50 protein-coding genes and 1 pseudogene (2 of these 51 only partly in view) are annotated in these 57,671 nt (G+C 41.2%); 42 read left to right on the top strand and 9 right to left on the bottom strand.

The features are described 5' to 3' along the window. Window positions 1–746, bottom strand: the 5' portion of a protein-coding gene (locus ACZ5B7_RS14285; protein WP_464494264.1) for a helix-turn-helix domain-containing protein. 1,213 nt of this gene lie to the left of the window's left edge; 746 of the gene's 1,959 nt are visible here — the first part of the coding sequence; its start codon is at window positions 744–746; its stop codon lies off the left edge, out of view. 259 nt (window positions 747–1,005) lie between these two features. On the opposite strand from ACZ5B7_RS14285, the gene ACZ5B7_RS14280 reads away from it, so the two are divergent. The 9 genes from ACZ5B7_RS14280 (at window position 1,006) to ACZ5B7_RS14240 (ending at window position 11,788) form a co-directional block, all read left to right on the top strand. Further along, entirely contained in the window at window positions 1,006–1,218 is a 213-nt protein-coding gene (locus ACZ5B7_RS14280; RefSeq protein WP_213140006.1) for an acetyl-CoA carboxylase biotin carboxyl carrier protein subunit, read from the top strand. A 70-nt stretch (window positions 1,219–1,288) separates the two neighbouring features. Then, window positions 1,289–2,851 (top strand): ABC transporter substrate-binding protein, encoded by a 1,563-nt coding sequence (locus tag ACZ5B7_RS14275; RefSeq protein ID WP_464494263.1) that lies wholly within the window; start codon window positions 1,289–1,291, stop codon window positions 2,849–2,851. A 24-nt stretch (window positions 2,852–2,875) separates the two neighbouring features. Beyond that, window positions 2,876–3,823: an ABC transporter permease gene (locus ACZ5B7_RS14270; protein ID WP_464494262.1), complete on the top strand. Its 948-nt coding sequence runs from the start codon at window positions 2,876–2,878 to the stop codon at window positions 3,821–3,823. A gap of 15 nt (window positions 3,824–3,838) precedes the next feature. Continuing rightward, entirely contained in the window at window positions 3,839–4,678 is an 840-nt protein-coding gene (locus ACZ5B7_RS14265; RefSeq protein ID WP_464494261.1) for an ABC transporter permease, read from the top strand. Between the two features lie 11 nt (window positions 4,679–4,689). Then, a complete protein-coding gene (locus ACZ5B7_RS14260) occupies window positions 4,690–5,703 on the top strand; it encodes an ABC transporter ATP-binding protein (RefSeq protein ID WP_464494260.1) in 1,014 nt (337 codons plus the stop codon). Then, window positions 5,696–6,664, top strand: coding sequence for an ABC transporter ATP-binding protein (locus ACZ5B7_RS14255; protein ID WP_464494259.1), 969 nt, complete (start codon window positions 5,696–5,698; stop codon window positions 6,662–6,664). Before ACZ5B7_RS14260 ends, ACZ5B7_RS14255 begins: the two co-directional genes overlap by 8 nt. 60 nt (window positions 6,665–6,724) lie before the next feature. Beyond that, window positions 6,725–8,338 (top strand): AMP-binding protein, encoded by a 1,614-nt coding sequence (locus tag ACZ5B7_RS14250; RefSeq protein ID WP_464494258.1) that lies wholly within the window; start codon window positions 6,725–6,727, stop codon window positions 8,336–8,338. Window positions 8,339–8,405: 67 nt separating this feature from the next. Further along, a complete protein-coding gene (locus ACZ5B7_RS14245; RefSeq protein ID WP_464494257.1) occupies window positions 8,406–10,010 on the top strand; it encodes an acyl-CoA carboxylase subunit beta in 1,605 nt (534 codons plus the stop codon). A 41-nt stretch (window positions 10,011–10,051) separates the two neighbouring features. After that, entirely contained in the window at window positions 10,052–11,788 is a 1,737-nt protein-coding gene (locus tag ACZ5B7_RS14240; RefSeq protein WP_464494256.1) for an AMP-binding protein, read from the top strand. An 803-nt stretch (window positions 11,789–12,591) separates the two neighbouring features. Here ACZ5B7_RS14240 and ACZ5B7_RS14235 read toward each other — a convergent pair. After that, entirely contained in the window at window positions 12,592–13,830 is a 1,239-nt protein-coding gene (locus tag ACZ5B7_RS14235) for an MFS transporter (protein WP_464494255.1), read from the bottom strand. A 448-nt stretch (window positions 13,831–14,278) separates the two neighbouring features. On the opposite strand from ACZ5B7_RS14235, the gene proB reads away from it, so the two are divergent. The 10 genes from proB to ACZ5B7_RS14185 all read left to right on the top strand — a co-directional run bounded on the left by proB (window position 14,279) and on the right by ACZ5B7_RS14185 (window position 24,286). Further along, entirely contained in the window at window positions 14,279–15,391 is a 1,113-nt protein-coding gene (gene proB / locus ACZ5B7_RS14230) for a glutamate 5-kinase (RefSeq protein ID WP_464494254.1), read from the top strand. Between the two features lie 5 nt (window positions 15,392–15,396). Then, window positions 15,397–16,638 carry a glutamate-5-semialdehyde dehydrogenase gene (locus tag ACZ5B7_RS14225; RefSeq protein ID WP_464494253.1) on the top strand — a complete coding sequence of 414 codons (1,242 nt, stop codon included), beginning with the start codon at window positions 15,397–15,399 and terminating at the stop codon, window positions 16,636–16,638. A gap of 77 nt (window positions 16,639–16,715) precedes the next feature. After that, window positions 16,716–18,983 carry an ATP-dependent DNA helicase gene (locus tag ACZ5B7_RS14220; protein ID WP_464494252.1) on the top strand — a complete coding sequence of 756 codons (2,268 nt, stop codon included), beginning with the start codon at window positions 16,716–16,718 and terminating at the stop codon, window positions 18,981–18,983. Between the two features lie 138 nt (window positions 18,984–19,121). Beyond that, the gene (locus tag ACZ5B7_RS14215) at window positions 19,122–19,376 is read left to right on the top strand and encodes a FeoA family protein (protein WP_464494251.1); all 255 of its coding nucleotides are present in this window, start codon (window positions 19,122–19,124) and stop codon (window positions 19,374–19,376) included. Continuing rightward, a complete protein-coding gene (locus ACZ5B7_RS14210) occupies window positions 19,366–20,058 on the top strand; it encodes a FeoB small GTPase domain-containing protein (protein WP_464494250.1) in 693 nt (230 codons plus the stop codon). Before ACZ5B7_RS14215 ends, ACZ5B7_RS14210 begins: the two co-directional genes overlap by 11 nt. After that, window positions 20,059–21,432, top strand: coding sequence for a nucleoside recognition domain-containing protein (locus tag ACZ5B7_RS14205; RefSeq protein WP_464494249.1), 1,374 nt, complete (start codon window positions 20,059–20,061; stop codon window positions 21,430–21,432). It begins immediately after the preceding gene. A 69-nt stretch (window positions 21,433–21,501) separates the two neighbouring features. Beyond that, the gene (locus ACZ5B7_RS14200) at window positions 21,502–21,783 is read left to right on the top strand and encodes a DUF1292 domain-containing protein (RefSeq protein ID WP_464494248.1); all 282 of its coding nucleotides are present in this window, start codon (window positions 21,502–21,504) and stop codon (window positions 21,781–21,783) included. Window positions 21,784–22,229: 446 nt separating this feature from the next. Then, the gene (locus tag ACZ5B7_RS14195; protein WP_464494247.1) at window positions 22,230–22,481 is read left to right on the top strand and encodes a hypothetical protein; all 252 of its coding nucleotides are present in this window, start codon (window positions 22,230–22,232) and stop codon (window positions 22,479–22,481) included. Window positions 22,482–22,593: 112 nt separating this feature from the next. After that, on the top strand, window positions 22,594–23,370 hold the full coding sequence (locus ACZ5B7_RS14190) for an alpha/beta fold hydrolase (protein WP_464494246.1): 777 nt from the start codon (window positions 22,594–22,596) through the stop codon (window positions 23,368–23,370). Window positions 23,371–23,434: 64 nt separating this feature from the next. Further along, complete coding sequence (locus ACZ5B7_RS14185) at window positions 23,435–24,286, top strand: fumarylacetoacetate hydrolase family protein (protein WP_464494245.1); 852 nt, start codon at window positions 23,435–23,437, stop codon at window positions 24,284–24,286. Window positions 24,287–24,344: 58 nt separating this feature from the next. Here the strand turns inward: ACZ5B7_RS14185 and ACZ5B7_RS14180 are convergent, their stop codons facing one another. Beyond that, window positions 24,345–24,884: a helix-turn-helix domain-containing protein gene (locus ACZ5B7_RS14180; RefSeq protein ID WP_464494244.1), complete on the bottom strand. Its 540-nt coding sequence runs from the start codon at window positions 24,882–24,884 to the stop codon at window positions 24,345–24,347. Window positions 24,885–25,141: 257 nt separating this feature from the next. Here ACZ5B7_RS14180 and ACZ5B7_RS14175 point away from each other — a divergent pair, with 257 nt between their 5' ends. The 4 genes from ACZ5B7_RS14175 to ACZ5B7_RS14160 all read left to right on the top strand — a co-directional run bounded on the left by ACZ5B7_RS14175 (window position 25,142) and on the right by ACZ5B7_RS14160 (window position 28,760). After that, a complete protein-coding gene (locus ACZ5B7_RS14175) occupies window positions 25,142–25,795 on the top strand; it encodes an alpha/beta hydrolase (RefSeq protein WP_464494243.1) in 654 nt (217 codons plus the stop codon). A 22-nt stretch (window positions 25,796–25,817) separates the two neighbouring features. Continuing rightward, entirely contained in the window at window positions 25,818–26,249 is a 432-nt protein-coding gene (locus ACZ5B7_RS14170) for a DoxX family protein (protein ID WP_423802401.1), read from the top strand. Between the two features lie 17 nt (window positions 26,250–26,266). Next, window positions 26,267–27,043 carry a DODA-type extradiol aromatic ring-opening family dioxygenase gene (locus ACZ5B7_RS14165; RefSeq protein ID WP_464494242.1) on the top strand — a complete coding sequence of 259 codons (777 nt, stop codon included), beginning with the start codon at window positions 26,267–26,269 and terminating at the stop codon, window positions 27,041–27,043. 127 nt (window positions 27,044–27,170) lie between these two features. Further along, window positions 27,171–28,760 (top strand): amidohydrolase, encoded by a 1,590-nt coding sequence (locus tag ACZ5B7_RS14160; protein ID WP_464494241.1) that lies wholly within the window; start codon window positions 27,171–27,173, stop codon window positions 28,758–28,760. A gap of 51 nt (window positions 28,761–28,811) precedes the next feature. On the opposite strand, the gene ACZ5B7_RS14155 is transcribed toward ACZ5B7_RS14160, so the two are convergent. Beyond that, window positions 28,812–29,180: a hypothetical protein gene (locus ACZ5B7_RS14155; protein ID WP_464494240.1), complete on the bottom strand. Its 369-nt coding sequence runs from the start codon at window positions 29,178–29,180 to the stop codon at window positions 28,812–28,814. Between the two features lie 195 nt (window positions 29,181–29,375). Between ACZ5B7_RS14155 and ACZ5B7_RS14150 the strand changes: the two genes are divergently transcribed. The 10 genes from ACZ5B7_RS14150 to ACZ5B7_RS14105 all read left to right on the top strand — a co-directional run bounded on the left by ACZ5B7_RS14150 (window position 29,376) and on the right by ACZ5B7_RS14105 (window position 39,707). Next, window positions 29,376–30,476: a metallophosphoesterase gene (locus ACZ5B7_RS14150; protein WP_464494239.1), complete on the top strand. Its 1,101-nt coding sequence runs from the start codon at window positions 29,376–29,378 to the stop codon at window positions 30,474–30,476. Between the two features lie 140 nt (window positions 30,477–30,616). Beyond that, window positions 30,617–31,099, top strand: a complete 483-nt coding sequence (locus ACZ5B7_RS14145) for a hypothetical protein (RefSeq protein ID WP_464494238.1) — start codon at window positions 30,617–30,619, stop codon at window positions 31,097–31,099. Further along, window positions 31,089–32,249 carry a LuxR C-terminal-related transcriptional regulator gene (locus ACZ5B7_RS14140; RefSeq protein ID WP_464494237.1) on the top strand — a complete coding sequence of 387 codons (1,161 nt, stop codon included), beginning with the start codon at window positions 31,089–31,091 and terminating at the stop codon, window positions 32,247–32,249. The genes ACZ5B7_RS14145 and ACZ5B7_RS14140 overlap by 11 nt, the downstream gene beginning before the upstream one ends. Window positions 32,250–32,330: 81 nt before the next feature. Beyond that, complete coding sequence (locus ACZ5B7_RS14135; protein WP_464494236.1) at window positions 32,331–32,786, top strand: DUF2269 family protein; 456 nt, start codon at window positions 32,331–32,333, stop codon at window positions 32,784–32,786. Window positions 32,787–32,799: 13 nt separating this feature from the next. Beyond that, window positions 32,800–33,606 (top strand): arylamine N-acetyltransferase, encoded by an 807-nt coding sequence (locus tag ACZ5B7_RS14130; protein WP_464494235.1) that lies wholly within the window; start codon window positions 32,800–32,802, stop codon window positions 33,604–33,606. Window positions 33,607–33,749: 143 nt separating this feature from the next. After that, entirely contained in the window at window positions 33,750–35,240 is a 1,491-nt protein-coding gene (locus ACZ5B7_RS14125) for a long-chain-fatty-acid--CoA ligase (protein ID WP_464494234.1), read from the top strand. A 97-nt stretch (window positions 35,241–35,337) separates the two neighbouring features. Next, window positions 35,338–36,390 (top strand): zinc-dependent alcohol dehydrogenase family protein, encoded by a 1,053-nt coding sequence (locus ACZ5B7_RS14120; RefSeq protein ID WP_423802390.1) that lies wholly within the window; start codon window positions 35,338–35,340, stop codon window positions 36,388–36,390. 129 nt (window positions 36,391–36,519) lie between these two features. Then, window positions 36,520–37,671 (top strand): iron-containing alcohol dehydrogenase, encoded by a 1,152-nt coding sequence (locus ACZ5B7_RS14115; RefSeq protein ID WP_464494233.1) that lies wholly within the window; start codon window positions 36,520–36,522, stop codon window positions 37,669–37,671. Between the two features lie 14 nt (window positions 37,672–37,685). After that, window positions 37,686–38,087, top strand: a complete 402-nt coding sequence (locus ACZ5B7_RS14110) for an acyl-CoA thioesterase (protein ID WP_464494232.1) — start codon at window positions 37,686–37,688, stop codon at window positions 38,085–38,087. A 15-nt stretch (window positions 38,088–38,102) separates the two neighbouring features. Next, complete coding sequence (locus ACZ5B7_RS14105; RefSeq protein WP_464494231.1) at window positions 38,103–39,707, top strand: FAD-binding oxidoreductase; 1,605 nt, start codon at window positions 38,103–38,105, stop codon at window positions 39,705–39,707. A 174-nt stretch (window positions 39,708–39,881) separates the two neighbouring features. Here ACZ5B7_RS14105 and ACZ5B7_RS14100 read toward each other — a convergent pair whose 3' ends face one another. Continuing rightward, a complete protein-coding gene (locus tag ACZ5B7_RS14100; RefSeq protein ID WP_464494230.1) occupies window positions 39,882–41,045 on the bottom strand; it encodes a glycosyl hydrolase family 18 protein in 1,164 nt (387 codons plus the stop codon). Between the two features lie 182 nt (window positions 41,046–41,227). Between ACZ5B7_RS14100 and ACZ5B7_RS14095 the strand changes: the two genes are divergently transcribed. Beyond that, on the top strand, window positions 41,228–42,436 hold the full coding sequence (locus tag ACZ5B7_RS14095; protein ID WP_464494229.1) for a CapA family protein: 1,209 nt from the start codon (window positions 41,228–41,230) through the stop codon (window positions 42,434–42,436). A gap of 58 nt (window positions 42,437–42,494) precedes the next feature. Here ACZ5B7_RS14095 and ACZ5B7_RS14090 read toward each other — a convergent pair whose 3' ends face one another. Further along, window positions 42,495–43,919 carry an alpha/beta fold hydrolase gene (locus tag ACZ5B7_RS14090; RefSeq protein WP_464494228.1) on the bottom strand — a complete coding sequence of 475 codons (1,425 nt, stop codon included), beginning with the start codon at window positions 43,917–43,919 and terminating at the stop codon, window positions 42,495–42,497. A 313-nt stretch (window positions 43,920–44,232) separates the two neighbouring features. On the opposite strand from ACZ5B7_RS14090, the gene ACZ5B7_RS14085 reads away from it, so the two are divergent. Then, complete coding sequence (locus ACZ5B7_RS14085; RefSeq protein WP_464494227.1) at window positions 44,233–44,805, top strand: TetR/AcrR family transcriptional regulator; 573 nt, start codon at window positions 44,233–44,235, stop codon at window positions 44,803–44,805. Window positions 44,806–44,829: 24 nt separating this feature from the next. Next, window positions 44,830–47,403, top strand: a pseudogene (locus ACZ5B7_RS14080) (cytochrome P450); the annotation flags it as partial. A gap of 169 nt (window positions 47,404–47,572) precedes the next feature. Here ACZ5B7_RS14080 and ACZ5B7_RS14075 read toward each other — a convergent pair. The 3 genes from ACZ5B7_RS14075 to ACZ5B7_RS14065 all read right to left on the bottom strand — a co-directional run bounded on the left by ACZ5B7_RS14075 (window position 47,573) and on the right by ACZ5B7_RS14065 (window position 51,076). Then, window positions 47,573–48,982, bottom strand: a complete 1,410-nt coding sequence (locus ACZ5B7_RS14075) for an aldehyde dehydrogenase (protein ID WP_464494497.1) — start codon at window positions 48,980–48,982, stop codon at window positions 47,573–47,575. Window positions 48,983–48,990: 8 nt separating this feature from the next. Continuing rightward, a complete protein-coding gene (locus ACZ5B7_RS14070; protein ID WP_464494226.1) occupies window positions 48,991–50,190 on the bottom strand; it encodes an iron-containing alcohol dehydrogenase in 1,200 nt (399 codons plus the stop codon). A 214-nt stretch (window positions 50,191–50,404) separates the two neighbouring features. Next, window positions 50,405–51,076 (bottom strand): helix-turn-helix domain-containing protein, encoded by a 672-nt coding sequence (locus ACZ5B7_RS14065; protein ID WP_464494225.1) that lies wholly within the window; start codon window positions 51,074–51,076, stop codon window positions 50,405–50,407. Window positions 51,077–51,379: 303 nt separating this feature from the next. Here ACZ5B7_RS14065 and ltaS point away from each other — a divergent pair, with 303 nt between their 5' ends. From ltaS to ACZ5B7_RS14035, 6 genes are all read left to right on the top strand, one after another. Continuing rightward, window positions 51,380–53,320: a lipoteichoic acid synthase gene (gene ltaS, locus ACZ5B7_RS14060; RefSeq protein ID WP_464494224.1), complete on the top strand. Its 1,941-nt coding sequence runs from the start codon at window positions 51,380–51,382 to the stop codon at window positions 53,318–53,320. A gap of 134 nt (window positions 53,321–53,454) precedes the next feature. Then, window positions 53,455–54,378: a DUF7847 domain-containing protein gene (locus tag ACZ5B7_RS14055; protein WP_464494223.1), complete on the top strand. Its 924-nt coding sequence runs from the start codon at window positions 53,455–53,457 to the stop codon at window positions 54,376–54,378. A 9-nt stretch (window positions 54,379–54,387) separates the two neighbouring features. Continuing rightward, window positions 54,388–55,044: a DUF4129 domain-containing protein gene (locus ACZ5B7_RS14050; protein ID WP_464494222.1), complete on the top strand. Its 657-nt coding sequence runs from the start codon at window positions 54,388–54,390 to the stop codon at window positions 55,042–55,044. Next, window positions 55,031–56,164, top strand: a complete 1,134-nt coding sequence (locus tag ACZ5B7_RS14045) for a DUF4350 domain-containing protein (RefSeq protein ID WP_464494221.1) — start codon at window positions 55,031–55,033, stop codon at window positions 56,162–56,164. Before ACZ5B7_RS14050 ends, ACZ5B7_RS14045 begins: the two co-directional genes overlap by 14 nt. Continuing rightward, window positions 56,161–57,090, top strand: coding sequence for an AAA family ATPase (locus tag ACZ5B7_RS14040; protein WP_464494220.1), 930 nt, complete (start codon window positions 56,161–56,163; stop codon window positions 57,088–57,090). Before ACZ5B7_RS14045 ends, ACZ5B7_RS14040 begins: the two co-directional genes overlap by 4 nt. Further along, on the top strand, window positions 57,041–57,671 hold the beginning of the coding sequence (locus ACZ5B7_RS14035) for a DUF58 domain-containing protein (RefSeq protein ID WP_464494219.1). It continues 728 nt past the right edge of the window; only the first 631 of its 1,359 coding nucleotides appear in the window; the start codon lies at window positions 57,041–57,043; its stop codon lies off the right edge, out of view. Before ACZ5B7_RS14040 ends, ACZ5B7_RS14035 begins: the two co-directional genes overlap by 50 nt.

Raw genomic sequence — 57,671 nt, 5'->3', positions numbered from 1 at the left:
TCAATGGCAATGGCAATTTGAGCGGTCAGCCCTTTTAAAAGTTTAAGATCCCAGTCAGTAATTTCATGTTCAAGGTTAACTCGGTGTATTCCTAAAACGCCAATAATTTCATTGTGAAAACGAACGGGAACCGATATGGTTGCGTTCACTTTCCCTCCGTGAAAAGCTTTTTTCAAGAGCTTATCATTTTCCTTGGATGTCCCTTTCATGGCCTCATTTGCCTCGCGAAAGGAGTTATAGATGCGCGGTTTGCCATCTAAAAATGTTTTCCCTGTCACTGATTCCCCGACTCTGTATTTTACTTGTTCAATTTCCTTTTTCCAGCCCCTATAAGCCCTGCATACCAGCCGGTCAATGACCGGATTATAAAGCCAAAAGGCCGCTGTGTCAGCTCCTGGGATAATGCTGGCTACATTATCAAGGATTTTTGTCAGAAGCACATCTAAGTCGAGGGAGGAGGTGATGTTTTGAACCCCTTCAATCAATTTTTCCATTTCTATATTTTTCGATTTCAATGCGTACTGTGTATATATGGGGTATAAAAGATGATAAAAAATATCAATATTTTCTTTTTCTTTGGAGATATTTTCTTCGGAGGATAAAAGATATACCTTGTAGCTCTGTGGGTAATCTAGCGTGATGATGGTTTGATGAACCAGTTTTAAGGGCGATAATTCCTGTACAGAGGAATCAATGTTTTCAATATCAGAATCACAGCTGTCGATCAGCTCCCATTTATGTTCCACGGGAGAATAAATCCAAATTTGATAGGAAGATATAGATAATTTTCTTTTAAGAAATGACCTTAGAAGAGAATGGTTAACCACTTTACAACACCTCAATGTAAAAAACTCTATTTAAATTACCCAAAATGTAAATGGACCTACATTGTGTCAATTCTACCAATTATATATACTTTAAGTAAATACTGAATATTCAGACATAAATCGACAATTTTTGAAATCGCTTTCTTTAAGCGGTTATTTAAAAGGAGGTGGCAAAAAGATGAGTTCTATCACTTCGTATATGGCAGGCAACATTTTTAAAGTCCTAGTAAAAGAAGGGGATACGATTTCACCTGGTGAAGATGTTGTCATATTGGAATCAATGAAAATGGAAATACCGATTACAGCTGAAGCACAGGGGACAGTTATTGAAGTTACGGTGAATGAAGGCGATTTTGTAAACGAAGGGGATGTCCTAATTAAGTTCGAATAGCACCATTCATACCTTATGCGAATATTTGCGCTTACTTGGAGTCAAACCCCACTTATTAAGGAGGTTTCATATGAAGAAATCTAGTAAACTTTTTGGTGCTATATTTTTAGCAATTATTCTCCTTGTCTCTGGCTGCTCACAAAAGAATTCAACGACGAAACAAACTTCGGGAACTACCTCGGAGGGAGCAACAAAAGGCGAACCGAAAAAGGGCGGAAGCATTGTTGTCGCTTATGACTCCGATGTTAGCAACTATGACCCGATTCTCGGGAATTCAGGTAATGACCACGCACTTCTTTATCCTGTATATGACACACTGGTTAACTATAACGCAAATTTAGAGCCGAAGCCAGGACTTGCAAAATCCTGGGATACACCGGACGATAAAACGATCATTCTTCACCTCCAAGAAAATGTCTTATTCCACGACGGCACCAAATTTAATGCAGAAGCAGTGAAATTTAACATAGAACGTGTCAAGTCTACAGATTCAAAGGTTTCCGATCTTTCCAATGTTGAATCCGTAGAGGCTGTAGACGAGAATACGGTTAAATTACATCTTAAGCAGCCAGATTCTTCTATCATTCTTGCCTTATCAGATCGTTCGGGGATGATGGTTTCACCTGCCGCAGTTCAGAAATTCGGTGCGGACTATGGCCAAAATCCGGTTGGTACAGGACCATATAAAATGGTCAAATGGGTTCGCAATGGGGAAATTGACTTTGAAGCAAATAAAGATTATTGGCAAAAAGGGCTTCCATACTTGGATAAAATTACAGCCAAAATCATGCCAGATGAAAATACGCGTTTGAATGCTCTTAAATCAGGCCAGATTCAGTTTTATTGGAATGTTTCGCCTGATAACAGCCAGGTATTAAAGAATGACAAGAATATCGTCCTAGATACGAAAATGAAGGTTGCTTTCTATAATATGTACCTCAATACGAAAATGGCCCCATTTGACAAAAAGGAAGTCAGACAAGCATTGGAATATGCCATTGACCGAGAATCGTTGGTTAAAGCGTTATTATTTGGTGAGGGTGAGGCAGCTTATCAAACTTTTCCAAAAGACTATTGGGCAGCATCTCCTGATATGAAAATTGCATATGACCCGAAAAAAGCAAAGGAACTATTAAAACAAGCCGGTCTTGACAGCGTCACCTTTGACATGTTTGTCCCTACATCCACCTTCTATACAAGGTTGGGCGAAGCGATTAAAGGTCAGGTAAAGGAAGCGGGATTTAATATTAATATCCAGCCAATGGAATTAACAAAAGGTGTAGCACTTTATTTTAATGAAAAGCAAATCGCTGCCAATCTAACTGCCTGGACCGGAAGGCCAGACCCGCAGCAAACCGTCAATTTATTCCTAGGCCAAAAAGGTTTTTATAATGTCGGCGGTGAATCATCTCCGGAAAAGGAAGAATTAATTCAAAAAGCCGCTGCTTCTTATGATCAAAAGGAACGGGCTAAATTATATGCAGAAATTAACAAGATCTCTATTTTAGACGAAGCTATGCAAGTACCAATTTTGTTCCAGCCTTCAACAGCCGCCATGTCAACGAAACTGAAAGGGTTTGAAGGGACATTACTTGGGAAACCAAAATTCTCATCATTATGGTTAGATCAATAGAATTGTAGAGAGGGGAAGAGATCCATGTTTTTTAAGTTCTTACTGCGGCGTTTGATGTATGTAATCCCGATGCTAATTGTAACGACACTGATCGTCTTTTCCCTCATCTTGATCATTCCGGGAGATCCCGCTCTGGCGCTTCTTGGAGACAATGCCACTGAAGAGAAATTGGCATTGTTAAGAAGTCAGCTGGGGCTGGATCAGCCCGTAATGATTCAGTATTGGAATTGGCTTACCAATGCGGTTCAAGGTGATTTGGGACGTTCTCTCTTTACTGGAGAGATTGTGAGTGATGCAGTCTTTTCAAGACTTGGTGTTACCTTCCAGCTTGTCATCGCGTCCATCGTCTTTTCATTTATTTTTGGGATGATTTTTGCGATTGGCTCGGTCATTAAACCAAATAGCTGGATGGATTATATTTCAAGATTTATGGGAACAATCGGCACTGCCATCCCTAACTTTTGGCTGGCTATGCTGCTAATCGTTGTATTTAGTGTAAACCTTGGCTGGCTGCCGGCGACAGGATTTACAAGTATTTCTGATAGTCCAGTTGGTTTTTTCCAGAGCATCATCCTTCCGGCGATTTGTTTAGGGGCTTTTGGTGCCGCCCAAATCACAAGGCAATTAAGATCGTCCCTGCTTGAAGTGCTGGAATCGGACTATATTCGTACAGCATATTCAAAGGGCTTATTGCTTTGGCCGGTTATTTGGAAGCATGCCCTCCGGAATTCCCTGCTTCCAGTTATCACAACAACAGGACTGTTGTTTGGAAACATGTTAGGAGCAACCGTCGTCATCGAAACGGTATTCGCCATCCCAGGAATGGGACAGCTTGCTGTGAATTCCATTTTACAAAGGGACTTTCCGATGCTGCAAGGCGTTGTGTTAGTCATGGTTATCTTGGTTTTGATTATCAATTTTGTTACCGATGTCTTATATAGTGTCTTGGATCCAAGGATTGAATTTAAATAAGAAGGAGGCGGCTTGATGCAATTCCGGTTAATGTTTCAACGATTATTTCACGAAAAGCTGGCATTCGTAAGTATGATTTTTTTGCTGCTTTTAGTATTCTTATCACTATTTGCATCTTGGATTGTCCCTTTTGATCCAAATAAGCAGGATTTGACCAAAGTCATGCTGCCACCTGACGGAACGTATTGGTTTGGAACAGATGAGTTGGGTCGTGATGTTTTTTCTCGTGTACTGATGGGAGCGCAAGCAGCGATTCAAGCGGGTATTGTGGCAATTTTAATTCCACTTGTTGTTGGAGTTCCACTAGGCATTATCTCCGGATATCTAGGCGGAATTGTCGATGATATTTTCATGAGAATCGTAGATGCTATTTTATCATTTCCCGCCATTCTTCTCGCCTTGGGAATTACCGGTGCATTAGGGGTTAGTCTATGGAACGCGATGATTGCCATCGGAATTATCTTTACGCCGCAATTTGCCCGCCTTGCAAGAGGGCAGACCCTTCAAGTCAGGAGAGAGCCTTATGTGGAAGCGGCCAAAATATCAGGAGCAGGTGCGATATGGATTATGATGAAGCATATCCTTCCCAATATATTATCTCCCATCATTGTTCAGGCCTCATTTAGCTTCAGTCTTGCCATTTTAGTGGAGGCCTCCTTAAGCTTTCTCGGCATGGGAGCGCAGTCACCTCAAGTCAGCTGGGGCGGGATGCTGCATCAGGCCTACAGCATGATTTTTGTGAATCCATACATGATGCTTTTCCCAGGCCTAGCCATTCTGATTTCTGTGTTGGCAGGTAACTTTTTTGGCGACGGATTACGAGTGGCGATTGATCCAAAAATGAAGAGAACTTAGGGGGGATTGAATTGAGAGGACCGAATGAACCTGTTTTAGAGGTAAAAAATCTTTGTTCTTATATTCCCACATCCAGGGGAGTCATCAAACCAGTAAATAATATCTCATTTTCAATCGGATCGGGCGAAATTGTTGCTTTGGTTGGAGAATCAGGAAGCGGCAAAAGTGTGACGGCATTGTCCATTATGGGTCTGAATTCCCCAGCAATAAAGTACGAGAAGGATAGTGTCATTTCCTTTAAGGGTGATAATTTGCTGAAAATGAAAAAAAGGCAAATGAAAAAGATAAGAGGAAATGAGATTTCGATGATTTTTCAGGATCCGATGTCATCGTTAAATCCATTGCATCCGATTGGAAAACAAATTGCCGAGCCAATTCAGCTTCATCAGGGTGTCAGCTATCAGAAGGCCAAGGAAATAGTTATCAATTTACTGGCAAAGGTCGGTATTCCGGATCCAGAAAATCGGCTGAATGATTACCCCCATCAATTGTCCGGGGGAATGCGGCAGCGGATTATGATTGCGATGGCATTAGCCTGTAATCCATCACTGCTGATTGCCGATGAACCAACAACAGCTCTTGATGTAACGATCCAGGCGCAGATCCTAAATGTGATGAGAGATTTGCAAAAAGATACGGACATATCCATCCTGATTATTACCCATGATTTGGGCGTTGTGGCTGAAATGGCAGATCGCGTTCTTGTCATGTACTGCGGGGAAATTGTGGAAGAGGGAGATGTCTATTCACTATTCAAAAATCCGCAGCATCCGTATACAAAGGGGCTGCTGGCAAGCGTCCCTAAACTTAAGGGGGCATCGGAAAAGCTACTTCACACGATTCCAGGCACTGTGCCGAATCCGCTTGAGCTTCCGAAGGGCTGTAATTTTTCTGGACGGTGTAGTTATGCCACGGAAAAATGTCTCAATGAGGCCCCAAACCTAGTAGATACAGGGAAGGACCGAAAAGCAGCATGCTGGCATATTGTAGATTTGCAAACGGAAGAGGTGACAGTACATGCCTGAACCATTGATATCGATTAAAGACGTCAAAAAACACTATCCAATTGGAAGCGGTTTATTTAGCAAAAAAGGAAAATGGTTAAAGGCCGTGGATGGAATAAGTCTTGATGTCCACCGTGGTGAGACAGTTGGTCTGGTTGGAGAATCAGGCTGCGGAAAATCGACACTTGGCAGAATGGTTGTCGGCCTCTTGGAGCCGACTTCAGGTGAAGTCGTATTTGAAGGAAATTCGCTTTTATCCAAAGGACGAAATAAGCGTGATTTGGGGCAAAAAATTCAAATGGTCTTTCAAGACCCATATTCTTCGCTGAACCCGAGAATGAATGTGGCCAACATTATTGCCGAACCATTAGTGCTTCATAAAATTGGTACCAGCAGTGAGAGGAAGAAACGTGTGGATGAGCTGCTTGAAAAGGTAGGGCTGACAGCGGCTCATGGAAGCCGCTATCCGGAAGAGTTCTCTGGCGGTCAGCGGCAGCGAATCGGCATTGCTCGAGCGTTGGCCCTTAATCCAAGTTTGATCGTTTGCGATGAACCAGTTTCAGCATTAGATGTGTCGATTCAAGCTCAAATCTTAAATCTATTAAAAGAAATCCAGGAAGATATGGGCCTCTCCTATATATTTATTGCCCACGGACTGCAGGCAGTCAAGCATATTAGTGATCGGATTGTGGTGATGTATTTAGGAAAGATTATGGAAATCTCAGAAACAGATCAGCTCTTTGAGCAGCCGCTCCATCCTTATACAGAAGCATTGATTTCTGCGGTGCCTGAGCCTGATCCAACTGTTCGGAACCGTGAACGCATTTTATTAAGCGGAGATCTTCCAAATCCGGCGAATCCCCCGGTAGGCTGCAGATTTTCTACTCGGTGCCCGCTTGCGGATGAGCGCTGCAGGCGTGAAGAGCCGCCGCTTGAACAGGTCTCCGAGGGTAGATGGGTTGCTTGTTTTTATCATGGATGATTCATAGTTTTAGATATAAAAAGATTGAAAGTAATTATGTTTACGAAAGGGATGTGTTCCTTGAATAGTGGAAAGCCATTACACGAGTACCTGAGAAACCATGCAAAAGTAAACCCAAATAAACCTGCCGTCATCTTTTATGGAAGAACCCTGACATACGAGGAACTTGATGACTTATCGGATCGTTTTGCCACTTATTTGCATTCCCAAGGGATTCGCAAGGGTGATAAAGTAGCTCTATTTTTGCCAAACTGTCCACAATATATCATTTGCCATTTTGGAATCCAAAAGATTGGTGCGATTGTAGGGCCATGTAACCCGATGTTCAAGGAATGGGAGCTGGAATATGAAGTCAATGACCTTGGGGCAAAAGCCATTGTGACTCTGGACCAATTGTATCCAATCGTCGAAAAGGCAAAGCCAAATACCATGCTCCAATTAGTGATTTCTACTAGCTACATAGACTTCCTCCCGGAGAAACCGATTCCTGAATTCCCTGAGGAACTGCAGGATAAGAAATATTATCCAGATGTAACTGATTTAAACAGCATCCTTCATACAGGCATCGCAGATTGTCCGAATGTTGATTTAGATATTGATGAAGATGTATGCCTTATCGTCTACACATCCGGTTCGACTGGACTGCCTAAAGGTGCGATGCTCACTTACCGGAACGCACTTTACAAATCTCAGGGTGTTGCAGAAGCAAGAAAATTTCATGCCGATGACATTGCCTTATCGATTATGCCAATCTGCCATATTGCTGGCATGTTGTTTATGAATGTTAGTTTTTACACAGGTGGAACGATCGTTCTGCTTAATCGCTTTACACCTGAAGCCGCGATGGATGTCATTGAACGGCATCGAGTAACAGTGGCGCAAACTGTTGTACCAATGAATGTGGCCATTATAAATCATCCTCATGCAGCCCACATCAATTTCAGTTCACTAAGAGTCAATTCCTGTACCAGCTTTGGGATTCAATTGACAGAAGAAATCTCAAATCAGTGGAAGGCGCTGACAGGCATCGGATTATTTGAATCCGCTTATGGCTTAAGCGAAACACATACAGGAGATTCGTTGATGTCACCAGAAGCTGTTAAATTCGGGACGACTGGAAAACCAATTCCAGGAACGAAGATTAAAATCCTTTCCCTAGATGAGCCGCGTCGAGAACTTCCTATCGGTGAACAGGGCGAAATTGTGGTCAACAGCCCTGGGGTATTTAAAGGCTATTTGAATAAACCCGAAGCAACGGCCAAAACACTGCGGGATGGCTGGGTGTATACCGGGGATATCGGCAAGTTTGATGAAGATGGTTACCTCTACTTTTTAGGGCGCGTCAAAGAAATGATTAAATGTTCCGGTTATAGTGTGTTTCCGGAAGATGTCGAATTATTATTGAACAAACATTCGGCTGTTTCTGAGTCCGCTGTAATCGGTGTACCGGACCCAATCCGCGGTGAGACCGTTAAAGCATTCGTTGTCCTTCATCCAGACTATGAAAACAGCATAACTCCGGAAGAGCTCATTTTATGGAGCAAAGAAAAAATGGCGGCTTACAAGTACCCCCGTCATATTGAATTCCGTGAATCCCTGCCAAAAACAGGAACGGGAAAATTGCTGCGAAGAGTGCTCGCAGACGAAGAAAAAGCGAAAGTAAAGATTAATTAAGAAGAATAATTTCTACAGTAGAAATTTGAGATAAATCAGTAGGGTTCGGCCCAAGGAGGGGTTATCTATGGTAAAGGAAGCATTAGGAAATATGCGTAAGGAGGAGAATAACACAATGACATGGGAACCAGAAATAAAAGAATTAAGGCGGCGCGAGGCTCTTGCTCAACAAATGGGGGGAGAAGAGCGTGTCGCAAAACATAAATCGCAAGGGAAACTGACTGTAAGAGAAAGAATTAATAGTTTGCTGGATTCCAGTTCGTTTCATGAAACCGGAGCGATTGCCGGAAAGAGCAAATATGATGAGAATGGAAATTTAATAGACTTTACACCAGCAAATTTTCTCTTGGGCACGGGAAGGATCAATGGGCGGAAGGTGGTTGTAGGTGCAGATGACTTTACCGTAAGAGGGGGCGCGGCAGATGGAGCTATCCGCGGCAAACAGGTTTATGCAGAACGTCTGGCCCATGATCTGCAAATCCCGATTATTCGGCTGGTTGATGGAACCGGAGGCGGGGGCAGCGTGAAATTCCTGGATATGGAAGGACATACCTATGTTCCTGTTAATCCTGCCTGGGATTTAGTAGTTTCCAACATGGAACGCGTCCCGGTTGTTGCTGCCTGCTTGGGATCAGTTGCCGGGCTTGGGGCAGCGAGGGTTGCCGCTTCCCATTTCTCGGTCATGGTTGAGGAAACTTCCCAGTTATTTGTTGCTGGTCCGCCAGTTGTTAAATATGGCATGGGACAGGATTTAACGAAAGAAGAACTTGGCGGTGTACAAGTTCATCGGACAAGCGGCGCTGTAGACAATATGGCGAAGTCTGAGGAAGATGCCTTCGAACAAATCCGTACGTTCTTATCCTATTTGCCATCTAGTGTCTGGCAGCTGCCACCGGTTCTGCCATCAAACGATGACCCTGAACGCCGGGAAGAGCGGTTAATTTCTGTGATTCCAAAAAACCGCCGGGTACCTTATAAAATCCGTGATATCCTGCAAATGATTTTTGATAAAGATTCCATCTTTGAGATGGGCCGGTACTATGGCGGCGGTACTCTCACTTGTTTTGCGCGCCTTGATGGATATCCGGTTGGGGTAATGGCCAACGATCAGTTTGTCAATGGAGGCGGATTGACCGCCGAAAGCTCAGAAAAAATCGAACGATTCGTCGATCTTTGTCAAACCTTCCATTTACCAATTGTGAACTTAGTTGACCAGCCAGGCATGATAATCGGACTTCCTTCTGAGAAGAAAGGAACAATCCGCAAAGGAGTCCGCGCTATTTCTGCCATCTATCAGGCTACAGTTCCGATGATGGAAATTATCCTCAGAAGAGTATTTGGTGTCGGCGGGGCTGGAATGTCTAATGGTCACGGATTAAATTTAAGATATGCCTGGCCTTCTGGTGACTGGGGATCACTCCCTGTTGAGGGTGGTGTCCATGTAGCCTATCGCCGCGAGCTTGAAGCAAGCGATAATCCTGAAGCTTTACTAAAGGAATTATTGGAACGAATGGAATCCGTACGATCCCCGCTTCGAACAGCTGAAGCCTTTGGTGTGGAGGAAATCATCGATCCTAGAGACACCCGTCCATTGCTCTGTGAATGGGTCCGAGATGCCTACGAGCTGCTTCCGCAGCAATTGGGTCCTTCCAGTCACGGAATGAGACCATAATTTATAAAAAGAAAGATGGCATAATGGAGGAGGTTGAAGAGATGAATCAGACAGAATTATTAAATGAATTATCTTCCCGTGAGGAAGTCGTGCCCAAATGTCTAGAATATTGGGCGAAAACAGCCGGGGAGAATACCTTTATTTATTACGGGGAATCAGATAAAAAAATTTCGTATCAAAAATTCAATCAGATTTCCAATAGCATTGGCCATTCTTTAAAAGCCAGGGGAGTCCAAAAGGGGGATCGAATCTCGGTCTTTTTAAGAAACCCTCTTGTTACTACCATGGTGATGTTTGGAATTTGGAAATGCGGGGCTGTTTTTAGTCCGATTAATTTTAATTACCGCGGAAGGCTGCTCAGTTATCAGTTAAACGATACCCAGCCAAAAGTACTTTTTACCGAGCGTTCAATGGTACCAATTTTAAACGAAATTGCTTCAGAAGTGGAACAGTTGTCAACCGTTGTCTTCAATCCCCAAGAAGGCGATCATGATTATATAGCGGAAATGGCGGATATCCCGTTAAATCTGGTTTTTAATGAAATTTCCTTTGACCGAATGCTGCAGGCTGAAACACATAATCTCAATATCGAGTTAAACTATTATGACATTGCCAATATCATTTATACATCCGGAACAACTGGACCGGCTAAAGGAGTCGTTCAGTCCCATCGATGGGTGAATGGCTATACATTAAGATTACGCTCTTGTTTGACGCAAGAGGATGTTGTATATAACGATCTTCCGTTGTATCACGTCGGCGGTGCATTTGCCAATATTGCCAGAGCCTGTTATGCAGGATGTGCGGTCGCGATCTGGGATAAATTCAGCCCTAATCAATTCTGGACAAGGATTGAAAAATCAGGGGCAAGTGTAGCAATTTTACTTGATGTCATGATCCCTTGGCTGATGAATGCAAAACCATCAGAAAACGACAGGTTCAATACACTCAATAAAGTACACATGCAGCCGCTGCCAAAATATCACAATGAGGTAGCCAAACGATTCGGGTTTGATATCGTCACAGCCGGGTTTGGACAGACGGAAGCCGGAGCGCCTATGTCCAGCATTATCTTGGAAACAGAAGAGGGTGAAGGTACCCCAATGCACCTTTATAAAGGGCTTTCAAGAAAGGAGATTATTGCGAATTGCGAAAAGGAGCAAGTTCCGATTATTGACGGCAAAAAAGAATTAAATAAAGGGTTCATGGGGAAACCCAACCAATATTTTGATGTCATTGTTTTGAATGAAAAAGATGAGGAGGTTCCTGTCGGGCAAGTAGGACAAATTGCCTTCCGCCCGCGTCTGCCGCATCTTGTCTTGTCCGAATATTACAACAAGCCTGAATCGACCAAAAATGCTTTTCAAAATCTTTGGTTCCACAGCGGAGATGCCGCATATCTAGGTGAAGACGGCTTTTACTATTTCGTCGACCGCCTTGGCGGTGTGATTCGCTGCCGCGGTGAAAAAATATCCTCCTATCAATTGGAGGATATTATCAACAGCCATCCTGATATTGATTTATGTGCCGCCTTTCCTGTACCGGCTGAAGTCGGTGATGAAGATGACGTCGCTATTTATGTGGTGAAGAAAAATGGTGCAGAAATCGATGAAGAAGAATTAAGGATTTGGGTGAAGGATAAAATGCCGAAATATATGTGGCCGAAGCATATCCGCTTTACCCTGGACATTCCAAGGACACCGACAAACAAAATTGAAAAATATAAATTACGCCAAGAATTAATGAAGGAACTGGAAAAGGAAATAGAAACAGTATAAATGAACATAAAAAAGCATCAATTGATGCTCAGATTGTCGAGAAAGGGTATTTTTCTCGGCAATCTTTTATTTTGTCCAAACCTAATTTACCAAACTTTTATTGTTTAACCCTGCTAATGGGCCTGTTGATTTCCGCTTCGGACACTCGCTTTCCGCGGGGAGGTCCTGAAGCCTCCTCGGCGCTTTGGCGCCTGCGGGGTCTCCAGTGACCTCTATATCCCGCAGGAGACGAGTGCCCTCCGCTCCAATCAACAGGGAGGCAAATCAACCTAAGTATTGCAACACACATTTTCCATCCTTGATAAGTGTATTGCAATCTTTTTTATATTTTGGCAGGCCGCAGTAGGAAGAGCCTGTTCTCTTACATTATTTAATCACCGTAGCCGGCAATAGCGAAGCCCATGTTCTTTCTATATTTATAAAGCATTCTTCCTGATTTAGATAAGCGATTTAGCCTTACCTTTTCCTTTGGCTATATTCTTTTGGCTTAAACATTAAATTCACCACTTATTTTATTGAAGTTGAAGGACTTAATTGAATTCACCTGTTGATTGGCGCGGAAGGCACGAAGACTACTGCGGGAGTACGGGGCAGGGGAGACCCCGCAGAAGCGAAGCGCCGAGGAGGCTCCCCGTCACGCCTGCGGAAAGCGAAGTGCCTGGAGCGCCAATCAACAGACTTATTGAAAAACCTTATATTAATAATATTATAATAAATTAACGCGGTGAATCATTAAAGAAAGTGAATAAAATAAAAAGCTGTCATAGTTTCACGACAGCCTAAGCATCAATTGATACTTTTTATTACGGACTCACTCGCTCTTTAAAATCTGTATTTAAATTCGTTACTATCTGTTCATTTTGTGCCGGATTTTTAACCTTCAAAGTTAAAATAATTCCAACAGCCAAGCAAATGGTTGAAAAAATAAACGCTGTTTTAAAGCCTCCCAAATCTTCAATCAACCAGCCTGCGATGGTGGGTCCGACCAATTGGCCGACAGCGAAATAGAATGTGACATAACTAAACGCAATCGGCATCTCAGAAGGCTTAACATAGTCCATACTCGCTGCCTGCGTTAAGGTAAAAAGACCGGTGGAGGTGCAGCTCATAATAACGATATGAAGAGTGAAGCCAAGCTGTGTAGGAAAGAGTACAGGAAGGAGCATCGAGAGCATGGTCAATCCCATTGTCAGGATTAACGATTTTCTCCGGCCGAACCTGTCAGAAACAAATCCCCAAAACGGACCACCGAAGATTGATAATACCCCGTTTAAAGCCATTAGCTGTCCTGCAAACTTGACGCTTAGTCCCGAATCTATCATATAACTCATAATAAAAATAACCTGAACAATATAGGTAAGCCCTACGACACCGTAGATCAAGCCAATATTAATTATTTTGGGATTTTTATAGATTTCCTTTGCCGGTGTCTTTTGCTGCTGATGCTCAGATACAGGCTCTGCAGGAGGGTTTTTAATGAAAATCATCGTTAATATGACAACCATTAGGCCGATTGCCGCATAAATCCCCCATGCCCATCTCCAGCCGGCTTCGCCATTAATACTGCTAAGATACGGAACAATCATACCGGCAAAAAGGATACCGATTCCCGCTCCACTAGTTGTTAAACCAATGACAATTCCTTTTTTCTGTGGAAACCAGGCAACGAGCAAAGTGATCAAGGGAGTAAAGGTAAACGAAGTACCAGTCCCCAATAAAAGCATAAACAAAAAGGCTAACAAATATGAGTTGACTAAAGAAAGCCCTGCAAGTCCTGCTGTAACCAATGAAATACCGAGTAAAACGGTCCTTTTACTGCCCCATTTAGACGCAAGAATGCCAGCGAAAATCAGTGTGCTTAAATACCCAAGTGAGGTAGTTGTTCCTAGTAAGCCTGCCTCTTTATATGACAGGTTTAATCCATCCCGCATAAATGGCAGTATCACCCCATATGAAAGTCTCGCAAAAGCCAGTACGACAGCGGTTGTTAACATTCCAATCAGGGCATATGTAAGCAGATTATTTTGGTTCTTTTGCTCCATTTAGTACGCTCCTTTACATTTTTAACAATGTATTGTAGTTTTTATTTTACCATTATTTCGAGTATAGAAGTATTATATAGATTAAAAATTATAAATTTTCTTAATTTTTACTTCATTTTAATATTACTTCAAATTTTCAAAAAACTCTATTGACTTTTCCTATTTTTCCTAAGATAATCAAAGAAATTATATTAAAAGCAAGGGACTAGTAAATTTTTGGAACGTGCAAGAGAGTGAAACCCTAAAGGCTGGAAGGTTTCTCACGGGAAGAGGTTGAACCTGCCCTAATGAATGCTGCTTATGCAAACATAAGCCGTCTAGTCCGCGTTAAGGTTTCAAGTGGGTGCATGGCATCAAATAAGGTGGTACCGCGGAAACGATTTTTCCGTCCTTTGTATAAGGGCAGAAGAATCGTTTTTTTTATTTTTTCAAAAAGAAGGGTTTAAAAATGAAGAAACAATTAGTGGTAGTGAAAATTGGTAGCAGTTCTTTGACGACTCCGGCTGGGACAATTTCAGAAGAAAAAATGCGCGATCATGTGGAAGCACTTGCCCTATTAAAAAAACAAGGGCATGACGTCATCCTTATTTCATCCGGTGCAATAGCGGCCGGTTTTGGTTCACTTGGTTATCCTGCTCGTCCAAAAACAGTGGCCGGCAAGCAGGCTGCAGCAGCAGTTGGACAGGGCCTGTTAATGCAGCAGTACATCCAGCTTTTTCAACAATTTCAAATTGTGCCAGCACAAATGTTATTAACCCGGGAGGATTTTTACAGTAAGATCCGGTTTCAAAACCTATTTTCCACTATGACCGAGCTGCTTCATCGGGGAATGCTGCCAATCATCAATGAAAATGATTCGGTATCTATTGATGAGCTGACATTTGGTGACAATGATATGCTTTCCGCGCTGGTCAGCGGGTTTCTTCATGCTAATGCCCTGATTATTTTAACGGATGTAAATGGTATATATGACGGGAATCCGAAAGTCTCAAGGGATGCCAAGAAATATCATTTCATCCCTGAGGTATCGGAGAAAATGCTGGAAGCGGCAGGCGGGAGCGGTTCTTCATTGGGGACTGGCGGGATGAAATCCAAGCTTCTGGCTGCAAAAAAAGCATTGTCGCTTGGTGTTAGTGTGTTTGTCGGAACTGGTTCGGGGCCGGAAAAATTGTTAGACATTCTAGCTGGCAAAGGGGATGGAACGTATCTCGGCGGACCATTCCAAACACAAATGCAAATGAGAAAACAATGGATTGCCTATCATTCACAGGTTGGCGGAGTCATTGAAGTGGACGACGGGGCAGAACAAGCAATCGTGCAAAAAGGGAAAAGCCTGCTTCCGGTTGGGGTTACAAACGTCATTGGTGATTTTAACGCTATGGATGTGGTCGAGGTCCGGAACAAAAAGGGGAAAACCATCGGAAAAGGGCAAATTTATTTTTCCTCACAGGATTTACAAAAAGTAAAAGGGCTGCCAAGCGAACAATCGAAGATTTATTCCATCAATAAGCGTGCAGAAGTGATTCATCGTGATAATTGGGTTATTTTACGGGAGGAGTGAATAGAATGAGTGAATTAATCGAAAAGGCAAAGCTGCTAAAGGCTGCCTCAAAGAGATTAGGAATGCTTTCAACTAGTGAGAAAAATGATGCATTAGGCCAAATGGCTGCTCGCATTGCTGAGGAAAAGGAATGGATTCTTCAAGAAAATGAAAAGGATATACTAGCTGGCAAGGCTAATGGTCTATCTGAGTCCCTTTTAGACCGCCTGCTCCTAACTTCTGAGAGAATCGATCAAATCGTTGATGGAATCCGGCAGGTTATTAGTCTCGAGGACCCTATCGGAGAAGTAATCGAATCTTGGGAACGACCAAACGGCTTGCAAATTGAAACAGTCCGTGTTCCACTTGGCGTTATTGGGATGGTTTACGAAGCACGGCCAAATGTAACGGTGGATGCGGCTAGTCTTTGCTTGAAGGCAGGGAATGCTGTCTTGTTGAGAGGAAGTTCATCCGCGCTGAATTCAAATAAGGCACTTGTTCACGTCATGCGTGCTGCCTTGGCCGAAACAGCGATTCCAGCGGATGCCGTGCAGTTATTGGAGGATACCAGCAGGGAAACAGCCTCAGAAATGTTTAGGCTTAATCAGTACTTGGATGTGCTCATCCCGCGCGGCGGGGCCGGCCTTATTCAATCTGTCATTCAAAATGCAACTGTACCCGTGTTGGAAACAGGCGTCGGCAACTGCCATGTATTTATTGATGAAACGGCTGAGAAGGAAATGGCCATCCAGATTGCCATAAATGCAAAATTGCACCGCCCTTCCGTTTGCAACGCAGCAGAAACGATTCTAATTCATGAGAAATGGCCTTATGCTTCTGAATTATTAGACGCTCTTCATCGCCAAGGAGTAGAGCTCCGGGGGGATGAGGTATTGGCGGGAGCGAATGCTTTTGTGAAGCCTGCTGAGGAAAACGATTGGTATACTGAATTTTTAGCTCCAATTGCTGCGGTAAAGCTGGTTGGTGATGTGCGAGAAGCGATTGACCATATTGATCGATATGGAACGAAGCATTCGGAAGCGATCATTACCGAAAATGATGATAACGTTAGTTTATTTTTCCGAGCCGTTGATGCCGCTGTGCTGTATCATAACGCTTCAACCCGTTTTACAGATGGTGAGCAATTTGGCTATGGCGCCGAAATCGGCATTAGTACGCAAAAGCTGCATGCCCGCGGACCGATGGGCCTTAAAGCCATCACAACATCAAAAGCAATTGTACGCGGAAATGGGCAGATTCGTTCTTAAAACTCCTCAACATGAGGAGTTTTTTGTTATAATGAAGATACAAACATACATTCTGTTTTCTAAAGGCCGGTGATTCCGTGGAAGAAATCCGTATATCAGTTAGAACCCTCGTTGAATATGTCTTTCGCTGCGGCAGCATTGATTCGCGGTTTCGTTCGACATCAACGCTTTTAGAGGGGACGAGAGCCCATCAAAAAATACAAAAGACATATAAGGAAGGTGACCAGAAGGAAGTCTACCTTCGTACCGAGATCCCTTTCGAAGGACTTCATTATGTTATTGATGGACGCTGCGATGGGCTGCTTTTCGATGGTGAAGAGGTAACCATCGATGAAATTAAATCATTTTCCCACCCTTTTGATGAACTAGAAGGCGAGGGCTCTCCGGTCCACTGGGCACAGGCTAAAATGTATGCCTATATGTACTTGATGGATCATCAGCTAACCGAAATTGATGTTCAGCTTACATATGTCCAGGTTGATACCGAAGAAAAGAAACATATTAAAAGAAAGTACATGGCAGAGGAACTAGAGAGATTTGTCTTCGACGTTATTAAAAGCTATACACCCTATGCAAGCTGTCAGGCAATACACCGTTCAAAAAGGAATGAAACCAGTAAAGAGTTGCGCTTTCCATTCCCATCTTACCGGGAAGGCCAGCGGAAATTAGCTGGTGCTGTTTACAAAACCATTGCAGAAGGGAAAAATCTGTTCACCAAAGCTCCCACCGGAATCGGCAAAACCATTTCAACCCTGTTTCCATCCGTAAAGGCCATAGGTGAAGGCCACCTAGATAGGATCTTTTATTTAACAGCTAAAACGATTACCCGAACAACGGCTGAAGAGGCATTCGCACAAATGCGCAGAAGCGGTCTATGCGTGAAAAGTGTCACGATTACGGCGAAGGACAAAGTTTGTTTTAAAGAGGAAACCAAATGCCAAAAGGAATATTGCGAGTTTGCCAACGGCTATTATGACCGGATTAATGATGCCATTCTTGATATTTTGACGAATGAAAACGAATTGACACGCAATGTAATAGAAGCATATGCCCAAAAACATACGGTTTGTCCGTTTGAGTTTTCGATTGATCTTGCCTATGCAGCAGATGCCATCATTTGCGACTATAATTATATCTTTGATCCCCAGGTGTCATTAAAAAGATTGTATGAAGAGCAAAAGAAATCCACGACAATATTGGTGGACGAAGCCCATAATCTCGATGACCGCGGCCGGGAAATGTTTTCGGCTACCATCAATAAAGACATGTTTCTGCAAATAAAACGTGAATTCAAAGAACTGAATAGACCTGTCTATGTAATAGCCAATAAAATAAATGCCTGGTTTATTGCTTTAAAAAAAGAAAATAAGACTGAATTTGTGTTGGAAAAACTGGACGAACCCTTTTCAGAACTAATGGAGGTATTTGTAGCAGAAGCGGAAAAGGTTTTGGCATTAGGAAGCACTCCAACATTATTAGATGCATACTTTCAAGTTCAATCCTTCCTGAAAATTCTCCAATTACTGGATGAGAATTATATCATCTATGGAGAGAGGAATAAAAACGACGTAATGGTCAAGCTATTTTGCATTGATCCTTCAAACCTACTTAAGCAAATGGGGAAAGGATTTCGCTCCAAAGTATTCTTTTCGGCAACGCTTGAACCAATGTCCTATTATCAGGACATTCTTGGTGGTGAAGTAGACGACTATAAGCTGGCAGTCAAATCCCCATTTTCCAAAGAGCAATCTAAGGTTTATATAAAACCTTTATCGACAAGGTACAACGATCGGGAACAAACGGCTGGCGAAATCGCTTCATTAATATATTCATTAACACAAAACCAAGAGGGGAATTATCTAATTTTCTTTCCTTCCTACCAATACATGATGACGGTTTATGAACAGTTTCGACAGTTCAATGAAAAAACGAAATTAATTTTACAATCAACTGGCATGACGGAAGCACAAAAAGAAGAGTTCTTAGCTGAATTTAAACCAGATCTACAGCAAACATTAGTAGGCTTTGCAGTCCTGGGCGGTATTTTTTCCGAAGGCATTGATTTAAAAGGAGACCGGTTAAATGGAGTGGTCGTTGTAGGTGTTGGGCTGCCTCAGCTATGTTTTGAACGGAATCTCATCAAGAATCATTTTTTCAAAAAAAATAAAAATGGCTATGATTATGCCTATGTTATCCCAGGGATGAACAAGGTAATGCAGGCAGGCGGCAGGCTGATTCGCTCAGAAACAGACCAGGGCACCATCGTCCTTGTTGACGACCGGTTTCTACAGCGGAAATATCAAGCGCTCATGCCGGAAGAATGGCTTACGTATACGATTATTTAAAGCACTTATTGCCAGTAATGGAAATGGTGCTTTTTTTATTGCGGAATTTTTGCAAATTTGATGACAAAATTAGAATCTTTATCATATAATTAACAAAAAGTTGCACGAGGTAAAAACTTTGAAGGTGGTGCAAGAGTGATGGATGAGCCAAAACTTGTTAAGTTGGTTAATGGTGAAAAAGGAAATATTATAAAAATTACTTCTATAAATCTAGAAGGTGTAATGCGAAGAAGATTATTAGATTTAGGGTTTGTTGCGGGTGCATTGGTTGAGGTTGTTCGCAAAAGTCCGTTAGGCGACCCGATTGCTTTTCGAGTCAGTCAAACGACCATTGCCCTTCGCAAAGAGGAAAGTGCGAAAATTGAAGGGGAGCTGGTTTCCAGTGGGAAATGAATATCGAATTGCTTTGGCTGGTAATCCGAATACTGGTAAAAGCACATTGTTCAATGCCTTGACTGGTCTTAGACAGCATACAGGAAACTGGGCTGGGAAAACCGTCTCAATGGCTCAGGGAAGTATCCCGTTTAAGGATAAGGTATTTCAATTGGTTGACTTGCCGGGAACGTATTCGCTTTTTTCCAATTCCAAGGATGAAGAAGTGGCCAGAAATTACATCGTCTTTGAAAAGCCGGATGTTACTCTGGTAGTCTTAGATGCCACTTCTCTTGAGAGGAATTTGAATCTCGCCCTGCAGGTATTGGAAATGACCAAGAATGTAGTGATTTGCATTAATTTGATCGATGAAGCAGAAAAACAAGGCATCAAGATTAATGAAAAATTGCTGATGAACCGTTTGGGAGTACCCGTGATAAAAATTTCTGCCCGTAACAAAATAGGTTTTCCGCTGCTTTTGGATACAATTGACCGCATTATAACTGGTGCAATTGAATGCCATCCGGCACAGATGAAGTACTCAGATGAAATTGAGGAACAAATTCGAAAAATTGAACCAAAAGTCCGTGAGATGGTTGGCGACCGTATTTCGTCGCGCTGGGTATCATTACGTCTGCTTGATGGGGATGAGGCCCTATTGAATGAATTAAATAAGCGGTTCGTACCTGAAGGGGTGAGGTAAATGGACATTCAAGAGCTTTATAGTGAGGCTCAGCAGCTGTCGACGGCAAAGATGCGGGACGATATCGTTCAGCAACTTTATGATCGAAGCCATCAATTATGCCGCGAAGGTGTTTCTTATACCAAATCCGATCGAGACCTTAGGACGGAAAAATTGGATGCCATTTTTACCTCACCGATCCTTGGGTTTCCGATTATGATTGCCATGCTTGGTTTGGTTTTTTATATCACGATAGCAGGGGCCAACATACCTTCTGCGATGCTGGCAGAGTTCTTTGGCTCGCTTGAAAAATATATAACTAGCTTTTTTACATTTATTCATGCTCCTGCATGGGTGAATGGGATTCTGGTTCTTGGCTTATACCGCGGCACAACTTGGGTAATCAGCGTCATGCTGCCGCCGATGGCGATCTTTTTTCCAACGTTTGCTTTGTTGGAAAATTACGGCTACCTGCCGCGCGTTGCCTTTAATATGGATCGGTTATTTAAAAGGGTTGGGGCTCATGGAAAACAGTCACTTACAATGGCTATGGGCTTCGGCTGTAACGCGGCAGCGGTAATTTCAACGAGAATCATAGAATCGCCGCGCGAACGGATGCTGGCCATCTTAACAAATAACTTTGTCCCTTGTAACGGGCGCTGGGGAACGCTGATTGTTCTGTCCTCATTGTTCATGGCAGCCAGTTATACAGGAGGAGTGAAATCCCTCGTTACAACTGGTGTCCTGATAGGAATAGTGATGTTTGGGGTTATTGTTACCTTTTTTGTCTCTTGGGTTTTATCCAAAACAGCTTTAAAGGGGGTTCCAACACATTACACATTGGAGCTGCCTCCATACCGCAAGCCGAAAATTTTTGATACGGTGATTCGCTCCTCGGTGACAAAATCCTGGTCAGTTTTGGTAAGAGCAGTGAAGGTAGCCGCGCCTGCCGCAATCCTAACTTGGGTTTTTGCCAATATTTATATAGGTGACACCAGCATCTTAATGTACGCCGTTCAGTTTTTAGATCCATTCGGAAAGCTGCTTGGGCTAGATGGCTATATCATGATGGCCTTTATCCTCGGACTGCCGGCCAATGAAATTGTCTTTCCGATTTTACTGATGGGCTATTTATCCACCGGTTCGTTAACAGAGGTTGATAGTCTAGTTGCTTTAAAAAAGATTTTAGTGGACCATGGCTGGACGTGGCTGACGGCTTTAAATATGATGTTATTCTCTTTACTGCATTATCCTTGCGGGACGACACTTCTGAATGTCTATAAAGAAACGAAAAGTAAAAAATGGACTTTCCTATCGTTCCTTATTCCGACAGTGATTGCCATTATCGTTCCGTTCGTTATTACACAAACCGTCAGAATGCTTGGCTTAATATAATGCTGTTTAAAATCCATCCTTAATGAGATAATGATTAAGGATGGATTTTTCTATTGGGAGGAATTTACGATGACTAAAGTTGAAGTAGGCGAAATTTTTACAATCAGTGATGATGAAAATGAAGAGGGGCAGGAAGTTGAAGTTCTCGGAGTCATGACACTTGAGGGAACTGATTATGTGGCTGTTGGATTTGTGGAGGATATCCTTGAGGCCGGTGAAGAAGATATTGATATCTTTTTCTTAAAGGTCGATGAAGATGGCGATTTTTCAGCCATTGAAAGTGACGAGGAATTTGATAAAGTTGTCGCTGCTTTTGAAGAAATGATGGAAGCGGAAGAGGAAGATGAGTAATTTTTGATTTAAAGCCTTGTTAGGGAGTTATCTGTAGTGATAACGACCTTAACAGGGTTTTATTATTTTGTTCAGTCGTTATGATAAGGGTCATAACGACCCAAGACAAATTCTTGATGATGATTCGGTCGTTATGAAAGGCTTATAACTCCCGAAGACTGATTCTTGATGATAGTTCAGTCGTTATGAAAGGCTTCATAACTCCCGAAGACTAATTCTTGATGATAGTTGGGGCGTTATGAAAGGCTTATAACTCCCGAAGACTGATTCTTGATGACGGTTCAGTCGTAATGAAAGGCTCATAACTCCCCAATCTAGAATTTTACGAATAATTCCAGCCTTATAAATTCAGTACCAAAGACGTATCTGTTTTTGGAAAATATATGTATGAATAAAAAAATACTTGGCATAATGTTAGGGAGATTAAGATTCAAAGGAGAGACGAAATGCCTATTGAAGAAGGTGCCAAGTTTCAAATTTCTCAAGGTGCACAAGGTTTGTTTAACTCCGCAGATTTATTAACGGTCATTTCAAATAATGGCGTAACCGTTCAATTTACACTGGGGGAAGGAAAGGGTTACGGGGCGATGCCCGTTGACCATATGAACTATCTTCTTAAAAGATCAAACCTGACAAAAATTCAAAATAAAAGAGCTTTATTGAGTCCAAGCGAAGACACTGAAGAACATATTAGTTAGATGGAGAGGGATAAATAAATCTCTCTCTTTTTTATTTTACAGGGGTAGGAAATGAACTATAAATCCAGAATATTTAATGGGATAAATATACAAAAAGGAAAGGTGAAAACTGATGAATTTAAAAAAACATCAATTAAATGAATCCACACTAGCATACATAGACGAAGGCGATGGGAATCCTGTTGTCCTTCTACACGGTTTCTGCGGAAGTTCTCAGTATTGGGAAAAAGTAGTTCATGAGTTGGCCAAACATTATCGTGTCATCGCCCCTGATTTGCCAGGGCATGGGCAATCTTCACCACTAAAGCCCGGATTTTCAATAGACGACCTTGCAGATAAAATAAAAGAATTATTAGATGCGTTAAACATTGAGAAGGTATCGATGTTCGGACACTCCCTAGGCGGATACATAACGGTTGCCTTTGCGGAAAAATTTAATTCCTATTTAAATGGATTTTCCCTTGTACACTCTACTGCCTTCCCGGATACAGATGAAGCGAAAAAGGGAAGAGAGTCAGGCGTCGCAAAAATAAAGGACGAAGGCATACATACTTTTATTGATGGGTTGGTTCCGAAGCTTTTCTCACCGGAAAATCTAAATGAAAGCTATGTAGAAAAAGCAAAACAAATTGGCTGCACCACTTCACCACAAGGGGCAATGGATACGCTTTTAGCGATGAAAAATCGCGTTGACCGCAATCATGTATTACAAAATACCGAGGTACCTGTCCTATTAATTGCGGGAGAGCAGGATCAAATTGTCCCAGTTGAAAAAACTTTTTCGGTTTCAAGAACAAACATCAAGCAAGCTGTAATAAAAAACGCCGGACATATGAGTATGTACGAAAATCCAGATGAGCTTATAAAACTTATCATGACATTTTCTTGACAATTTCGACAATTCGGTAATACTTAAAGTTAGATATATATTTTTCAGGAGAGAGGAGTTACATATGAAATTACTAACCTTTAAAAAAGACAATGAAGTCAGGCTTGGTGTGAAGACAGACAATGGCATCCTTGACCTAAATCAATCAGGGCTTGATTTAAATCTCGAAGATTTAGTAAAAAATGAAAACAGTCTGTCACTTGTGAAAGAAATCATCAATAGCACGGACTCAGAAAACTACTTAAATGAAGCAGAAATCGAATTTCTACCGCCATTACTGAATCCGGAAAAAATTATATGTGTAGGCCTGAATTATCAAAGCCACGTAGAGGAAGCAAAGTTGGTAAATGTACCTGAGCACCCTGTTCTATTTAGTAAATTTAACAATGCTTTAGCAGCACACAGTGAAAATATCCCACTTCCTAAAGTTGGGGAAAAATTTGATTTCGAAGCAGAGCTTGTTATGGTGATAGGGAAAGAGGCAAAGGATGTATCAGAAGAGGAAGCTCTATCCTATGTTTTCGGCTATACAGCAGGAAATGATCTATCTGTCCGTGACCTGCAATTTTTGACTGGCCAGTGGCTGATTGGGAAATCGCCAGACGGATTTGCTCCGATAGGACCGTATGTTGTCCCAGCGGAAGAAGTTGATCCATTCAATCTAAACATTGAATGTAAGGTAAACGGTGAAGTCCGCCAATCATCCAATACAAAACATATGATATTTAATTGTGCGAAAATCGTAAGTTACATATCCAAGCATATGACCTTGAAACCAGGAGATTTAATTTTCACTGGAACACCTGAAGGAGTTATTTTAGGATTGCCGGAGAATGAGCAGATATGGTTGAAAACTGGTGATGAAATGGAAGTCACGATTGAGAATATTGGGACATTAAAGAACGTCATAGCTTAATCCATTTATATAACAGAAAAAGCAAACCTCAAGATTTTATGATCCTGAGGTTTCTTTTTTAAAAAATGCGATTATGTTCAGAGTCAGTATAAGTTGCAATCAGGATGACTGCTTTTTGATCTCCGATATTTTTAACAAAATGCGGGACACTTGCATTCCAGCTAAAGGAATCGCCTTCCTCTAACATATAGGAATCTTCGCCTTGTTCAGCAAGGACCTTGCCTTCTAAGACTAAATGTGATTCTTCACCCTCATGGGCATTTGCTTCCCCCATTGATGCTCCGGGGGGAAACTCCACACTCATCAATCTCAATCCGCCAATTGATGCGATATGCTCGATTTTCAACTCATTAAAAGAGGAATAGGTCCGCTCATTTTTTTTGACAACTCGCATGTGCTGTTTTTTCTCTAATAATAAATAAGGTAATGGGATTTCTAAATAATTAGCAATCGTTTGCAAAGTATTTATTGATGGAGAGGTGTTATTATTTTCAACATTGCTAATAAACCCTTTTGAAAGACCTGTGCCTTCACACATTTGGGCAATTGTTATCTTTTTTCTGTTTCGGATGGCGCGAATTTTCGATCCAATATCCAATTTTTCCACCTCCAACGTTTTCTTATATAGAACTTATTTATATATTAGCAAAAAAATAATTGACAATCTATAAAATCTGTTGTTATCTTATAAATAACAAAAGTTCATATTAAGAAACACATTTATTTTTTTGTATTTTAGTTTTCTTATATGAATCTTTGTTTATTATTCAAATAAACTGACTCTCAATTCTTTAGGATTAGTATTTACGTCTATAGCCAACCTATAGATATCAATAATTTAAATTTATAGAAAGGGTGACGGCATTGAAATCATCATTGACTTACGTACTTCTTAAGCCTGGGCAAGTAGATCCCGATAAATCCTATCCTGCCTTATTTTTGATGCATGGAATGGGCAGTAATGAACAAGATTTGCTGCCATTAGTTGCCGGTTTGGAAGAGAAATTTTTCATTTTTAGTATTCGTGGTCCATTAGTGCAGCCACCTGGCTTCGCGTTTTTTACGATTGAAGGCTTTGGAAAACCGCACCGCGATATTTTTGATGAGACAGTAAGGAAGATCGCCAATTTTATTGATGATGTTTTGACTGAATATCCAGTAGATCCAAATCAACTATATTTGGCCGGTTTTAGTCAGGGAGCAATTCTTTCGATGTCCCTCGCAATAAAGCTGGGTAACCGTTTTAAAGGCATTGCCGCTTTAAGTGGGTACATTCCTGGATTTGTGAAAGAAGAATATGAAAAGAACCGGGTAGATGAACTATCGCTGTTTATATCCCACGGTGAATTTGACCAGATTCTGCCCTACCAATGGGGTGTTGAAAACGAGGAATACTTTAGAAGTTTGGGAGCAAAAGTCAATTTCCACACGTATCCGGCGGGTCATACTGTCACATTAAAAAATCAACAAGATTTTACAAAATGGTTAGTAAACAAACTAGAAAAATAAACATAATAGGAGAGATGAGAAAATGTTAAAAAAATACGAGGTAAGTACATTCATTTTACGTGTAGTTTTAGGAGCAACGTTCTTTGTCCACGGATTGGTAAAATTTCAAGGCGGAATCGAAAATATTGCCGGCTGGTTTGCAAGTATTGGTCTGCCAGGTTTCATGGCATACGGTGTAGGGCTACTGGAAGTAGTAGGGGGGATCGCCTTAATTCTCGGATTTGGAAGCAGAATCGTTTCCGCTTTATTTGTATTGTTAATGGCTGGTGCCATTATTAAAGTTAAATTAGCAGGCGGCTTTTTGGGAAATGGGCAAGGTGCCGGTTATGAATTAGAACTAGCGTTTCTAGCGATGTCATTATTAATCGCCATCAATGACAGCAAGTTGTTCGCTCTCGACCAACTATTATTTAATAAAGAAAAGAAAGACACTAATATTAGAAAAGCGGCTTAATTAAAGGAGGAATCATAATGCTTCCATCATTATTTATCGCACATGGCGCTCCATTACTGGCGATTGAAAACAATGAATACACACAGTTTTTAAATCAATTAGGGAAAAATCTTCCTCGTCCTAAGGCTATTGTCATTTTTTCAGCCCATTGGGAATCCCGTTTGCAAAAAGTAAGTGATGTTGAACAATATAGTACCATTTATGATTTTGGAGGATTTCCTCCTGAATTATATACGATTCAATATCCTGCCCAGGGAAATCATGAACTTTCGCAAGAAATAATGGATTTGTTTGCTGCCAATGAGGTTCCGTTTGAAACTGAAATGCAGCGCGGCCTCGACCATGGTTCATGGGTTGTCCTTCGGATGCTGTATCCGAACGCTGATATTCCTGTTATTGCGATGTCGGTCAATTCCCGCCTGTCTCCTGAAGAACAGTATAAAATCGGCAAAACCTTGACCGGGCTACGAGAAAAAGATATCTTAATCATCGCCAGCGGGGGGACTTCGCATAACTTAAGAGCCGTCAATTGGGCAGATAGCGGAGTGGACCAATGGGCTCTTGAATTTGAAGATTGGCTTGCCTACCATCTGAACCATTGGGATCTAGACTCATTATTCCATTATGATACCTTAGCTCCAAATGCGGAATATGCCGTTCCTCCGTATGGAAGAGAACACTTTATCCCGTTGTTTTACGCAATGGGTGCGGCAGACAATGAGCAAAAAGCAAAATTGATGCATCGCAGCTTCCGTTATGGAAATCTGACACATAGTGTTTGGCAATTTGGATAATTGTTAATAAATCAAATACATTAACTAGCCGACAGTGAAATGACTATGAAAAAATAGGTCATTTCACTGTCGGCTTTGGTATTATATAAAAAGAGAGTTAGAACAGTTTTTTTGGAGGAATATTTGTATGGCGAAGACAATTTTCACGAACGGAACAATCTATACGCTGGATGAACTGCAGCCCTTGGCAGAGGCAGTTGTAGTGGAGAATGGAAGAATTCTTGATGTGGGTACTCATGCTGAAATGACCCTTCAATGGGGTAGAGATGGGTCTCATGTTGTAGATTTGCAAGGGAGGACGGTTACTCCCGGACTGATTGACAGTCATCTGCATCTTTCTGGCGTGGCCTTTAATTTCTTAGATCTTGATTTAACGGGGGTCAAGTCAAAACAAGAAATGCTCGATAAGCTCCGTTCAAAAGCAAACAGCGTTCCGCCTGGAAAATGGCTGGTCGGAATGGGTTGGGATGAGAATTTGTTTACCGAAGGCGGAATTCCGACGCTTGAAGAACTGGATTATGCAGCACCGCATTGTCCAATTTATTTAAAACGGATTTGCCACCACGCCTTTCTAGTAAACAGTAAGGCTCTTGAAGTGTCTGCTTACGACCCTACCATTGAGGTTCCCGCCGGGGGAACGGTTGTATTAGATCCTATTACGAAAAAACCGACAGGAATGATTTTGGAATCAGCATCTAAACTATTTACCAAACACATTCCGGATAAGAGCTATGAAGAGTTAAAAAGCGGTTTAGAGAAGGCAATGAACTTTGCTGTAAAAAAAGGGTTAACAAGTGTTCACACGAATGATCCAGCCTTTTTTGGCGGATTAGAGCATACCTATAGAATGTATGATGAATTAATTAATCAAGAAGGAAAAGCCTTACGCTGCAATCTATTGATCGATTATCCTTACCTTCAGGCTTTGAAAGCTAAGGGAATGTATGCCGGTTACGGGAATGAGAAATTGCAAATCGGCTCTATTAAAATATTCGCAGACGGCGCGTTTGGCAGAAGAACGGCGCTATTATCTGAGCCATATCATGATCAACCTGGTGTGTATGGGGATGCAATGCTTAGCCAAGAAAAACTATATGAGATTGTGAAAAACGTAAGGGAATATGGGATGCCAATTGCTGTACATACCATTGGTGATCAAGCATTGGAAAATGTTCTGGATGTGCTTGAGCAATTCCCATCGGTCGAGTATCGTGACCGGATTATCCATGTTTCTTTGGTAAGGCCGGATTTGATTAAGAGACTAGCGGCACCAAGCCGGATTGCTGATATTCAACCGAGATTTGTGGTCGGAGATTATCCTTGGATTAAAGAAAGATTAGGGGATAAACGGGAGCAGTATTTATATGCATGGAAATCGCTGCTTGCGGCAGGTGTCATTTGTGCAGGCGGTTCTGATGCCCCAGTTGAACCTGTGGACCCTTTATTAGGTATTCATTCAGCGATAACTCGGAGAGCCCCATGGGATTCCCATGAAGGTTGGAATGCCGGAGAAAAGCTATCTATACACGAAGCTGTGAGATTGTTTACGGTTGGTGGTGCCTACGCTACCAACGAAGAAACTTTAAAAGGAACAATTTCTAGAGGAAAGCTGGCGGATATGACAGTTTACTCGAAAAATCTATTCGAACTTGAAGACCCGGATGAACTGCTGCAAACTTCGGTTGAAATGACAATTATTGATGGAGAAATACAATAAAATTAAATTAATTCCTTCCCAATAAATGAAATTGGGAAGGAATTATAAACCCTATTCATCTCTTGGTGCAGAACCCATAAAGAATCCATCAAAGAAAGTTGCCATCATAATTGTGCCGTCTTGATCTATAAAAGGTACCCCTACTATTGTAATTCCATAAGAATTATGTACGAATACTTCAGTGTTATTTATCCCTCTCCAGTTATCTCCATCCTTAATAATAGAAAGTTTTGCATTTTTAAATTCCTGACTGCTGATTAAATTAGCAATTATTTTGTTTTTCTGTACCCCGTAAATAAGAGTAACATTATGACAAGTACAATCCTCATCTTCCGCTGCTTTTACAGGATTACCGGGTGCAGCAAAAAGGGAAAGAGCAATAAATCCACCACAAATAAGGGCCAACATTTTTTTCTTCATACTTTTTTCCTCCTTTTATTAAACTCTGTATTATCATTCTATTCATTTCGACAATCTCCTTCAAAATACCCGAAATACTAACGACTAACACATATATTTATGCCCAAAATGTGTCCGTCACCCTAAAAGTTGTCAATTTATCCTAAATAAGGTCTAATAGAATTAGTATTTTCGTATGGTAAAGGGGAATCGTGTGTGGGGTTTTTTGCAGGAGTATTAGTCATCTATAATTTACTTTTATTCTATATCGTCTGGAATGGATGGAAATGGCTGAAAACATTTATTGTTGGAAAAAAGCGTATAATGTTTATCTACTGGCTGGTCCTCATTTTTGTTGCCTATACCTTTGTGTACGCCCGTTTTTTAGATGATAGTGCAGTATTTACGTGGCTTGGCGGGATTTGGCTGGGGATTTTTTATTATGCTGTTCTGCTGCTTCCTATAGTAAACCTTTTTGTTTTTCTTACAAGATTTTCACGTATCAAAAGGGAAAAAGCTGTAAAATGGTCCGGTTTTACCACTGTATTGATTATTGCAGGATTATTTACATTAGGCTTATACAATGCCTTTACTCCCGTCGTAAGAACCTATGAAATCAACATTCCGAAGCAGGTGGAAGTGGTAAAAAGTCTTAACATTGTCATGGCGTCCGACATGCATTTTAGTGAAATGTCGGGGGCAAACCATGCTAAAAACCTCGTTAAGCACATCAATGCGTTGAAACCTGACCTTGTGCTGTTTCCAGGGGATATTATTGATGATGATGTGGATCCTTTTCTCGATAAAGGGATTCCGGATATTTTGAAAAAGATAAAAGCGCCGGTCTATGCCTCTATGGGGAATCATGACCGGGAGGACCCTGGGATTGATCTGATTAAAATTTTTAATAACAGTGGTATGAGGCTAATGGCAGATGAAGTAATTATTTTAGATAATGGGATTACCTTGGTTGGCAGAAAAGACCGCGGTTATCAGGATGTGGTTAGGATGAAGCTTTCCGATTTAATGAAACAAGTGAATTTATCAAAACCAGTTATTCTCCTTGACCACCAGCCGTATGATTTGGATGTTGCCGAAAATAATGGAGTAGACCTGATGGTGTCCGGACATACTCACCGTGGACAATTGTTTCCGGCTAATTTAATAACAAATAAGATTTATGAAAATGATTGGGGCTATCTAAAAAAAGGACAGCTACATTCGATAGTCACGTCAGGATATGGTTTCTGGGGAACGCCCCTAAGAATTGGTACTCAGTCTGAAATAGTTCAACTAAAAGTGAAGTTTACAAAATAACGAAGAGCCAACTTGGTATTTTTCAAAAAAATGCCAAGTTGGCTCTTTTTCTCTTTATTATCGGGCAGGAAGGAATTTTTCATTAGAATAAAGAAACTATTGTTGGAGCCAGATTTAGGATGTTTGATTTGGAGGGTTATATGAATTTAGACGATTCGGTTGTTCATTTTTTAAGAAAAACAGAACCGCTTTATATACATCTTGCTGTCGCCAATTCTGAAGGGCGTTCCTATTCCGTTCGGGGGTTTGGTGTGCAAACAAATGAAGGGAAGGACCAGCTTAAAATTTTCATACTTAAATCGCAAACAAAGAAGGTTTTATCTTTTATTCATTCAGGCACTGGAAAAATTTCGTGCTTATTTACGGATGGTTTTACGAATGAATCCTATCAAATAAAAGGGAGTTTTATAGAATCAAAATTGTGTACTGAAGAGGATAATGAATTCTTATCACGGTATCGGAAAGGCAGCCTAAAGCTTTTTCCAAAAATGTACAACAAATTTCCGTTGTCAGTAACGTTTTGTGATTCCGTATCGTTTTTTGTAGAAGAAGTTTATGTCCAAACACCCGGTCCTTATGCAGGGAGCAGGTATGTAAAAGGAGTGGATACCCATGATACCTGAGGAGATGCATCCTGCCTTAATGGGAGTAGTACCAGCAACCATAATCACTAGCAATAAGGATGAAGTACCCAATATTACAAATATCGCCAGGGTATGGTTGGTTGATTCTAATCATGTTGCCATAGCCAACCATATGTTAAACAAGAGCATTAAAAATTTGCGAGACAATCCATTTGCCTTTATTCGGACAATGGATACTAATACATTTACGACCTGGGAAATCGAAGTAGAATACGAGGGATCTAATTCAGATGGTGAAATTTTTACGGAAATGAAGAAGCAATATGAGGTTCTCTCGATGATGCTGGAATCTGGCAATCCCATTAATGTAAAAAGTGCTGAGGTATTCCGGGTACTGTCGGTCCGAATTTGCGACGAAGAAAATAATCATTTGATTTCTAATACCGATTTATATAATCCCTTACTGGAACAATTAGAGAAAAAATTAGGCTGGGATTCCTCTGCAGTATGGATAGGGGATGAAGCTTCAGATGAACTACATCTTGTCACAATGCGGGGGCTGGATGAGGAATTAGCAGCTAAAGTTCTGAAACGGGTCGCCCAGTTGTCATTTCAGCAAAAAAAGCCATTACGGATTTTAAATATCCGATCACAGTTCCAATATGCGGTTACCACTTTTCTTCGTCTACAGGATGTTCAAAATAATTTTACTGGCCAAGACTACCGGAAAATTCATCAACATTTTGTTGCCATCCCACACATAGGGGAAGACGGGGAAGTCATTGCCGTCATTGCGAGTCAAAGTAATGATTCTGATAAATTTCGTATGTTTGAAGAAGAGGTATTGGAGAGCTTTTCGAGGGGATTGGCAAAGTTAATTAAAAAAAGCAGCGGAATTAATGACAAAAACGAACGTCTGAAGATATTGGAACAGGAGCTTGAACATGTTCTGCTCAAGGTCTCAAAACAGACTTCAAAGGTGAAAATCCCTTTAAGTCCAAGGGAAATCCAGGTTGCGATACAGGTCGCAAAAGGACTTACTAATGACCAAATCGCGCAAACTTTGTTCATTAGTAAGAGGACGGTCACCACCCATTTGGAAAGGATTTATCAAAAATTAGAGATAAGCTCTCGTGCTGCCTTGACAAAGTATGTTCATGAAAATGGTCTAACAGACTCATCCGCTTAAAATTACGTATTTTAACCGATATTTTTCATTTGGCAAACCACTTATGATAAGTTCAAGACTTATGAATAGGTGGTGTTTTTTATGGAATGGATTGTTTTATTACATGTTGTCTCGGCAGTTGTCGGGCTTGGCCCTGCTTATGCCTTTCCTTTGATTTTAAGGAAGGAAAAATCACTGGAGGAAGTAAAAAGGATGGCGGACCTGGTGACAAGGTTAGAGATCCTTCCAAAAATCTTTGGTGGGTTAACGTTGTTAACCGGGATATTATTGGTCTGGCTTGGCAATTACGGCACGTTTTTTACTTTATGGATTGTGGCCGCGCTCATCTTGTTTATTTTAGCGGAAGTGGTCATCATTGGATTTCTGACTCCTGCAGCTAAAAAACTTGCTATGACTCTAACGGAATTAACCAAACAAGGAGAATCCGAAACAAATCCAATAAGTTTAGACCTTCTATCAAAAGTGCGAAACTACCATATTACCTCATGTGTAATTGTATTGGTGATTATTGCTCTGATGGTCTTAAAACCAGTATAAGGAGAGGGAAAAATTGAATCAATGGACGAAAAAGTATTTATCAATATTATACGTTGAGGCAGCTGCACCAAGCTATGAATTTTTGCAGCGCTTAGTAGAGGCACATTTGCATCGTTTACCATTTGAAGTATGCAGTAAATATTATTATTTCTCCACTAAGAAAAAAAATGAGTTCATTCCCTCCAAGGAAGAGTTTTTGGATAACTTTCTTGAACGAGGCTTTGGAGGAAATTGTTATATTTTAAATATTCATTTCGGGGAACTGCTACAATCTCTGGGATTTGACGCAAAATATGTCCGTGCTAGAGGCGGAAATAACCATCTAGCATTGATGGTGACAATCGGGGGTAAATCCTATTATACAGATGTCGGGTACATGGCCCCGTTATTTGAACCGCTATTTATTGAGAAGGAGCCCTATTTGATTCGCTGCGGCGAAGAAATTATCATAAAAAAAGAAAACAAGTTTGAATATCTGATTGATAGGAGAACTGGCGGGCAAAGTTTTGTCGTCAAAACAATAGAGTGGGATCCAGTAAAGCTTGAGAGTTTCAAAGAAGATATCATCCATTCTCATCGGGATGAGGAGGAAAATCCATTTATGCGCAGGATTGTCGCGACCATCTTTAAGGAACGAGTTAGCTATGCAGTCATGAATTCGAAACTAATCATCAAATCGGATCAGCATATCCAAGTCCAGGACTTCGTAGATAAGGGCGAATGGCTCAACATGATGCAATCAACCTTTAACCTACACAAACAAGACCTTGAATTTGCGCTAAATTTCCTGAAAGAACGTAATGTCTTGATTTTTAATTAAAAATATATTAACCGAGGTGTCAAACTATATGTAAAAATTACCATATCGCTTGACACTTTTCTTTTTCATAGATTAATATGTAAGCGCATACACTTTTTCTATATGCCTATTTTTCTGAACAATAGAATAGGGAGGGAACATTGTTGAATATTAGTGAAGTTTTGTTTCAAACGGCAAAAGAAATGCCCAATCATGCTGCTATTGTATTTCGGAACGAGAAAATTACCTATCAGGAGTTAGCTGATAAGGTGAAGGAAAAAGCAGCAGGACTTCGAAAGTATGGAATTACAAACGGTTCCCATGTCGGTCTTATGATGGCCAATAAGCCGGAGTATGTCATTGCCTATTTTTCCTTGCTAGCAATTGGTGCCACTGTGATTCCTCTTAATCCTACCTTCAAAGAAAATGAAATAACCTATATTCTAAATGATTCCGATGCTGTTGCCCTTATTGTTGATGAAATTGGCCTTGGTGAAGTTCAAAAGGCTCACAAATCTCTCTCGTCAGTAAAATCTATCTTCACTTTAACCAAAACAGAAGCCTATGTCGCATGGGAAGAAGTCTCCGGTAAACCAGCAGATTTCTATATTGAACCAAAAAATCAATATGATAATGCCCAAATAATTTATACTTCAGGAACAACTGGCAAGCCGAAAGGGGCATTGATTACGCACGGAAATCTGGGATGGATGTCAGAAACGAGTGCTGATCTTTTGGAGCTAACAAAGGAAGACCGAGTTCTTGTCGTTCTCCCGTTATTTCATGCGTATGCAAAGCTGCAGGGCTTACTTATCTGCGTGCTAAGAGGGGCTACGATCTACCTCGAAGAACGCTTTATTCCAGATGTTATCTTACAGAAGCTTGCAGAAAATCAAATTTCCATTTTCCTCGGAGTTCCTACCATGTACACGATGTTTGTCCATTCTCCAAAAATAAAAGAATTAGATTTTTCCAGACTAAGACTTGCAGGTTCAGGCGGTGCCAGCCTCCCGGTTGAAATTTTAGAAAAAGTCGAGGCGGAAATGGGTGTGCAAATCGGCGAAGGCTATGGCCAGACCGAAAGTACTGTCATGATTAGCTGTTTCCCTAGCGAAATTGAAAAGGTTCCAGGGTCAGTCGGGGTGCCCGTTCCTGGCATCGAACTGCAAATAGTCGATCCGATTGGCAGGGAAGTCCCTGTTAACGAAGTCGGGGAAATTATTTTTAAAGGGCCTAACGGCATGAAAGGCTATTATAAAAAGGAAGAAGCAACGAACGAGACAATAAAAGAAGGCTGGGTCTATACGGGAGACCTGGGCAGGAGGGATGAGCGAGGATACCTTTATATTGTTGACCGCAAAAAGGACATGATTATCCGTGGCGGCTACAATGTCTATCCACGTGAAATAGAGGAGGTTCTTTATACACACCCAAATATTGTAGAGTGCGCGGTAGTGGGCGAATCAGACCCTGTTTTTGGAGAAGAAGTAGCTGCTTACGTTGTGACGAAATCGGAAATCACACCAGACGAGATCACTAGTTTCTGTAAACAGCAGCTGGCTCATTACAAGATTCCTAGAAAAATATATTTTATGAAAGAACTTCCTAAAACAACAACTGGAAAGATCCTTAAAACACCATTAAAAAAGAAATAAATCTCCAACAGTTTGTTCTTTTTTCGATAGGACAAAGAATATCTTTTAAGGTATATACTTACAAATTGATAGGTGGAAAGTTTGGGAGGGAATCTATTTGAGAGCTGCACAAATTATTGAGCAAAGACAGCCATTAAGAATCGGAAATGTAGTTGATCCAACACCAGGTCCACATGATGTGATTGTAAAGGTAGAGGCAAGCGGTGTATGCCGGAGTGATTGGCATGCGTGGATGGGAGACTGGGCATGGCTTGGCCTGAGTCCAGTGCTGCCAATTATACCAGGCCACGAATTTGGGGGAGTTGTTGAAGCCGTCGGAAAAGAAGTAAAAAACTTCAGGCCAGGCGACAGGGTGACGGCACCGTTTCATGAAGGCTGTTCACACTGCTCAAGCTGCTTGAGCGGACATTCTAACCGCTGTGATAACCTGCAAATTTTCGGGTTCGCCCATGATGGTGCCTATGCAGAATATGTAAAGGTTCCGAATGGAGATTTTAATCTGGTCCCGCTTCCAGATGAGGTCGATACAGTGACAGCTGCTGCGATTGGCTGCCGCTACATGACGGGCTTCCATGGTGTGGTGCGTGCCAACTTGAAGCCAGGGAATTTCCTAGTGGTCCATGGGGCAGGCGGTGTAGGGTTGTCGTCAGTTCAGGTTGGAAATGCGATTGGCGCCCAAGTCATTGCGGTAGATGTGGATGATGCCAAATTGGAAATGGCCCGAAAAGAAGGCGCGGTTGCTACGGTGAATGCCCGAAATGAGAATGTGGTGTCAGCTGTAAAGGAAATCACCAGGGGCGGTGCCCATGCATCTATTGAAGCGCTGGGAATCCAGGAAACGATCCTTAATTCTGTCCTTTGCCTACGAAAGGGCGGCCGCCATGTGCAAATTGGCTTAACAACCCATAACGAACAAGGAATTGCCGGCCTTCCAATTGATGCAATCACGGCAATGGAATTAGAAATCGTCGGAAGCCTTGGGAATCCACGGTCTGAGTACGATGGATTATTGTCAATGATTGCCCAAGGCAAATTAAATCCACGTTCCCTGGTATCAAGGGAGATTGCTCTAGACCAAGTGAATGACGTCCTCAATGATATGACTAATTTTAAAACATATGGCTTTAATGTCATTACAAAATTTAAATAAGCACTGATTTCGAATAAATAGCCTGGTGTCTGCCGGGCTATTTATTATGTAAAAATCAGCAGGGATATTGCCTTCCTTGTTGAAATAGTTTAATAGGTACGGAAAATTTTTAAAGGAGGGACAACGTAAATGATTTCAACCTTAAGATTCCCAAAACGTTCATATACCGGCTGGGGCTCGATTTCGAAGCTTTTTGAAGAACTGGAGGATATGAAGCCCAGCCGTATTCTAGTAGTTACCGACCAAACCCTTGTTAAAATTGGATTGGTCCAACAATACTTATCTCCCCTAAATGAACAATTTGATGTTAGCCTCTATACTGATGTTGAGCCGGAACCAACGCTCGCTTGTGCAGAGAGATTGGCGGCGTATGCCAGCGAAGGCGGGTTTGATTGTGTTATCGGTTTAGGCGGCGGTAGTGCATTGGACTTGGCAAAAATCGCTGCCGTCATATCGCAAAATGAGGGTGATACAGCAGATTATCTTAATCTCTCTGGTACACGGAAGCTAAAAACTAGGGGCGTCCCGAAAATATTAATTCCCACAACATCTGGAACTGGCAGTGAGGTAACAGATATTGCCGTTGTTTCCCTTGAAGGGACCAAGGATGTCGTCACACATGATTTCTTACTAGCGGATATTGCGATAGTTGATCCGCAATTAACCCTGTCTGTTCCAAAAAGAATAACAGCGGCCACCGGAATTGATGCATTGACACATGCTGTGGAAGCCTTTCTTTCTGTTAATGCAAACGAGGCAACAGATGCACTTGCCATTAAAGCAGTTGAATTAATCGCTGGCTCATTAAGGAATGCTGTTGAGAATGGGGAAAACCAGGAAGCTAGAACTGCGATGAGTTATGGCAGTTATCTTGCCGGACTGGCCTTTTTTAACGCTGGAGTCGCCGGTGTTCACGCACTTGCCTATCCGCTTGGAAGCCAATTCAAATTACCCCACGGAGAGTCCAACGCTGTGTTGCTTCCCTATGTCATGAAAACGATTTCTTCAACCTGCCGTAACAAACTGAATCGAGTATGCAACATATTAACCAATCACGGTGAGGAACGGTCTGAAGAGGAAATTTTAACGTTATTTTATAAACTGGTCGAAAGCGTCGGGCTTCCAACGACACTAAAAGAATATGGCATACCAGAATCCAGTCTTACAAGCTTAACTGAAGATGCAATCAAACAAAAAAGACTGCTGGCCCGAAGCCCAAAACCTCTTGGCAAAGATGAAATCTATCAAATTTATCAAATGGCTTTTAACGGCTTAAATTAAAAGGTGGTTATCTCATGTATTTGACCGTAATCGAACCAAGGGTTTCTGAAACTGACGGTGTCGGGCATATCAATAATACGACGATCCCAATTTGGCTGGAGGCAGGCCGAAACAAGCTTTTTAAATTATTCAACCCGGATGATACCTTTCATGACTGGAAAATGATTATTTTAAAAACAAATGTAGAATACGTCGCACAAATTTACTTTGGTAAAGACGTAGAGGTAAAAACGTGGGTGAAAAAAATCGGCAATTCCAGTTTGGAGCTATATGAGGAAATTCATCAAGAGGGCAGACTATGCGTTATTGGTACTGCAGTATATGTGAATTTTAACCTCGAAACGCAGAAATCCGAACCAATTCCTAATGATATTAGACAAGAATTGGAGCTTCATTTATATGAGAGTATTAATTAATGAGGGGGAATTTAAGTGACACCTCGCAAAATGAAATTTTGGGGATGGGGCTATGAAGATGGCCTGTCCCCTCAGCTTCAGTATCAAGTGGAAGCAGCAATGGCAAAGCGGTTTGGAGTAAGCGAATGGAAGAAGACGCCGCCGCCAGCTATCGCTGAAATATCTCTCAAGCAGCCTCGCATAAACATACCACAATCTCTTCAGCATCTTTGTACGAATGATACCCACGAGCGCTTATCGCACACATATGGAAAATCCTACCGGGATGTCGTGAGGGCTTTTCGTCGTGATTTTACGAATGCCCCAGACATAGTGGCATTCCCCCGAACGGAAAATGAGCTTATTAATATTTTAGATTGGTGTAATGATAATCATGCTGCTGCCATTATTTATGGCGGCGGAACAAGTGTAGTAGGAGGTGTTGAGCCTGAAATCGATGACCGATATTCGGGTTCAGTATCGATTGATTTAAGGAATTTTAATCAAGTCCTTGAAGTTGACAAAATTTCTCGTGCTGCACGAATTCAGGCGGGGATTCGCGGGCCGGCTATTGAGAAGCAATTAAAGGAGCAGGATTTAACTCTCCGTTTCTTCCCACAGTCTTTCGAATTTTCCACGTTAGGAGGATGGATTGCTACCCGGGCCGGGGGCCATTTTGCCACCCTGCACACCCATATCGATGATTTGGTGCAATCGCTCCGTGTCATTACTCCAAAAGGCGTGGTTGAAACAAGAAGGCTGCCCGGTTCTGGTGCAGGACCCAGCCCTGACAGGATGTTTATTGGCTCTGAAGGTACCCTTGGAATCATCACTGAGGCCTGGGTCAGGCTGCAGGATCGACCAGTTTATCGGACTGCAGCATCGGTACGTTTCCCAGATTTTCAGTCCGGAGTGAAAGCCGTCCGGGTGTTAAGCCAATCTGGTTTATATCCTTCCAATTGCCGTTTACTTGATGCAGGAGAGGCGCATGACTCTGGGGCAGGGGACGGGAAAAAAGCAGTACTTATGCTTGGCTTTGAGTCGCATGATCATCTTCTTGACGTTTGGATGATTAGGGCATTAGAATGCTGTAAGGAATTTGGCGGAGTATATGGGAAGGATGTTATCAAAACTAGAAGGGATTTATCCGCAAGCAGGGAAGGTGATGTGGGTACGTGGCGAAATGCATTTATCCAGGCACCGTATCTAAGGGATGTCCTTGTTGGCTTAGGGATAATTGTGGAAACCTTCGAAACAGCGATAACATGGGACCGTTTTGAAGCATTTCATACCGGAGTAATGGAGGCTGCCCAAAAGGCAGTTAGAGAAATTTCCGGCCATAACGGATGGGTGACATGCCGAATCACACATGTATACCCTGATGGACCGGCACCATATTACACTGTTAAGGCACTCGGGAAGCATGGCAGTGAACTTGAGCAGTGGGACGAAATCAAAGCAGCTGTATCTGAGGCCATCATTTCCCTTGGCGGCACGATTACCCACCATCACGCAGTCGGCCGTGACCACCGGCCATGGTATGACAAGCAGCGGCCGGACCTGTTTGCCTCTGCATTAAAATCGGTAAAACGCACACTGGACCCTGGATATATTCTTAACCCGGGAGTGCTCATAGATTAAAGCTGCATTTAAGGGCTCTTATGCTACCGATCCGATGATTTTTTCAAGGGTTGGGGCGCATATAAAGGAACCGATGATTTTTTTAGCAATCGAGGTCATATAAATTCTCTACACTAAAAGGCCTTACCCCCGGTGCTTATAAACAGCAACGCAGGGAGTAAGGCCCTTTTAAACTTAATTTCCTTTTACTGTGTAGTATTTAATCGGATTCTTTTCGGACTCCTTCAAGACTTCTGAGATTGTGTTTGTTATGCTTTGTGGTCCTTTGGCATCAAGCCCGGTCTCCCACATCATCATTCCACCCATACCATGGTCTAGGGCCAATCTCGTTTTCTTCTTCATTGTCTCTTCACCATTATAATAGTAGGTTGTTCCGTTCATTTGGACTGTATCAGCACCAGAATTGGCAGGATTCTGATTCAAAATTGCTCCGAATGAAACCTGCTTGACTTTTGGATCCTCAGGCTGGGCATACAGCGGTACCCCAAGCACTAATTTCTCCTTTGAAATATTATATTTATCAAAAAGTCCTGTCCAATAGCTTACGATTTTTTCAGTGAATGGGTATGGAGAAAGGTTTGCGGCATGGTAGCCGTCATCCCATTGTCCGTCATAGGCCATAATGTTTACGTGGTCCACGTATTGAAACATTTCTGGCTCATATTTAACAAAGGCAATTTCCGTTAACGTAACTGCATGAATCATCGAATAAACTGCAATTGACAGCTCTTTGTTTTTAGGGTGAAGCTGTTCGCTTAATTCTTTCGCGAACGCGGACAGATTTTGAGCATCCTCAGCAGAACGAGGGTGTTCAAAATCGATATCGATTCCGTCCAAATTTTCTCTATCAGCAATTCCAGTTAGCTCATTTACTAGTCTTGTCCGCGATTCCGGATTTGAAATGGCCGTTTTGAAATATTCATACGATTCTCCGCCTTTAATGTGATACCATCCACCAATGGCTAAAATCGCCTTCGTATTATGTTTTTTCGCATTTGTGACCATTGCCCGCAAGTTACCAAGTGCAGCATCGCCGTTAAGCAAAATTCCGCCATCCTTGGTCGGATGCACAAAAGAGAAGATTACATGGGACAACTTGTCATATTCGACCGTATTCGGGTCACGAAAATCTTGGACATATCCAATGAGAACTTTGGTGTGCGCTTTTTCCACTTCAGGGACTGTTTTTTCCTGTGGTTTTAAAGCGGATTTTGGTGATTGATCTATTTTTACAATTTTTGAATCATGATCGTTTTCGGAAAAGAACAATCCTGCAGCAATTCCTCCAATAAAGGTAAATAAGATTACCAGCGCAAGGAGGATTTTTCGTTTATTCATCGCTGACTTCCTCCTATAAAAATATGACATTAAAAGTTTAACAGATTAGGAGGAAGGAGTGGATGGTAATATCTTGTAGGTTTATAAAATTCGGAATATTCTTTAAACATAACTCGAATTATGGTACAATTTGCAAATGTAAGTCATTTCCAAAGAAATAAAATAAAGGAGATAATTAGGGAATGGATAGCAAGGACCACTTAAGTAGGACTGAATCAGGAAAACGGCAGAATTTCAAAAATAAGATTAGTTTTACCATTATTATTGTAGTTGTATTAGTTGCTTGTACTTTTGCAATTGCTAATTATATTAAGAGAGATAAGACTATTCCTACGAGTACCCCTGTAATCGTTAAAGATTCTAAGCAAGAGGACAAGAGTGATGTTCAGAAGGAACAACCGGAACAACCTCAGGCTCAAATACAGACGCAGCAAAATACAGAAACGACAATTAAAATAAGTGCAGCTGGTGATTTTACGTTAGGGACAGACGAAACTTTTACATATCCAGATACTTTTGTTCGTACAGCATCGGCAAACGGTTTGGCTTATTTTGTTCAAGAACTCGATAATATTTTTCAGGAGGATGATCTTACTACGGTCAATTTAGAAACGACGTTAACAAATTCAACACAAAAAGCGCAAAAAACATTTCGCTTTAAAGGAGATCCCGGTTATGCGGAAATATTGAAACTGGGCAGTATTGAAGCAGTTAACCTCGCCAACAATCATATCCATGATTACCTTCAGAAAGGATATACTGATACGATTGAAGCTTTGAAGAACCAACAAATCGGCTATTTCGGCTACGAAAATCAATATATAACAACCGTAAAGGGCGTTAAAATAGGGGCTTTAGGCTTTGAAGGCTGGCAGGATACTCGTGAAGTAAGGAATAAGGTTTCACAAGGTATCAACCAGTTGCGAGAGCAGGGGGCACAAATTGTTCTTGTTCATTTTCACTGGGGAGTGGAACGGCAATACGTTCCAACAGCCTCGCAAAAATCATTGGCCCACTTTGCAATCGATAGTGGTGCCGATTTGATTCTAGGACACCATCCACATGTCGTCCAGGGAATTGAAGAATATAACGGTAAATTTATTGTGTACAGTCTTGGGAATTTTATGTTTGGAGGAAACCGGAATCCGTCTGATAAAGACACGTATGTTTTTCAACAGACATTTCATCTGGAAAATGGAGTGCTGACTGGCAAAAAAGAAATCAATGTAGTCCCATTTTCGATATCTTCTGTTTCGTCGAAAAATAATTACCAGCCTACAAAGTTGAAAGGTTCGGAGTTTGATAGGGTGAAGAAGAAGATTATTGATGTTTCGAATAAAATTAATGGGACTGGGTGGATGGTTTATGATCAGGTAGTGAATGAAGAATAAATCAAATTTAAAATGATAAAAAATTTAAAGCAGAGAAGGGACTCTCTGCTTTAAACCTTTATTGATTAGGAGTCCATGGTGTTAAATCATATGAACGTCTAGCTGTTGTAAATTGTGTACCAAAGAAAGGATCTGCGACAGCCTCAGGATTTAAGATGTCATCTCCGGCCGGTTTTTCACCCTTTTCCGCCCATTTAATTAAGTCGTCAAATGCATTAATCTGTTCTTGTGCATTAAATTCACAATGGCCAATAGTTCGAATAGCGCGAGAAACCAGCAGGTTATTCTTTCCTTTTTCCTCAGCTCTTTTCGCATAAATCTGCTCCATGGAGAATGGTACAAATAGGTCACCTAAAGTATGGAGTGAAACAGTTGGAACCTTTAAATCTCCTGTTACTTTAGGAATGGCGGCTAAACCATTATTATTACGGCCATTTGGATCATTGGCAATTCGAAGGACACTGGCGTTTAGTGCTTTTTCTTCGTCAGTTAAAGCAGGATTGCTATCCAACTGGTAAATCGTATCCGTATTATTGACTACATTACCAGTTGCTTCGCCATAAGCAAGATTTGTTGGCATTCTCCAGAGTAGAAAATCGTCAAAGGCAAATCTGTAGGCGGTCTCAAATAATGGCCGATCACCGCCACTTAGATTTTCAGTAACTCTTTCTAGGAGAGCACCCTCTTTAGTCAATGATTTAAATATATTTGTATCTTTATTAATTGGTACTACACCATTCCCTAATTTACCTTCCATAAACGGTATCGTTTCCGTAAAGTATTTATCGTCAGCCATTACCTTCTGGTCTTTTTTATCAATCCCCGATAACGATTGTGCTAAAAGCCCATAATCCGTAAAGAAATCAAACAATTCTGAGTCTCCCATTACGCCGCACATTGGCAAGGCGCCATCTACGTCACCATACTGCTCAGCATAAACACCGGTAATATGACCGCCCATGGAGTGACCCATAATATAAGTACGTGTAGGATTTCCGACCAGTTTTCTAAACAATCCGTTTAAAGCATGAGTGTCTTTTACGCCTGATTCAACATCATAACCGTTCGTACTATAACTTGAGGCGGCCCATGCATACCCTTCTGCAATTAACTCTTGACGAATTGAAGGTTCACTTACCGTCAATGCCTGTCCAGTTCCACGATACCCATGCGCATACAACACCAACTTACCGTTCCAATTTTCAGGAACTTCCATCCAGTACCCGGCACCGTTATGTATGCCCTTAAACAGTTTTGTTGTTTCATATCCTTCTAAATGTGTGAAAGAATTTAATTGTGTTTTATCGACATAAAAGTTTTTCTTATTCTGCCCATTAGGAACAAAAAACTCTGGAGGTTTAATATTCAGTGAAGTGGATGAATCAGTTGATGAAGGTTGGTCTGCAAATGCGACGGAGCTGAGTACAGATAAAGAGAGCGTTGTGGCTAATGCTGCTGCGAATCCTTTTTTCCTTTTTTTCATGGAACCACCCCTGGTTAAAATAATATTGGGAATATTAGTACTAATATTCAGCCAATTTGATTATAAGACAAGCCAATTATTTCGTATATTGAAATATTTCTACACGAAATAACAGCAAAAAACAGCAGGAAACAGGTTATGATAAAAAAACATAAATTGTGATAATAGATGTTTTAAAAATGCAGAAAGAAGTAGAAAAATAACGTCATTTTATTTATTTGGAAAACAGGTATTTTATACCACGACAGAGATTTCAGAATATTATATATAATAGTTAGTAAGTATTCACTAACCAAAAGAGAGGGTGAAGAATTTGGGATCGCAATCGGATACTAAAAAGAAAATTATCCGGGAGGCACGCAAGCTCTTTGCCGAACGAGGATATAATGGCGCCACAACCGCCGAAATTGCCAGGCGTGTTGAAGTTTCAGAAGCTGCTCTTTATAAACATTTTAAGGGCAAAAAGGATATTTTTCTTGCCTGCATTACTCCGTCTGTGTTTGAGCCCCCCAAGATGAATTCTGATCATAATCCTGATCTGGTCAGGGATGTCATCAAAGCAAGAGTGGAAGTAATCCGCAGCAATCTGGACAGCTTCAACATCCTTTTTAGGGAATCACCCAACCATCCAGAGCTGGCAAAGATGTTTATGGAGCAGATTTATATTCAGGACAAAAGTATGGAACAGCTTTTGCAAAAGGTATCTAACGGAAATCTCACCCCAGTCCAATCCCTTCTATATGAACTTGGGATCACTAGCGCTATTTGGTCCCTACTCAACTTTGAAAAACTTCAGGAAGAAATCATCTCAGAAAAATTACCGCTCGACCATATGGAGGATGAAATCGCCGATGTTGTTTTATACGGTTTATTAGGTAAAAAGTGAGTAATTTACAGAGAGGAGCTTTTTATGGAAAATAATATGCGGATTCCGCAGCCAAAAACGTATGGCCCGTTAGGCAATATTCCATTAATCGATAAAGATGCACCAACGCTGTCATTTTGGAAAATCGCCGATGAATACGGACCTATTTTTCGCTTTGAGGCTTTTGGTTTTATCATGCATTTTGTTTCAGGTCTTGAATTAGTTGCCGAGGTCTGTGATGAATCCCGGTTTGACAAAAGTCTCTCCGGAGGGTTGTATTTTCTGCGTGCACTAGGGGGAGACGGCTTATTTACAAGTAAAACGAAAGAGGCGAATTGGCAGAAAGCCCATAGCATTCTAATGCCAGCCTTCAGCCAGCAAGCAATGAAAGGCTATCATACGATGATGGTTGACATCGCCCAGCAGCTCGTACAAAAGTGGGCCCGTTTGAATCCAAATGAGAGCATCGATGTTCCCGATGATATGACCCGTTTGACCCTAGATACGATTGGGTTATGCGGATTTAACTATCGCTTTAACAGTTTCTATCGGGAAAACCACAATCCGTTTATCATCAGTATGATTCGGGCACTTGACGAGGCCATGCACCAAAGCACAAGGCTGCCTATCCAAACCCAGCTGATGGTAAGAACCAAGCGGCAGTTCGAACGCGACATTAAGTCAATGTTTTCTCTAGTAGATAAAATTATCGCTGAACGCAAAGAAGGCGGCGATCAAGGGGAAACTGATTTGCTGGCCCGAATGCTGAATGTCAATGACCCGCAAACAGGAGAGAGGCTTGATGATGAAAATATTCGATTCCAAATCATTACCTTCCTGATTGCCGGTCATGAAACGACAAGCGGATTGCTTTCTTTTGCCATATACCTGCTTCTGAAGCATCCTGAAGTACTGAAGAAGGCATATGAGGAAGTTGACCAGGTACTAGGCGATTCTATTCCATCGTATCAGCAGGTACTCGACCTTAAGTACATTCGGATGATTTTAAATGAAGCTTTACGTCTTTATCCTACTGCGCCCCAATTTACTTTGTACGCAAAAGACGATACGGTCATTGGCGGAAAATACCGGCTAAAAAAATACGACAATGTGTCCGTCATTATTCCAAAACTTCATCGCGATAAGGATGCGTGGGGGGAGGATGCCGAAGAATTTCATCCTGAGCGTTTTGCAGATATGACTAAAATTCCCGCACATGCCTATAAGCCCTTTGGAAACGGGCAGCGAGCGTGTATCGGCATGCAGTTCGCCCTCCATGAGGCAACGCTTGTGTTAGGAATGATTCTGCAGCATTTTGACTTAATCGACCATATGCATTATCAATTAAAAATTAAGCAAACATTGACGCTTAAACCTGATAATTTTAAAATTCGCTTAAAATTGCGGAAGAATAAGAGAATCGATACATTTGCTTTATCTGCTGAAAAAGCGGCAGCCCCGAAAAATAACCAAGAAGCTCCGAAGTATTCACTTATTGGTGTGAATAATAGACCGCTGCTTGTTTTATATGGTTCCAATATGGGAACAGCAGAGCAGGTTGCACATGAGCTTGCCGATATTGCCCGTTTGCATGGAGTAAGAAGTGAGGCCGCTCCCCTAAACGATAGGATTGGTAAGTTACCAACTGAAGGAGCTGTAATCATTGTCACATCCTCCTATAATGGGAAACCGCCAAGAAACGCACGCCAATTTGTGCAGTGGCTGGAACATCTGGAAACAGGTAGTTTAATAGGTGTCCAGTACGCGGTATTTGGATGTGGCGATCACAACTGGGCGAACACCTACCAGGATGTGCCTCGTTATATTGATGAACAGCTTGCCCTTAAAGGAGCAGTCAGATTTTCAGAGCGGGGGGAAGGTGATGCAAGCGGCGATTTTGAGAAGCAATTTGATGAATGGAAAAACCGGATGTGGCAGGATGCCTTCAAAACCTTCGGAATTCAATTGGATAGAAATGATGAAAAAGTGGCAAATACAATTTCCATACAGTTTGTCAATACTGTAATGGGTTCACCTTTGGCTGAAAAGTACGATTCCGTACAAGGTTCGATTGTAGAAAATCAATTAGTGTTTAATGCCGAAAATGAACAAACAAGTCAATTTGTGTTTTCCTTGCCTGAAGGGCTAACCTATCAAGAAGGTAACCATCTTGGGGTCTTTCCAAGGAATAGCAAAGAAACCGTTCAGCGAATTATTAAACGGTTTAGATTAAATGGGAAGGACCATGTGATTATTACCGCATGCGGCCGTACTTTTTCCCATCTTCCGTTAGACCGCCCGGTAAGTCTAGTTGATCTCCTAAGTCAAAGCGTGGAAGTGCAGGAAACAGCAACGCGGGTACAAATTCGTGAATTGGCCGCCTATACGGTTTGCCCTCCGCATAAGCGGGAACTAGAAGCGTTATTAGCGGATGGGGTATATGAAGAACTTGTTTTGAAAAATAGAGTTTCGATGCTTGACTTGCTTGAAAAATATGAAGCCTGTGAAATGCCGTTCGAACGTTTCTTAGAGCTATTGCCTTCACTTAAACCAAGGTATTTTTCGATAACTAGCTCTCCAAAGGAAAGTCCGAATCGAGTGAGCATTACTATTAATGTTGAAAAAGGGGCTTTAGCTTGTGCATTCTTTGCGGATTTAAAGCCAGGGGATGAAATCATCATGTTTATAGTGTCCTCTGAGCTAGACGATCACCTTATAGAAGACCAGCAAGTTAAAATAGGTTAAAACGAAAGTCCCTGAATTCTTCTTGAGAATCAGGGACTTTCCATTATTTCAAAAACATCCTCAACATCTTAAGCCCATTCTTAAAATTCGGATAGCGGAACGGGATGTCAAAAAGGGTGGTTTGCTTTAAGACACTTTTCTTATGGGAGAAGGTGTCAAAGCTGCCTTTTCCGTGATAAGAGCCAATGCCGCTCGGTCCGACACCGCCGAAGGGGAGGTGAGGGGAGACAAAGTGATAGACAGTGTCATTCACGCAGCCGCCGCCAAACGAAACACTGTTAAGAACCGTTTGCTGGACCTGGTTATTTTCCGTAAAAATATAAAGGGCGAGCGGTTTCGGATGATTATGGATGCCATCGAGCACTTCTGTTAAATGGCTGTATTCCATAACAGGAAGAATCGGGCCAAAAATCTCATCCTGCATAATTGGATCATCCCAGCTTATATTCGTTAAAACAGTCGGCTCAATCGCTAGGGTATCCGAATCTGTTTTACCCCCAGAATATACTTGACCATTATCCAAAAAGCCCTCCAGCCGCTTAAAATGCCGCTCACTAACAATATGGGTGAAATCGGGGTTACGTAACGGATTTTCTCCATATAATTCTTTGATCGTATTTTTAAACTCGCTCAGAAATTTATCTTTGACATTTTTATGAACATAAAGATAATCGGGGGCAATACAGGTCTGACCGGCATTCGTGAATTTACCCCAGGCAATCCGTTTAGCAGCTACCTTAATATTGGCATCATCATGAACGATGCAGGGACTTTTACCGCCAAGCTCTAATGTAACCGGAGTTAGATTTTTTGCCGCAGCCTCCATAATGATTTTCCCAACAGGTACACTTCCAGTAAAAAAGATATAATCGAATTTTTCCTCAAGGAGTGCTGTGCTTGTTTCCACACCGCCTTCTACAACTGAAACAAACTCTTCAGGATATAGACCATTGATCAGCTTCGCCAATACTTCAGACGTTTTTGGTGTTAATTCAGAAGGTTTCAAAACGGCACAATTTCCCGCTGCAATCGCACCGATTAACGGGGCAATCGCCAGCTGAAATGGATAGTTCCACGGGGCAATAATTAATGCCACACCGTAGGGTTCTGAATAGATGTAACTCGTCGAACCAAAATGGGTCATAGGAGTTTTAACACTTTTTGTTTTTACCCAAGAATTCAGGTTTTTAATTGTAAAAGTCAACTCAGCAAGGACAAATCCGATTTCTGCCGCATACGCATCTAGCTCGGATTTATTTAAATCCGTTTTTAACGCTGCCATAATCTCTTGCTCATTTACCTTTATGGCATCCTTCAATTTTTTCAATGCAGCCAATCGGAAGGAAACATTCTTTGTCTGTTCTTTTCGGAAGAAGGACTTTTGTTTATTTACTAGGTAACTGTAATTTTCTTTAGTACCGCCTTCATTTAATAGGGGAGAGGAAATACCCATATTCATATCTACTCCTTTATCAGATGATAAAGCTTTAATAAATCATTTTTATAAAGAATTTTCGGAACAGGATAGAGAGGATTTGCTTCTTTCAAAGACCGTTCCACCATGAGCGGAATATCCTTTTCGATGATTTCGTTCACCTTGGTCGGGATAGCCATTTTTTCATTAAGCTCTTTAATGGCATCAATAAATTTCTGTGCTTTTTGTTCAATTGTATCGGAAGGCTTTGTTATTTTAACCAAATCTGCCAATTCTGACAACGGCTTATGGGCGGATTCCCCATAATACTCGAGTACATATGGAAGAATAATGGCATTCGCCAGACCATGGGGAACCTGATAAAACCCGCCTAAGGTATGGGCTATCGCATGCACGTAGCCGACATATGCCCGGGTAAAAGCGATTCCGGCCAAATAAGCAGCCTTTTGCATGTTCGTTCTAGCCTGAATGTTCGTACCATTTGTATAGCATTCATAAAGATTTCCAAAAATTAACTGTACTGCTTGTATACTGCACTGTGTTGTTTCTTTCGTATTGCTTTTCCCTATATACGCCTCGACTGCATGTGTCAGTGCATCAATACCGGTAGCAGCCGTGATATGGGGAGGAAGCTTTACAGTAAGAAGCGGGTCTAATACAGCATAATGGGGGATAAGGGCCGTGTCCATTATCGCGTACTTTTCATGTGTCTCGCTGTTTGAGACAACAGCGGCAAGCGTTGCTTCACTGCCTGTACCTGCTGTCGTTGGGATAGCAAACAGAGGCGGTATTCTTTTTAATACCTTTAAAACACCTTTCATCTGTGGAATACTTTTTTTAGGCCTTGCCGCGCGGGCTCCTACACCTTTTGCGCAATCCATTGGCGAGCCGCCGCCAAATGCAACAATTCCCTGGCATTTATTCTCCTTGTACATTTGAAAGGCTTCTTCAATATTTTCTATTGTTGGGTTTGGAACGGTTTTATCATAAATGGAAAATTGGATGCCCTCATTTTTCAAGCCATCTAAGAAAGGGTCCATCAGGCCAATAGAAACAATCCCTTGATCCGTCACGATTAAAACGCTTTCAACTCGCATACTTTTAATAAGGGTTGGAAGTTTACTTAGACTGTTTTCTCCTTCTAATAATTCCGGTTTTCGCCAAGGAAGTATAAAGGAGGCTACCTTCATCCCACCTTGATACGTTCTGCAATATAATTCGTACATCAATAATCCCCCGCTTTCAATAAAAAATAAAAACACACAAAATACCCAAAAAACCAAAAAATGTATACAAACTATATATCGTATAAACGGAGGGTACGTCAAGAGAATATTTAAAAAATTCTGAAATATACTTCCTTTGTAGTATATAAACTAAAATTGATATCAAACCAAAAAACTATCTATGAAACGAAAAATCAGCCGAAATCGGCTGATTTTAACTTTGTCCAATGAAATTAATTAATAAACTTAATTCGCCAGCATTAAGCTCGTTGACATTGTCAAGGAATTGCTGAACGAGTTTCACCATATCCGGACTTAATTCCTCACCAACTGATTGAATAATCATGCCAACAACTGCCCCTGTAAATACTGTTAATTGCACCTTTGCTTCCTTGGAGGCATTGATTAAGTTCACCGTTAATTCCTTTACGTTTTTTCCTAGTGTATTCAAGAATAATAGCAAAATACTAAGAAAGTAAGCGCAAAACTCCAGCTTAACTTCTACATTTTTCATGAGCGAAATGATATGATGAATTGCTTCTCGTAACGGCAGATTTTGTGGATTTTCCACTAATTTAATGACTTCAGGCAGGATTGCTTCCCACTCTTCTGTGTTTGTTAGCTCTCTGCGTTCTTTTTGGAAAAAGCTTTCTGCAATTTCAGTAGGGGAGAAGACAACGATTGAACGACCTGCTTCATTCTCATTCGTGGAATACGTTCTTTTTACAAGCCCCTGGTTTTCCAATTCCTTTAATACATCATAGGCTGTCCATTTGCTTACGCCAATGGCTTCCGCCACCTTCGAATAATGGACAGGGTTGTTTGTTTTCTTAAATTGACGGTAGATATGATCAAGGAATTCCTGACGTCTTTTTGTTAGAGACAAACTTTTTTTCACCTCAGATCTATTAATGGAAACTTATGTAAATAAATATCATGATTACATGTATTATACCATTCCCGACTAAATATAATGGACAAGATTGCATTCATATATGGGTTGACTTTTTCAAAAAAAGTAGTATAGTTACTATCTTGTGAGCAGGTCATTTACGTTTTTTCTTGTTTTATTCATAGTTTGTTCATATTTACCATTTAAGATATAGACTAGACTAAATAGTACTAATCACATATAGGAAAGTAAATTAAAATATGCAATAATGATTTGCTAGAAGGAAGGTGCTTAATAATGAAACTAAAAGGTCAAGGTATTTCCCATAAATATATTGGCTTTTTCTTTTTGGCCGTCATTCTTCTTTGGATAAAAACATATGTTACGCAATTAACACAATTTGATTTAGGGATTCAGAACTCAATCCAGAAGTTTTTATTATTTTTAAATCCATTAGGATCGTCGTTAATATTTTTAGGGATTTCAGCATTATTTAAAGGCAGAAAAAAGTATATTTCATTGATTGTGATTGATTTTCTATTATCGTTCTTATTGTTTGCCAATGTAGTATACTATCGTTTCTTTAATGATTTCATCACGTTGCCTACATTGACCCAAACACAGAACTTTGGTGATGTCAGCGGTAGTGTGTCTTCTTTATTGAAGCCATATGATTTCTTATTCTTTATAGATACAATTCTATTAATTGCATTACTAGTATTTAGGATTGTAAAAATCGAGAAAAAAGATATGAGTCGTCAAAAGGTGGCTGCTTTATTCTCCATGGCACTAGCCATTTCTTGTGCCAATCTTTCATTAGCAGAAGCGGACAGACCGCAATTATTAACAAGAGGTTTTGACCGAAATTACATTGTAAAATATTTAGGCATGTACAATTACACGATTTATGATACGGTGAAAAGTACGACAGCCTCTGCTCAACGGGTAATGGCGAGTAGCGACGATGTTACTGAGGTGAAAAACTACACTAACTCTAATTATGCTGCACCCAACCCGGCATATTTTGGTGCCGCTAAAGGCATGAACGTTATTTATTTGCATCTTGAATCGACACAAAACTTTTTAATAAATTATAAGCTTCATGGGGAAGAGGTTACACCGTTTTTAAACTCGTTAACACGTGATCAGAATACCCTATATTTTGATAACTTCTTCCACCAAACCGGACAAGGGAAAACAGCAGATGCTGAATTTATGCTTGAGAATTCATTATACGGACTGCCGCAGGGTGCTGCCTTTACGACAAAAGGCATGAACACATTCCAATCAGCTCCGGGGATTTTAGGTCAGCAGGGTTATACATCTGCAGTATTCCATGCAAACTCAGGAAGCTTTTGGAACCGCAATGAAATTTATAAATCTTTTGGTTATAATAACTTTTTTGACGGAAAATATTATCATGTAAACCCAGAAGATCAAGCGGAATATGGAATGATGGATAAACCATTTTATCAACAATCTAAACCAATGTTAGAAACTTTACCAGAGCCGTTTTATACGAAATTTATTCCGGTAGCCAACCATTATCCATATAAAATGGACCAAAGCTTGGCAACGATTGCACCTGCAGAAACTGGTGATGCATCGGTTGATGATTATTTCCAAACAGCTAGATATGAGGACGAAGCTTTAAAAGAGTTCTTTGATTATTTAAAGCAGACAGGATTACTTGATCGTTCCATTATTATTATGTACGGTGACCATTATGGAATATCCGAAAACCATAATAAAGCAATGGCTCAGGTATTGGGGAAGGAAATTACTCCGTTTGAAAGTGCCGGCTTGCAGCGTGTTCCATTATTTATTCGTGTCCCTGGCATCCAAGGAGGAATTCATCACGAATACGGCGGCCAAATCGATATCCTTCCTACGCTGCTTCATTTGTTAGGAATTGATTCAAAACAGTTTGTTCAGTTTGGTACTGATTTATTGTCAGAACACCACGACCAGCTTGTTCCATTCCGAAATGGCGACTTTGTAAGTCCAACCATTACAGCTGTTAGAGATAAATATTACGATTCTACGACAGGTTTAGAGCTTTCACAGGATAAATGGGATGAGGCTAAGAAGTACCACGAGATCGTGGACCAAAAGCTGGCAGAATCCGATAAAGTCGTAAATGGTGACTTATTGCGTTTTTATACACCTGATGGCTTTAAACCAATCGACCGAACAAAATATAACTATAACAAGGATCAAGAAGATTCTTCTAAATAAAAGACGCTCTCCGGGTTTCGGCCAGGAGAGCTTTTTTGTGCTCGTTACTTGTAAATATTTGCAACTTTTTACACTTATTAGACAAAAGTAATGTTAAAATAATTCTTGTGAAAACAGATTAAGGGGGATTTAGATTGGATTCTAAGTTTTCAAAGCCAAAAGGATTCGGAGAAATACTCGATCATACATTCAGTTTAAGTAAAAACAGATTTAAGGATTTCTTTATGATTTTCCTCCTGCTTTTAGGTCCTGTTTACTTATTACAAGCCATCATATTATTAATTTCAGGAACAAGCTTCTTTAGGGAAGTGAAAGGCGGCGGTGATTGGTTTGAGCAATTCATGACCAGCTTTGAAAATCAAGGAACCTTTGACGCCGGAAGCTTTGGGGCTGACATTGGAATGGCGGTGATTGGACTAATCACAGTGATTCTTGGTCCGATCACAGAGGCAGCTATTCTTTTTGCCGTCAATCATATTCGCAAAAATGAGGAGTTTACTGTCGGGTCGGTTATCAAGCAAGCCCTAACACGTTTCTGGCCCATGCTGGGCAGCAGTATTTTATTTGGATTGCTTGCCTTTGGCATCATGCTGGTTCCTATTTTAATCATTGCCTTTTCAGGAGTAATTGGCTCCATGGCCAATCCCGTTTTAGGCATATTATTAGCTATCGGGTTATTTCTAATCTTCGCACCGATCATTGCCTATTTTTTAACGCGCTGGAGTTTTTATTTCGGGTCGGTAGTTCTTGACAGACAGTCACCAGGATTCGGCAGAAGCTGGAGATTGACCAAGAAACGTACATGGCCGCTTATGGGACTTTATATTATTTTTTATTTAATTATTACTATTATCAGCTTCTCAGTGGAAGGGACAATTGGGTTAGCTTTAGGAAATAGCGTATTGTTTACGATTATTTCAAATCTTGTGACCTTAGTGACAACAATGATTTTCTCAGTTGGATATGCCGTGATGTACTTAGATTTAAAAGTGCGCCACGATGCCGATGATTTAAAGGAAATGATTGAAGACTATGATCGTACCTCTTTTTTAAATTAGGTGATTGAGATGCTTACTACTGAAAAAGCACGGGAAAACCTTGAGAAAATTTTGAACGAAAAGGAATATCGGGTTTATGACAAAGCTTCTAATGGTCTTTTCGCTGAATGGTGGGAAAAGGCTAAGCAGTGGATTGCGGACAAGTTAGCCGGTTTGTTTCCATCAATTGAATCTGCCGATAACGCCGCAAGCTCTATTTTAATCGCTGTCATTATTATGGTCATCGTTCTATTGGCTTTAGCTGTATTTTTTCTGATTCGTCATTATAAAAGAGAACGGGTTCTCCGAAGCAAAAAACCGTTTCAATCTTTAAAGGATATAAATTGGACTTATCATGAGCATTTAAAAGAAGCAGAAAAGCTAGAAACTGCAGACGATTATTCAGCTGCAACACGACACCTGTTTTTGGCCCTGCTTCTTTTCTTTCACGATAAAGGATGGCTTGAGGCGAGAAAATGGAAGACCAATTGGGAGTACTATGAGGAGCTTAGAAAAGAGAATAAACAGCGGGCGGGCCAATTTTACCATCTCGCGCATTTTTTTGACGAAGTGACTTATGGCGAAAGGGAGGCATTTCAAGAGGAATACCGGCAGTTTCAATCTGTTGTTTTGAGTCTGTTGTCGGAAATGAACAAGGAGGGAGGGGGAAACGTTGCACAAGGCTAGAAAGGGTTGGCTTTGGTTCGTTATATTAATAGTTGTTTTTGTGCTTTTAAGCTATTTCACCTTTACTCCCAAACCGAAAGTATATCCGAATTACGTAACTGAATCTCCTTCCCCAACGGGGACAAAGGGCTTTTATACATATTTAAAAAAGGAAATGAGTGCAAAAAGCTGGAACCATTCGCCTTCTTTATTGCCAAAGAATAAAGAACAGCAGCTATTAATTATGGTGGAGCCGGGAGATTTTACTGAAAAAGAGGAAATCAGCTCATACATCGATTTTATCAAGGAAGGAAATTCGCTTCTATTGCTTACTCAAAATCCAGATGGTCTGTTTGATTTAAGGACAAAAGAATTGGAGAAAGATATACCATCTCCAGAACCCTTAAAAATCAATGGAACGGGCGGCAAAGCAGCACAAAAGGCGGAAGTCCTATCATACGTTCGGCTACAGCCTCGTAACGGAGAAGAAACTTTATTGCACGATAAATACGGACCCGTTGCTTTGAAACGTGCTGTTGGTAAAGGCCAATTAATCGTCGCGATTACACCAGAATGGATGACGAATGGCAAGATTTTAAAAAACGACCATTTACCACTGCTGATTTCGCTGGTTAATGAAACCAACTCCAAGACAATTCTGTTTGATGAGTATGTTCATGGCGAGCAAACAACTTCAACATTTTTATCTGCTTTTCCAAAGTGGTTTTTACTGTTGATGTTTCAGGGAATATTGATAGCTTTCATTTGGCTTTGGAATAAGGGCAAACGGTTTGGCCCAATTATGGTTCCACGGGAAGAGATGGTCCGTTTTAGTGATGAAGGAATTCGCGCGATAGCAGCCTGGTATCTTCGGGGAAGACGATATCAGGATTCATTGTTGATTCAAGCCGATTATCTGAAGCAGCTCCTTCAAGAACGATGGCAGGTTCCTTATCACAAAGAATGGCAGGATATTTGGGGATATTTAGAACGCAAATGGACGGGAATAAAAACTAATGAGATTCGCTTATTTCTTCAGGAATTGGCAATAATTCTCGATAAAAACAAAATCACTAAACAGGAATATTTGCTTTGGTCTAGAAAGTTAGACCAGTTACAGAAAGAGGTGGAACAAGGGTGAGGACAGAACTAACATCCCTATTGGAACAATATGAAAGGCGAATTTTAGGACAAAATCTCAATTTACGATTGTTATTATCCGCGATTTTAACAGGCGGCCATGTCCTGCTCGAAGGGGTGCCAGGCACCGGGAAGACTCAAATGGTCCGTACGCTTGCAGGACTGCTCGGCGGCGATTTTAACCGCATACAGTTTACACCGGATCTGCTCCCAAGTGATATCACCGGCAGCATGATTTACAATATGAAGGAAGGCTCCTTTCAAACGTTGAAAGGGCCTATTTTCACCAACATTTTATTGGCCGATGAAATTAACCGGACACCAGCCAAAACACAAGCTGCCCTGCTTGAGGCGATGGAGGAAAAACAGGTGACCATCCAAGGAGAAACCTACATGCTGCCAGAAGTATTTTTTGTGGTGGCGACACAAAACCCGATTGAATTCGAGGGGACCTATCCACTGCCCGAAGCCCAGCAGGACCGATTTTTATTTAAACTTCAGGTTGATTTTCCATCCTTCGAAGAAGAGAAAAATGTATTAAAACAAGTTATTGAGAACAACTTTAACAGGACTGAAGTTTCTCAAATAATGGATTTAGACACGTTCGTGGCAATAAGAAGAGAAATTGAAGATATTACAATTAGTGATAATGTACTTAATTACATTATGAAAATCGTCAGGAAAACGCGGGATACGGACATGATTCGCTTCGGTGCTAGTACCAGAGCGGGGATTTCGATTGGTAAAGCAGCACAGGCTTGGGCCTATTTGTCAGACCGAAATTATGTGACTCCAGATGATATCAAAATGGTTGCAAAGCCTGCTTTACGTCATCGGATTCAGTTATCTCCTCATGTAGAATTGGAGGGAGCAACCGTTGACCAAATCATCGAAGAGCTTGTGGGCTCGGTTCCTGTTCCAAGATAGAGGTATACTGCCGACGAAGCGGCTGATGTTGATTTACCTTGTGCTGACTATTTTTTTAACACTGGGGGTATTAAGGGATTTATCATGGTGGTACGTCTTTATGATTAACATTGTTGTTTTTTTCATCAGTCTGGTTGATTTATTGTTCTCAGCGAAAAAAACACAGCTTTCCTTCAAGCGGACCATAACAGAGGAAATGGAACGGGGACTTACCTATCCGATTACGATTGAGGTTCGCAATCATTCTCCATATTCACTAAACTACCGATTCATTGATGGTCTGCCGCAAACCTTTACAAAGCCGTTTCCGATATCCGGAAGGGGTCAGGCGGATTCAGCCAACGTCATTAACTATGAAACGGTACCTGCTGAGAGGGGAAAATACGAAATCAATAAGCTGTACTTCCGTTATCGAAGTGTAATCGGCTTGTGGGAAAAGCAAGTAACAGTAGATTTATCTGGTTCAGTGAAAGTGATTCCCGATCTAACGGAAACAAAGCAGTATCTAGAAAATGCCCAGCATTATTTATTGTATGAAGGCTTGGAAATTCGCAAGCAGCGAAGCGGGGTTGGCGAATTTT

This window comes from Neobacillus sp. S1115, from assembly GCF_055385565.1.
Note: the sequence above shows the minus strand (reverse complement) of the source record. Positions and strands in the feature narration are given on the sequence as shown.

What these genes read in the sequence shown, in the direction of transcription:
- ACZ5B7_RS14165 (WP_464494242.1), top strand. Translation starts at nt 26,267, where the DNA reads ATGCTTCCATCATTATTTATCGCACATGGCGCTCCATTACTGGCGATT.
- ACZ5B7_RS14155 (WP_464494240.1), bottom strand. Translation starts at nt 29,180, where the DNA reads ATGAAGAAAAAAATGTTGGCCCTTATTTGTGGTGGATTTATTGCTCTT.
- ACZ5B7_RS14195 (WP_464494247.1), top strand. Translation starts at nt 22,230, where the DNA reads ATGCCTATTGAAGAAGGTGCCAAGTTTCAAATTTCTCAAGGTGCACAA.
- ACZ5B7_RS14075 (WP_464494497.1), bottom strand. Translation starts at nt 48,982, where the DNA reads ATGGGTATTTCCTCTCCCCTATTAAATGAAGGCGGTACTAAAGAAAAT.
- ACZ5B7_RS14110 (WP_464494232.1), top strand. Translation starts at nt 37,686, where the DNA reads ATGTATTTGACCGTAATCGAACCAAGGGTTTCTGAAACTGACGGTGTC.
- ACZ5B7_RS14170 (WP_423802401.1), top strand. Translation starts at nt 25,818, where the DNA reads ATGTTAAAAAAATACGAGGTAAGTACATTCATTTTACGTGTAGTTTTA.
- ACZ5B7_RS14050 (WP_464494222.1), top strand. Translation starts at nt 54,388, where the DNA reads ATGCTTACTACTGAAAAAGCACGGGAAAACCTTGAGAAAATTTTGAAC.
- ACZ5B7_RS14240 (WP_464494256.1), top strand. Translation starts at nt 10,052, where the DNA reads ATGAATCAGACAGAATTATTAAATGAATTATCTTCCCGTGAGGAAGTC.
- ACZ5B7_RS14275 (WP_464494263.1), top strand. Translation starts at nt 1,289, where the DNA reads ATGAAGAAATCTAGTAAACTTTTTGGTGCTATATTTTTAGCAATTATT.
- ACZ5B7_RS14095 (WP_464494229.1), top strand. Translation starts at nt 41,228, where the DNA reads ATGGATAGCAAGGACCACTTAAGTAGGACTGAATCAGGAAAACGGCAG.
- ACZ5B7_RS14100 (WP_464494230.1), bottom strand. Translation starts at nt 41,045, where the DNA reads ATGAATAAACGAAAAATCCTCCTTGCGCTGGTAATCTTATTTACCTTT.
- ACZ5B7_RS14270 (WP_464494262.1), top strand. Translation starts at nt 2,876, where the DNA reads ATGTTTTTTAAGTTCTTACTGCGGCGTTTGATGTATGTAATCCCGATG.
- ACZ5B7_RS14200 (WP_464494248.1), top strand. Translation starts at nt 21,502, where the DNA reads ATGACTAAAGTTGAAGTAGGCGAAATTTTTACAATCAGTGATGATGAA.
- ACZ5B7_RS14265 (WP_464494261.1), top strand. Translation starts at nt 3,839, where the DNA reads ATGCAATTCCGGTTAATGTTTCAACGATTATTTCACGAAAAGCTGGCA.
- ACZ5B7_RS14235 (WP_464494255.1), bottom strand. Translation starts at nt 13,830, where the DNA reads ATGGAGCAAAAGAACCAAAATAATCTGCTTACATATGCCCTGATTGGA.
- proB (WP_464494254.1), top strand. Translation starts at nt 14,279, where the DNA reads ATGAAGAAACAATTAGTGGTAGTGAAAATTGGTAGCAGTTCTTTGACG.
- ltaS (WP_464494224.1), top strand. Translation starts at nt 51,380, where the DNA reads ATGAAACTAAAAGGTCAAGGTATTTCCCATAAATATATTGGCTTTTTC.
- ACZ5B7_RS14145 (WP_464494238.1), top strand. Translation starts at nt 30,617, where the DNA reads ATGAATTTAGACGATTCGGTTGTTCATTTTTTAAGAAAAACAGAACCG.
- ACZ5B7_RS14090 (WP_464494228.1), bottom strand. Translation starts at nt 43,919, where the DNA reads ATGAAAAAAAGGAAAAAAGGATTCGCAGCAGCATTAGCCACAACGCTC.
- ACZ5B7_RS14205 (WP_464494249.1), top strand. Translation starts at nt 20,059, where the DNA reads ATGGACATTCAAGAGCTTTATAGTGAGGCTCAGCAGCTGTCGACGGCA.
- ACZ5B7_RS14115 (WP_464494233.1), top strand. Translation starts at nt 36,520, where the DNA reads ATGATTTCAACCTTAAGATTCCCAAAACGTTCATATACCGGCTGGGGC.
- ACZ5B7_RS14190 (WP_464494246.1), top strand. Translation starts at nt 22,594, where the DNA reads ATGAATTTAAAAAAACATCAATTAAATGAATCCACACTAGCATACATA.
- ACZ5B7_RS14225 (WP_464494253.1), top strand. Translation starts at nt 15,397, where the DNA reads ATGAGTGAATTAATCGAAAAGGCAAAGCTGCTAAAGGCTGCCTCAAAG.
- ACZ5B7_RS14280 (WP_213140006.1), top strand. Translation starts at nt 1,006, where the DNA reads ATGAGTTCTATCACTTCGTATATGGCAGGCAACATTTTTAAAGTCCTA.
- ACZ5B7_RS14185 (WP_464494245.1), top strand. Translation starts at nt 23,435, where the DNA reads ATGAAATTACTAACCTTTAAAAAAGACAATGAAGTCAGGCTTGGTGTG.
- ACZ5B7_RS14070 (WP_464494226.1), bottom strand. Translation starts at nt 50,190, where the DNA reads ATGTACGAATTATATTGCAGAACGTATCAAGGTGGGATGAAGGTAGCC.
- ACZ5B7_RS14140 (WP_464494237.1), top strand. Translation starts at nt 31,089, where the DNA reads ATGATACCTGAGGAGATGCATCCTGCCTTAATGGGAGTAGTACCAGCA.
- ACZ5B7_RS14245 (WP_464494257.1), top strand. Translation starts at nt 8,406, where the DNA reads ATGGTAAAGGAAGCATTAGGAAATATGCGTAAGGAGGAGAATAACACA.
- ACZ5B7_RS14135 (WP_464494236.1), top strand. Translation starts at nt 32,331, where the DNA reads ATGGAATGGATTGTTTTATTACATGTTGTCTCGGCAGTTGTCGGGCTT.
- ACZ5B7_RS14255 (WP_464494259.1), top strand. Translation starts at nt 5,696, where the DNA reads ATGCCTGAACCATTGATATCGATTAAAGACGTCAAAAAACACTATCCA.
- ACZ5B7_RS14215 (WP_464494251.1), top strand. Translation starts at nt 19,122, where the DNA reads ATGGATGAGCCAAAACTTGTTAAGTTGGTTAATGGTGAAAAAGGAAAT.
- ACZ5B7_RS14160 (WP_464494241.1), top strand. Translation starts at nt 27,171, where the DNA reads ATGGCGAAGACAATTTTCACGAACGGAACAATCTATACGCTGGATGAA.